Here is a 44,865-nt window from a genome sequence, read left to right on the forward strand (position 1 = left end):
TCTCCAATAGCGTTCTCCCCGATATTTTGATAGCTTTTCGCACTCGCTTCCCTTTAGTCAAACTTGTTTTACAAGAACGCACTGCTTACAGTTTAATTAAGGGACTAGAAACCCAACAAATTGATATTGGTTTGATGCACTGGTCAGCTTTGAATCGCCAAGACATAGGATTATGTGTTGAGCCAATTAAGGAAGAGTCTTTAGTTTTGGTTCTACCATCAAGCCATCCTCTGGCTGCTCAGACAGAAATTTCCTTACAATCTCTCGCCAATGAATCCTTTATCCTACCACCCTCCCATCTGTCTTATAGTTTGTACCAGCAAATTGTTAGTTTGTGTCAGCAAATCGGTTTCGTTCCCAAGGTGACACAAGAAGCTACTTTAATGCTGACAATCCTGAGATGGTATTGGTCGGTGGCAGTCGTGAAAACTTCTACGGATAAAGCAAGCTTTTAGCTTTTCCTTTCATTTCTTCAGGACATTCGTTAAACAAAGCCTCTTTTATATTGCTGCCCAAGTGTTCTGCCTTGAGCCATTCGCTCAGGCTATGTTTCCACATATTTTCATCATAGTAGTGCATTACGTTCCCATCTTCATACAAGGTGTAGTCATCGTCTTGTATGAACGTACCTAGACATACGCTACATATTTCTTTTGCTTGTATCATGTCCATTAATATGAAAATGTTGGTACAAAGTTAGCATTAGGTAAAAGTTTTACCCAGGTACCCCACACCCCCCATTTTCCGATTTAAACATACTAATGAGGCTCGAATATTCGCTCAAGCAATTCTTCGCAATATTGGGCTGTGTTAGCCTCTGATACATAGTATTCTAGTTAGACACTGATGTTAGTAACAGGGGATGAAGTATGGGAGAAGCTAAACGCAGAGTGCGATTCGTTGTTTAGTGAATCACGGTAATCAGTCCGTACACAACTAAGCCAGTCCGACAGCAGATTACTGTCATTAAAAGGCTGAACTCTCGGTCAGATGCAAGTGCAAGTCTTGCCATTCAGACTCAGAATTGACTCCTTATCTGCCCACACCGAACAAGCTCGGTTCTTGTAGAGTGAAGCTGGGAACAGGGCGCAATCAGACGACCGTTGCGGGTTGACACTGGCGCTAATAGGGAGTTCCCACGATGAAACCGAGCCTATAAAAGCGACTTATTCGGCAGGCAGGGCGCAACGTAAAATCCCTGACCTCACTGGAGTTCATTCCCGCCGAACATTCTGCGGGTAACGGCAAGAGTTTAGGGAATCCAGTAGTTGAATTGGCTACATCTAACGGAACAATCAATCTCTCCGAGGGAACGAATAAAAACTAATTGTGGGTCTTGAGACAGTCGAATCTCAGGTAAACCAGACGAGCGGATGAATCCCCACAGTTAGGGTAGGACAGTCCGTAATTGGACTGAGGTGTTCAGAAAATACAAACTCCAGAAGAGAAAACGATTAGACACAGTAGACATACTAGTGAATCTTGGAAAGCCCTACCGTGGAAGAAATTCCGCCGAAATCTTTTCCGCCTTCAAAAGCGCGTATTTAAAGCGGTTCAAGTTGGAGACAAGCGGAAAGCGCGGTCACTCCAAAAGCTTGTTCTAAAATCAACCTCGGCTCGATTTCTTGCAATTAGACTTGTATCTCAGCTAAATGCTGGTAAAAAGACGGCTGGTATTGATGGTAAGAAATCCCTCTCATTTGAAGAACGCTTCAACCTTGAAGAATCACTGAGAATGAATAGTGGAAATTGGAAGCATCAAGGACTACGGGAAATCCCCATTCCCAAGAAGGACGGGACTACCAGAATGCTTAAGATACCAACCATCGCGGATAGGTGTTGGCAATGCCTAGCAAAATACGCACTCGAACCAGCACACGAAGCCACCTTCCACGCCAGGAGTTACGGGTTCAGAACTGGGCGCTCTGCCCATGATGCACAAAAGTACATCTTCCTAAACCTCAGTTCCAAAGTCAACGGAATAAATAAGCGAGTAATTGAACTCGATATTGAGGTGCGACCTGAACTGGTCGGTTAGTAGAGCCTAGCCCCTGCTAGGAAAGGCTTAGAGCCGAATCCGACTCTACTTTGGTCTGAGGTCTTCCCTGGGGAAGAATCGCCGTAAGATGCGATTTCCGAGCCTCTAGGCGATTCACACCGCCTACCCTTACGTAAAAGACTGGAAACAGTCCCGTCAGAAAGAAGGAGAAATCCAACTGGAATATGCAGACGACGAATGTAGCCCTAACTACTAGCCTAAAGCGGGTAGGGAGCTAGAGGGATGCTTTCTATGGTGAAGTAAATTGAAGTGATGTCTAAACTGCGTTATCGAGTGACCACCCTAAAGGCTGACAGGGTGTAACGGGAAGTTTATACGGTTTCGATTCGTATATTCGTGTGAATTTGGTACCCGTCGCAGAATAATCACCACCTAAAGAGGGCGCTACAACCAACCGATACAACAGGATAACCCCTACAGAGTCTTGAGAATGTCGATATTCAAGTAACTAGAACAACTAATGTCCCGAAAGGGGTAGCAAAGGGAGAGATGGTCAAACCTCTGGAGGGAGTAGGAAGGAGTAAGAAGCGAATGCCTAACTGTAATAGTTAGGATAGGGACTAATAATTTGCCCTGAGCGAAAGCAATAGCAGATGTACTCTTGGTCTTATGCGAAAGAGATACCTAACAACAGAAACCTAATTGTTATTACAAGTTAGATATTATGCGACAACGCCTAATAAATGGAGATAGCAAGCGGCTAGAAAACTGGAGCCTGATTAACTGGCGTAAAGCAATCAAAGTTGTGAAGAATTTGCGTTACAGAATCTTTCGCGCCCGAAATCTTGGTAACTTTCGGAGGCTCCGCCGCCTTCAAAAGTTAATGTTACGAAGTCAGTCAAACCTACTACTTAGCATCAGACAAATTACGCAGGTTAACACCGGAAAGCGAACGGCTGGGATAGATAAGGAGGTAATAAACACTCCCCAGCAGCGTGTAAAACTCTTCCTAGAAATGGCAAACGGGACTCACAAGGTCAAACCAACCAAGCGAATCTACATACCCAAATCAAATGGAAAGAAACGTCCTCTCGGAATCCCCACCGTGAGAGATAGAGTCATGCAAACAGTAGTCAAAAACTTACTAGAACCAGAATGGGAGGCAGTCTTTGAAGAAAATTCCTACGGCTTCCGACCTGGAAGGAGTTGCGCCGATGCTATCGAACAAGCATTCACGAGAATTGCACCAACAGGCAAAAGCGAAAAGGGAGACTCATGGGTTCTAGACGCAGATATTTCAGGATTTTTTGACAACATTTCTCACAGCAACATTGAGAACTCTATAGGTAAAGTACCAGGACGAGAACTCATTAAAATGTGGCTAAAATGCGGTTTCATGGATAAAGGAACGTTTAACGAAACAATCCAAGGAACTCCCCAAGGTGGTGCAATTAGCCCCCTACTTGCCAATATCGGACTTCACGGTTTGGAAACAGTAGTTAAGGCAATACCATATCGGCACCCGCCTACCAAAAATCATCCATTAGGAGAAAAATCCCGAAGTGGAATGGGGATAATTCGCTATGCTGATGACTTTATCATTACGGCAAACTCTAAGGAATACATCTTAGAAGCGAAAAAGGTAATTGAGAAATGGTTATTAGACCGCAACCTGGAATTAAGCGAGGAGAAGACACGTATAGTTCACACAGAGGATGGATTTGACTTCCTCAGCTTCAAACTACGCACATTCAAGGGGAAGGCACTATTCATGCCTTCTAAATCAAAAGTTCTTAACTTCTGCCAGAAGATCGGCGAAATAGTCAAATCCCTAAACGGTGCAAAACAGGAAGCAGTCATATCCACACTCAATCCTATTCTCCGAGGCTTTGCTAACTACTACAGAGGTGGAGTCAGCAAAGAAACCTTTAGCTACATCGATTATCGTGTGTGGCAATATCTCTGGCGTTGGGCTAAACGACGACACCCATACAAAGCAAAAAACTGGATTAAAGCTAAGTACTTTCACCAAGTCGGGACACGAAGTTGGGTCTTTGCTGTTAACAGCAAAGACCGTCGAAACAATTCTAAACTCATGCAACTATTTAACGTTGCTTCAACCAAGATTGTACGTCACATCAAGGTGAAAGGGAAGCGCCTCTCCAGATAATCCTGAACTCCGAGAATACTGGGGAAAACCGTAACAAGAAGATGGGCAAAAACAAATGGGCAAAAGGAAGTAAATATTTCATAGTTGCCGAAAACCAGGAATGGAAATGCCCAAGCTGCGGTGAAACTTTACTCAACGGCGAGGAACTGGAAGTCCATCACATAGTTCCGGTGGAGGATGAGGGAACAGATGACACCTGGAACCTTATCCACTTGCATAAGCCATGCCACAAACTGGAACATTCAAAATCCAAGAAATCGGACTAGAAATAAGGCTTGAGCGTAGTGATGGGAAACTGTCACGCTACGTTCTTAGGGGGGTTTCGGAGGTGGTGACACCTCCTTCCTACCCGACAAGTGCTTCGACAGGATTAATCACTCGGCAATAATGGGCGAACTCATCGCCCCAAAAGGTTTAAAAATCGGTATCTTCCGATGCCTCAAGGCTGGAGTCAACCCAGAATTCCCCGAACAGGGAACACCTCAAGGGGGAGTGGTCAGCCCACTATTAGCAAACATCGCGCTCAACGGGATTGAGAGTATACACAGGTACCATGAGAATCAAGGACAGAGAATCACTGCTAAAACCTCAGCTAGTGATATCACCGAGCCATCAGTCCGATACGCGGATGACATGGTTATTATACTTCGACCCGAAGATGATGTAACAGAGATACTTGAAAGAATCAGCGAGTTTCTCCGCAAACGCGGAATGAATGTAAGCCAAAAGAAAACCAAAGTTACCGCCGCGACAGATGGGTTTGATTTCCTCGGCTGGCACTTTAAAATCCAGAAAAACGGTAAGTTCAGATGTAGTCCCTCTGTGGATAACTTCAAAGCATTCCGTAAGAAAGTAAAACACATCGTTAACAACTCGAATTATGGTGCTACCACAAAGGCTGAAAAACTAGCCCCGGTAGTTAGAGGGTGGAGAAATTACCATAAGTTCTGCAAGATGGACGGGTCTAGAAACTCGTTATACTACATCCAAAAAAGAGCTTACACGGTACTCAACAAGGAAACCAAGCAAAACCGCGATTCTAGCAAGGAATTACTAGACAAAGCATTTCCAACAGTTTCCTACTCCGAAAACAAACACATTTCTGTCAAGGGAACTAAATCACCCTATGACGGAGATACAGCCTACTGGAGCGAACGAAATAGTAAGCTCTACGACGGCGAAACCTCTAAAGCTCTTAAAAAGCAAAACCATAGATGTGCTTCCTGCGGTTTAAAATTCATCGATGAAGAACGGATTCATCTGCATCACATCGATGGAAATCACGCCAACTGGAAGAAAAACAATCTGGAAGCAATTCATGAGAGCTGCCACGATTATAAACACATGAGCAAAAGCACAAGTTAAGAACATCGGGAGCCGTGTACACGGAAACGGGTACGCACGGATCTAACTGAGAGGTGCGGGGAATAATATCCCCCATCGACTCAACCAAACAGCTTTTGGGCGATGTATACGGTTCACGAGTTAATTTAGAAAAATGCCCCATACCTTCAGAAATTAGTCTTGGATATGTGAGTGATGAAGCATTGGCAACCACAAAATGTCAACTGCATAGGATGCCTGAAGATTTTAAATCCACCTTTTTCATCGCCTTAACAAAAGCTCAAACTATAGTTGAGCCAGGAATTGTTTTCTCTGAAGCTCTAAAGTTTTCCGGTGGAGTTGGTGTCGAAGTTACATTCCGCTCCGACATTGAAACTTTTATCAAATCCCGTTGTAATACTCCAGTTCTGGGCTTACGCCTGATACAAAAGCTCAAAAATATAGACTACAATACTCATCGAGTAATAGCTATCCTTGCTGGCTCTGATACTCCCATGCTTCCGATTAATGTCTATTCTGTTCAGCAAATTGAAACTCTGCTTCAGTACTTCAATGAAGACAGATAAACACAACTGTAGTGGCAAGAAATAGAAAAACCGCCTTCTTCAGATGAAGAATCGTTGACAGATGCTCAAAAGACACAGGGGCGGCGCGAACAATATAATTTCTACCTCTGCCATGAGGTATTGGCTCTTGTAGAGCCAGTTTCAATTGTCTATTCCACGAATGACTAAATAGGTGTAATCTCCGTTAGCATCAATCAAAAATTAAGAAACGCTTGTGATCTCAAAACCATAGATGGCTGACCACAAGCGTTTTTGGTCTGATGTTGGACGGACTGGCAGGATTGACTACCGTACCAAATCAGAAATTAACGTTTAAAATATTACTATCACTCTGGGATACACTTACAAGTCCTGCCAAATTTCAATTGGGACTAAATAGAAATGAAGAAGCACCATAAAAAGCTGATTCAAAAGGGAATTGTAATCATAGGAGCGACTGTTGCATTTAGTGGACTATCCTCTACTGTCTATGCTCAGTCACCAACAATGCTTATGGCTCAAAATAGCGGTTCTGGCTTCTTAGACCAAGAAATAGACAAGGAAAGCGACTTGTTGTTCCAAGGAGCAGAGAAGTTTAACCAACATGACTACAGAGGGGCTATTGCAGATTTTAATGATGCCATTCGACTACAGCCGAGTAATGCCCAACCCTACTATAACCGTGGTCTTGCCCGCTCTAAGTTGGAAGATCATACTGGAGCAATTTCTGATTATAATCAAGCCCTGCGATTAAATCCCAAATTTACCGATGCATATACTGACCGAGGTTGGGAATATTACGAACTGGGCAATTACAAAAAAGCTATCTCTGACCACAACAAGGCTATTGAACTCCAGCCTAAGTATGGTCGTCCTTACTACAACCGGGGTATTGTTTACGCGGCACAAGGTAACTACAAGCAAAGTATTGCTGATTACGATAAGGCTATAGAACTACAAAGCTATCCCCTCAGTTGGCCATACTACACTCGTGGTCTTGCCCGCTATCAGTTAGGAGACTTGAAGGGAGCGATTGAAGATTACAACCAAGCTTTACGAGAAGACCCAAACTATGATCAAGCCTATCTTAGTCGAGGTCAGACTCTTGCACAGTTAGGAAAACTCCAGGCAGCGCTCATAGATTTTAACCAAGTAATTCGGCTTAAATCTAACTTACCCGAAGCCTACTATAGTCGTGGTCTGATTCGCGTTGTCTTAGAAGATAACAAAGAAGGAGCAATGGCAGATTTACAGCAAGCTGCTGACCTGTTTCTTATGCAAGGAAGGAAACAGAAGCATCAAATGGTAATAGACACAATCAGAAAGCTAAATAAATTCTTTCGCAGCAGCCATACACTTTAGGCTTTTTAAAGCATTTTTTCCTACTACTACCAAGCGGCGATCGCCCATGCAGTTGTGAAACTTAGGTGATGAAATATGCTGCTTTCTTTTTGAATTGGCGAAAATATGAATTGTCGCAAAAACGTATTGTTAAAAAGTTACATTATTGCCAATATAACTATTTACAGCAAGATACGAGGACTGTATTAACCAGTAGACCATCCTCAGAAAGCTAAACAACATGACGGTTAGGCGGAAAGTCAAACTGTCTTCTGTTCAGGTTTAGCTTGTCCAAGCTGACGGTTGCTACTGGGGAGATTTTAAATTTTTGAATTGGTGAAATGTTGTATTGTCGCCAAGTTAACATTCTAGAAATTAAGAAATACAAATTTTCGCCATTTTAAGAGTAAACTAGCAGCATTTACTGGAGTACATCTCGTGATAATCACCCTTGCTAGTTTCAAGGGGGGCGTAGCTAAGACGACTTGCGCCATCCATATTGCTTGCTTTCTATCTCAGCTAGGCAGCACCTTGTTGGTTGATGGCGACCCAAACCACAGTGCTACAGGATGGGCAAAGCGAGGAGCATTACCCTTTAAAGTTGTGGATTTACTACAAGCTCCTATGCACAGCCGTAATTTTGACCATGTAGTTATTGACACAGCCGCTAGACCAAGCCACGAAGATTTGGAAGCACTTGCTGATGGGTGTAATTTATTAATCTTGCCTACTACCCCTGATGCCTTAGCGATGGATGCACTGTTGCAGACTGTAGGCGCACTTAAATCATTGGGCAGCGATCGCTATCGTGTGTTGCTCACAATTATTCCTCCAGCCCCTCGCTTAACAGGACAGCAGGCACGAGAAGCATTGTCGGCAGAGGGAATACCACTATTTCAACATGGGATTAGACGATTTGCTGTTTATGAAAAAGCGGCACTGGAGGGGTTGCCAGTTTACCAAGTAAAAGACCGCAGCAGCAAAATAGCATGGCGGGAGTATCAAGAGGTGGGTAAGGAGATATTGTCATGAGCAACCCTAAACCTAGCCCTTTTAAAAAGTTATTTGAAACCAAAGAGGAAGCACAAATTGAGCCAGAACTTCCGACTGAGGCAACTATAGAGAGTAACGTGACACAGACTCCAACACCACAAAAGACAGCGCCAATTCAAGAAGAACCCCGTAAACGTGGCAGACCTGCAACAGGTAAGCGGTCTGATGATGCTTGGATTGGGCGCACCTACTATGTGAAACGCTCAACAGATTTAGATGTAGAGGAAGAATTACTCAAACTCAAAAGGCGTGGCGTAGAGATTGATAAAAGCGAATTGGTAGATTTTCTCATGTCCGTCTGGGTGAAATGGCAGCAAGGTGAAAATATAGATTTACTAATTGGTGAATTTACGCCAAGGCGAAATTCTAAACTAGACTGACCCCTGGCTGAATGCTTGGAACGTAGTGTAGCAGCAAGGTGAAAATATAGATTTACTAATTGGTGAATTTACGCCAAGGTGAAATTCTAAATTAAGCTGACTCCTGACTGAATGCCTGGAACGTAGTGTAGTAAAACTAAAAGAAACTATTGCGATAATGAAAAAGACTGATGCAGCTATGCCTGGATCTTCGCTCCAGTAGAGGACATACCTAATATGACTATCAAAGAACTGCTTCTCCAAGAAATTGAGTCCTCCCCAGATACCATTTTGGCTGAAACGCTAGACTTTTTACGCTTTCTGAAAACAAAGGAAACTCAAACACAGACCCCGCCAGAAGTAGCAGAATCCACTACTCACACTGAAGTTAATTCCACAGGTCGCTCACTCTTAGAACACTTGAAAACGATTGGTCAATGGTCAGGCGATGATTTACAAGAGTGTCTTGAGCTAGTTTATGCCACTCGTGGCAAAGCCAAATTTGATTACGAAAACCCCTTTGAATAATGTACTTGTTAGATACAAATCACTGTAGTCAAGCAATTCTTGGTAATACCAATGTGCTTCGTCGCCTTGAGTATATTGAAAATTCTGTAATTACAACCTGCGCCATCGTTCAAGGCGAACTGATAGACATGGCAGAACGTTCTCAACGCAAGGAAAGTAACTTAGTCCTCATTAACCGTTTTCTAATAGGTATATACATCCATAATGTTGATGGATTTACTGCTACTATCTACGGACAACTGAAAGCCGCTTTATTCAATGAATTTGCACCAAAAGAGAAAAGCAAGCGGAGAAAAACTAAAATCACTGATCTAGGTTTTGATGAAAATGATCTTTGGATTGCTGCTGTAGCTCTACAACACGGTCTTACCGTTGTGTCAGCCGACAGTGACTTTCAGAGAATTCAACAAGTGAGAACATTGACCATTGAATCTTGGCTGTAAACCCAGTTCTTACCCAAATTAGTATATTACAATTCCCAAGCTCCAAAATCGATTCTCGTAGCTATTGTTGACGTGGAGGCACAAATCTCCATTCACCTATGATGTCTTCAGACTCTTTATAAGTTTGGATCAACTCTTTTTCAGAAGATAGCCCTTCTAAAAAATTCATCAATCCAACGTTAAGATGTCTACTAGCACGGCGAAAATTATTTGCTTTTTCACCAAGATTAATCGAATTCACTACACCAAATGAAAGCGCACTGATAAAAGCAAATATACGTGTGTAAAAATCTCCTAAGTCACTTGTAAAGGTCGCAACAATAAGCGAGGAAGTAACTGCCAAAATTCCTAAGGATATATGAGCTAATTGCAAGCAATTAGCCCCAAGATTCCAAGTCCGTTGAAATCTTTGGATTCTCAAAACTAAATTGTTGTTATTATTCATAAATCCTTATTTATTCCGCATTTTACGCTATCACTCACAAGTATCTATCAAAGATGAAAAGGCTACGATTAGCAAGTACTTGTAAACAGAATTACAGCAATCCAGTAGAAGATGCCCGTACCACAAAATGGCACTTGCTGATTTTTCTCTGGTAAATCCCTTAGATAGTTTGTCAGTGTGGCTCTGCCGACAGCGCCGACAGCAATGCTATCAATTTTGATATCAAAGCAGGAAATTACAGACATACCATTACTAATTGACACCATTAAACTTCCGCAAGAAGTATTTTGCTCTCTACGCAATGTTTTGATTGATGCTGACCCTTACCCAGGTATGATAGACGTTATTGGAAAGGCGCATTATCAATAACGTAATAGTGAGCATTTATGCCTAACGAGGCGGGGCAGAGGGGCAGGGGAGCAGGGGAGCAGGGGGGAAAGAGATAGCAAATGGAAAAAAATGCAATTACAAATCATCGAGACTTGAAAGTCTATCAGATGGCTTTTGATGCAGCTATGAAGATATTTGAGGTATCTAAAAAGTTTCCAGTCGAGGAACGTTATTCACTCACAGACCAAATTCGTCGTTGCTCTCGTTCTGTATGTGCGAATTTAGCAGAAGCATGGAGGAAACGTAGATACGTAGCAGCATTTGTGGCTAAATTAAATGATTGTGTTCGCGGAGCGTGTCGTAGACAAGCGGAAGCTGCTGAAACCCAGACGTGGATTGAATTTGCCGTCAAGTGTAACTATTTGGATATTGATACAGGTAGAGAGATTTACGGTACTTATAATAAGGTTCTAGGTAGTTTAGTAAGCATGATTAATAATCCTACCCCTTGGCTGATAAAGAAAACAGTCGGACATCCGGGCAGAAAAACAGACTCTTAGTGTCTTTCATCTCCCCTGCCCCCCTGCTTATTCTTATTGAACGCGAGTCAGCACTTATGTCAAATCCAAATTCAGGAGAAATTGTCTTTGCTTCATTAGAGGCGTGTTTAGATGCCCCGATCGCCAGATATTTTGACGCACAACTTCAGGGCGACCCAGATGTGTTGGCGCAACTGTTGGCAGATAAGCGCAACCCCAATACTCGACGGGCTTATGAAAAGGATTTGAGGGATTTCTTTCTGAAGATGACGAGCTTACCGCCAAGTGGTGATAGTGTGCTGGAGTTTTTGCACTTGCAGCGAGAGCAAGCAGTGATGGTGGTGTTGAAGTACAAAGCGATGTTGATTAAATCTGGGTTGCGGGAGGCGACAATCAATCGGCGGCTGGCGGCGATTAAGTCGTTGGCGAAGATGGGGCGCAAGTTGGGAGTGTGCAACTATTCCCTGGAAGATGTGTCGGGGGAGAAGGTCAAGGCTTATCGAGATACGCGGGGTGTTGATAGCAAAGCGATCTCTGTTGTGATTCAGCAGTTTGATAGGGAGACTTTGATTGGTAAACGCAACTATGCGATTTTTTTGGTGCTGTGGGGTTTAGCTTTGCGTCGCCAAGAGATATGCCTTCTTTTTGTGGGTGACTTTGATTTTTATGGGCGCAAGTTGAGAGTTTTGGGGAAGGGTAAGGGAACGAATGAAGAATATTTGGATATGTCCAAGGATGTGGCGGCTGCTCTTGCTGATTGGTTGATAGCGCGGGGGGATTTGAATGGCAATTTACCGATATTTACAGCGTTAGATTTTCATAATTTGGGGCATAGATTGACTACGGATGCCATCTATAAAATAGTGGCTACTGCTTTTAAGAGGGCGGGAGTCAAGAAACCCATGTCACCGCACAGGGTCAGGCATTCGGCAATTACGGCGGCGCTCGATGCAACTGATGGGAATATTAGGAAGGTGCAGAAATTGAGCCGTCATGCAGACCCGCGAACGCTGATGATTTATGATGATAACCGGAATAAAGACCTGTGGGAAATGTCGGAATTGTTGACGGGAATGTTGAAGAAGGATGAATGATAAAAATTAATAACTTGACTCCAATTGATCAATCATTGCTATGAGTGAGTGATATCAGCAGCTAGTTACTGACATACAAGTGAATTGTGTAATTCTCTCATTTTTTCAATGTCAGCTTTCATACCAAGGCGATTGAAATAATCTAAAGCTTTTGTTGCCCATTCAAGTGCTTGCTCTAAATTACCACGTGATTTCTCTAATTTTGCCAAAGATTCGTAGTAGTGAGCAATACGCCGTTTTTCATTATTTCCTTCTGCTGTAATCAAACCTTTTTTCAAAAGGATTTCAGCTTCATCTAAGTCTCCTTGAACTATAGCAAGATTAGCAAGCCAGTTTTGAGCATAGTTATTAAACCGTTGCCAAGAAATTTTATTAGTATCTTCCAATATTTTTTTAAAAATTTTTTTTGCTTGCTCATAATCTCCATCAAAAAAATATAATTCACCTCGATAGAAAGCAAAAAAAATCAAATAGCGAATAAGTTGCTTCTCCACAATAACAGCTTGTTTTATAAGATTTTCTGCTAAATCAATTAATCTATGTGCTTCTTTATAATCTTTCTCTTTATGCGTGCGAAGCACAGCAATATTCAGGGCTAAACAAGCCTGAGTTTTTAAGTCAGAATAATCACGTAAATTCCAGGCCTGTTTAAGAATTAGGTCTACTGAGTCTAAATTCTGATGCCTACTTGTCATACTCAGTGTCCACCCTTTATCCGACATTGCTTCTATAAAAGTTTGCCAATCTTGACGATGCTCTGATTCTTGGATGAGCCATTCTAGCCAAAATATACGTTCTTCCCAATAACCATAGATATCAATATAATCCTTTAAATGTTGCCATAAATTTTTAACATCAAAATAACGTTCTTGACGTGCCAACCAGTGAAGTACCGCTATCAAATTTCCTCTTTCCGCGTCTAAATAGTCATATTTAATACGCCACTCTTCCCAATCTTCTCCTCCGTATTTATGAGCCAAATCCATATACCACTTGACCCACCGTTGTCTTGCATTTTTGTCGAACTCTGAGTGAGCGGCACTTTCTGCTAGGACATACTCACGGGTAAGAGACAACATACTATATCTGTATTCTTGCTTACGAACTAAAGACATCTGCTGAAGTTGAGCTAAACCTCTCTCAACAGTAATAGGGTCTGCTTTGAGTCCAGCTACCTCAGCTACAGCATCCCAAATCGGTGGATCGTGAAAAATTGCTAAAGCCATCAGTAACTTATGTATAGGTTTCCCTCTGAGTGGTTGTATCGAACCTTCAAAGCAAAAACGTGCTATATCTTCAGGCAATGGAGTAGATTCATCTAGTAATGTTTCTAGGGAATAGCTATTAGCAATTTGACCAATTACATAAATCAGAGCAATTGGAACTCCACCAAAACGCTTGTAAAGCCCTATAGACTGATCGTTGGTTAATCTCAGCCCTTTGTCTGTAGCCTGTTGCTGAATTAGCTCCAAAGTGTCTTCTTTTGGCAAGGAATCCAGACGTATAAAAGTGTAGATAACAACTTGTTCGCGGGTAGTAATCACTGCTTTAGTACTTGGGGGCAAATCAGATAGAAAAGCTAAAACCTCGTTTCTATCAGAAATTGTCTCCAAATTATCAACAATTAATAAGGTATTCTGTCTGCTAAGACTTTGATAGACACGGTTTAATTGTTCTTCCGATGCAACTTGGTGAATACTTGGCTCGTCTAGAGTAGATGCAATCACCGTCCAAATATCTGATAGAGTGCTTGTTCTTTGAAGCCGTGGCACAATGCCAACTGGCCATAGGTAGTTTTCCTTGGCTGAAGTGAAGATAATTGCATCAAATATTGGCGCATCTTTCCTAGCGCCATGCTTGGCTTCCCAACAACGGTAAGCGGCTTCCACTATCAATGCTGTTTTGCCTACGCCGCCAATGCCGTCCACAGTAATGAGCGGCGCACGGTAATTGAGAGAGATAAATTTTAGTAGTTCTTTAAGTTCAGTCTTCCGTCCAATAAATTCATGAGTCTGAATTGGCAAGTTGCAGTAGGGAAGTTGGCGTAAGCTATAACGTTCAGGTTTGACACTAGATGGGTAATTGGTAGAAATATAAGAGGTTATGATTCCCTTTTCCTGAAATTCTTCTTGGGCTAGTAAAATTTCAGTATTTTTTTCCTCAAACTGCTCCTGTAAAGGTGAGGCAGAGGAATGATTAGCACTTAAAACAGCAACCTCTTGCCATTCTAAATTCAATTGCCTACAAAGCTCCAAAAATGTTAAGCGGTTAATAGGCTTACCTTTGAAAAATTTGTAGACAGTATCTTTCCCAACTTTTAAATCTGTAGCCAAATCCTGCTGGGATGTATATTCACTCCGTCTATATGCAGTTTTCACTTGCTCAATACAATTCGGATGAACCCTAAGAGAGCGTTCCCACATATCTAATTAAACCTACGTATCACAAGATGTATTTACTTATATCTTGCACCTGAAAGTATAGATATTAAATCCGTAACCACCCGTAAGCGGAATCATCAGTTAAATATAAAGTAAAAAAATACTTTTTTATTGCATAAATTACTTATTTACCGAGAAATTAAGTATTTTTAGCCACTTTCATTTCAGTAGAGAGATTCTGACCCACTGTGTAATTGTTTATACCATTAATTTACATATCCTTAAGTAAAAAATATAAGCATCCTAATTCAGTAATAAGTCAGATAAAAGTCGTGAAATTCTCAGTATCTAGCCCTACGTGATATCGAAGTATCTCAGTAATCGCCTTGCTTAAATATATTCACGGGCAGAAAAAGGCATCACCGTGCCAACCTTTGCAAACGCCCTTTAAGGGCGAGATTATTATCATGTACACACAATTTGAATAAAAGGGGACTTTAAAGATGAAGAATAAACTTAAAACTTGCAGCAATCAAATAGCAGAAGTGAAAAAAGCCAAAATTCTGGTTGAAGCTTATTCTACTGTTCAACCCAAGTTTACAAAGGCGAATTGGAGTGGTGGAGAAGGTGATGATAACGCCTAACTTGATTGACAATTGATAAATCAATGTAAATTTCATTAATTTCTTTTGGTGTCTGTATGAAATCTAACAAGTCGAAACACAAGAAAATCGTAATTGAAGTTGCTTCTTATCCAGTTAATCGTCCAAAATTCACAAAGCAAACATGGGAAAGTGGTGAAAACGGAGGAGAGGGTGCAGAATCAGGCTAGTGCTTTTAGCATCTAGTAAATTCACTGATTGATTGATTCAGCCAAGTCAAGAGCCTATGCTGTTCGCTTAGGCTGAATTATATTATTGTTTTTGATTACTATAAATTTATTTTGAGATTCTTGCGTTGTGGAAAAGGTTATTTCAAAAATTCTAGCACCGATTACCCCAGAGGAGTTTAGAGATGTTTATTATACCAAACAGTCTCTTTTAATTAAGAATGAAGGAAAAAGATTTGACTGGCTATTCGGTTGGTCTTCCTTAAACCAAATACTAAATCAGTCTTTCTTTCCTCATCCTACAATGAAGGTTGTTTTAGAAGGCAAGCCAATTAATGATATATCAGAAAAGTCAAAGGTTATTGAATGGTGCCGAAAGGGAGCTACTGTTATCATCGACCAACTTCAGCACTACGACCCACAAGTAAGAAGATTCGTTGCTTCTTTATCTAGAGAAATTGGAGAACCTATCAATGCTAATCTTTATTTTTCTCAACCTGGTCGCCAAGCATTCAACATACACTATGATCACCATGATGTAATTATCCTCCAAATTCAAGGTCTTAAAAGATGGAAAGTATATGAAGATTCAGAAGATACTCAGTTTCCATTGTTTGTACAAAAAAACCATAGTTCTAACACACCTGACATTCCTATACTCGACTGTATTTTATCTCCAGGAGATGTTTTGTACATTCCAAGAGGACATTGGCACGCTGCAACTGCGAAAGATGAACAGTCACTTCACTTAACTATTGGAATTGATGCGAGAACGGGAGTTGATTTTGCAACATGGTTAGCCAATGAATTACGAGATAATATTTCTTTCCGAAAATGTTTCCCTCTAATATTTAATGACGAAATTAATGATAATAAAAACTATCATATTCTTCAGCTTCAGCATTTTGAAAATTTAAGAAATATATTAATACATAAACTTAAAAATGATAAATTATTTGATGATTATACAAGACATTGCTTGATCACATCTAAATCAATTGAGCCATTTTATTTCCCATGGTCTACTAACACAAGTGAACTAATTTTTTCTAAAGCATCTTTATTAAAACGAGATGGGAACCAACGTTTTCTATTGGAGTCAAATGAGGATAAAGATACAATAACTTTGACAATTCAGGAAAAATATCATCGCTTTATTTATGAAGCAGAACCTCTTCTTAAATTTATATTCAGCAAGACTGAATTTAGTTTTAAAGAAGCTCTAGAAGTGTCGGAGATTTCTGAAAGTGATGTTTCGGACATATTGGAACATTTGTTGAGTGAATCATTGATACAACTCGTTTAAATATAGCAAAATAAATTTTTAATAATAAGATAATTTCGTGTATTTAATAGCAGGTGAATATGACTGTATCAGACAAGTTTTTTTGCTCACATCAATCTTCGTTTTTAGGAGAGGAGCTTATTGGTACAGCAGTTTCAACAGAGGTATATATTCTTATCGAATATAGAAAGCCATGGGCGATGGAAGCATTTGAATCAAAAGACATTCCCCAAAGATTACGTTTAATTGTTGATAATTCTCGTAAATCTGTTCATTTTCTTCTTATCTCAAATAAAAATACTAAGTACAGTGAATATATTAAAGTTATATTTTATATCCGCTCAAAAGAGGATAATTTATGTAATGGATTTATTGAATACACAGCAGATTGTTCAGATTATGAGCATGTATGTGAGATTATCGACAATTATTTAACTAGTCAGCAACTTCCATCACAAAGTAATTTTCAAAAAAATCGTAATATACTAATTTGTACTCACGGGCTATTTGACCAATGCTGTGGTAAATATGGTCAGCCATTTTATATAAAATCTAATGAAATATTAGATCAACTTAGTTCTTATGAGAACATTACAATATGGGAATCTAGCCACTTTAAAGGGCATCGTTTCGCACCAACGATGATTGATTTTCCTGATGGGAGATATTACGGAAGATTAAGTGAGGAAGTTTTCATTGCAATCATGAACCGAACTGGGGACTTAAAGAAAGTTGCTTCATCTTATAGAGGATGGGCAATACTGCCTAAAGTAGCACAAATAGTAGAGAAACAATTATTCCTAGATATTGGCTGGCAGTGGTTTAACGCCTCTATTCTAAGCCACGTTGATTCTTTAGAAAAGAATGCACTATACAATGTGAAAATAAAGTATTTCTTAGGAAATGATGAAAAAACTTGTTTTGCTCAAGTATCTAAAAACATTTCTCAATCTCTGAGTCTGAAAATTCGCTGTCAAAACCAAGTAGAGACCGTACTACCTAAATTTTATATTCATAGTTTTAAATACTTGTAGAAACAAGTAAGTAGGTGTAGCGAACTGCAAACATAAATCGTTAAAACTGCAAACAAGCCATTTTTGAAACCACATTATGGGTCTTGTCCACTTTTGGTGATCGTGTTTGGGGATACTCTCAATTGAGCGATGGCAAAAGATGAATTTTTTTTAGTCAATAGCGATAGAACGAACGTCTCAGTAGTTGAGAATGGTGTCAACAAATCAATAAAAGCTAGAATGGAGATGAAAAGTCTAAACTTCTTGTGTACTCTAGCTTTTAGGTAATAAAACGAAAAATAGTTGAGAATCACACACTCAGAGTCGAATATGGGTCAAAAGGCTATAGAAGTACTCTGTCACCTATTACCCGATACAAAAAATCTTCAACTTAAGAATTGGCTGATTAACGAAGCACAAGCTACCATTACGTTAATTATCGCTTCAGTACAAGCTGTTACTCAGTGCCCAATCTGCACTTCCCAAACTCACCGAATTCATAGTCGCTATGAACGGACGTTGGCTGATTTATCATGGGCTGATTACAAAATCACTTTACAGATGCGTGTGCGGAAGTTTTTTTGTCTCAATGCTAATTGTAAACGGCGCATTTTTACTGAAAGATTGACTAACGTGACTGTTCCTTGGGCGCGTCGGACTCTGCGGTTGGCTCAACAATTTACCACAATTGGTTTAGCGTTAGGCGGTGCAGCTGGGGTGAGACTATCGCGGCGCGATGGTTTCACTGTGAGTCGCAATACACTGTTGCGACTGGTGCGTAAAATGCCTCTACCATTAATTGATTTCCTAGAAACTCTTGGGGTAGACGATTTCGCTTTTCGCAAGTGCCAAACTTATGGGACGATACTCATTGATTTAGAGCAAAGCCAACCATTGGCTTTACTAAAAGATCGTTCTGCGGAAACTTTAGCCCAATGGTTAAAAGCACATCCAGGTATTAAAGTTGTCTCACGAGACCGAGCCAAAGCTTATGCTAGTGGCATTAGCCAGGGAGCGCCCGAAGCTATCCAGGTTGCAGATCGTTTTCATCTACTACAGAATCTAGGAGAAACACTGGAACGAGTGTTTCATGGGCATAGTAAAGACTTGAAAGAAGTTGATGAAGCTTACAGTCAAATCGAAGTCATCCAAACAGATGGCACAGTAGTTGCACCAGTACCGCCACCCCCCAACACCGACTAAACAGGAGCATCTTGCAGAACAACGTCGTACACGAAGACTGGCAATTTATGAACAAGTTTGGGAATTACATCGCCAGGGTTGGTCGGGACAAGCTATTGCCCGCAGACTTGGTATTGGTCATGGAACCGTGTTTCGTTACCTGAGTAGCCCCACATTTGTTGAACGTCAGGGACGCAGCGACCGTGGTCGAAGCTTGCTGAACCCTTACAAAAATTATCTTCTCAAACGCTGGAACGAGGGTTATATCGATACTAAAGGGCTGTTTGGGGAAATTCAACGGCGTGGTTACTCTGGTAGCTATGATACTGTGGCCCGCTACACCCGTCGATTGCGCTCCTCTCAAGGTTTGAAACTAAGGCAACGCCTTATAAATAAACCTCTGCCGATAGTTGCCGAACCGCAGAAGAAATCTCTTACTCCTAGTCGGGCAACTTGGCTTGTGCTGCGACGACGGGAATTGTGCAAGCGAGGCGATGAACAACTGATTGCACTGCTAGCGGCACAACACCCCGAATTAGCTGAGGCAATTGAATTAGGTCAAGGTTTTGCTCAATTGGTGCGTACTCGACAACCCGAACAACTTGATCTTTGGCTTACACAGGCGGAGAATAGCATTCTTTCTCCCTTTCGCAATTTTGCTAAAAGTTTGCGTGAAGACTACGATGCTGTCAAGGCTGGTGTAACGCTTTCAGTGAGTAATGGCCCTGTTGAAGGTCACATCAACCGATTAAAGATGTTGAAACGACAAATGTACGGTCGCGCCGGGATAGATTTACTTGAGCGACGGTTCTTGCTGGCTATATAAGGCGTGGGCAGGGGAGCGTGAATAATAAACTGTATTTTTGCGTTAGCGCAGCTTACCGTAGGTATCGCATGAAGGCGGGCACTTCGTGTCCTCGCTCAGTCTCAGTAATAGTTATTATTTCATCTTTTGTTGTTGCGATCACCTCCGGTGGGCGGGTACGCCATCGCTCAATTGAGAGTATCCCCAAACACGATCACCAAAAGTGGACAAGACCCATAATGTGGTTTTGAGACCCCCCTTATTTGCAGTTAATGTGGTTTCAAAATCGCCTTGTTTGCGGTTTGAAGCGTTTATGTTTGCAGTTCGCTACACCTATCTACCTATCCACGCAAGAAAAAGGAGTATCACACAAGGTTTTGTTATTTCCAACAATCCCTCAGCTCACCGCCCTCGTTTTGCTTTTTTGATTCGCAAGCTAGAGCCTTTGAATTTCTAGCTGCATCATCAAACGAGCGATCCGGTGGCGTTTGAGCCAAATAATCCGAAATAATAATACTAAAAACGAAAAATACAGATGGAACCAACACGAAAACGAACAGAAGACCCTGGACAATCATTTGTTTTTCGGAAAGCTTGTCTTGTTTTGAAGGCTGTTCTGATTCGCTCACGACTAATACACCACTTTTGACACTATCCTTAGCAATCCCAAAACAAACCCTCAGCTACCAACCTGATAAAATTTTCTCTGCTCAGATCGCCGTCATCCTCCTCACTTCCCCGCAAGAGGGGTTAACTCTTTTCAAATACGATCGCTATTGAGATTTAGCCTTGCGGTAGCCTTCACCACTAAGCAACTCTTCATTTGAAGCCAACAGAATTTTATCTGTGTCCTTTCCTTTATTGGCATAGCTAGCATAGACAATAAAAAGCCCTCTAAAAATTGATTCTAGAGGGCAGTGGGAAAAATTATTTGGTGTGAAGAGCTAGATGTACTAGGTTCTGTTGCTAGATGCGATCAGAGTTGTCCCCAATCGGATCTTCAGTAACTACAGGTTGAAATTCATCAAATCCGGTTATTGCTAGGGGAAATGTTGTCGAGATGTTCCATTCCACTGCGGATAATTTAGGAAATTTCGGGGCATCGAAATTTGGAGCAGTTGCAGAGATACTTGGAAGTGAGCGATGAGAAAGTGTTGCGAGGGGCGGCAAGTTTGGCTATCCTCTCACTTGTCGCTAGGATCTCAATTCTTGGCATGACAACGGCGCGATCGCATAACCGCCCGTCAAGAGCGATCGCACCTACTACCGCCGCCACAATCGCCTATAGTCCCTTTAATCTCCTAACTTGGCTATTTGCCCATTCACCACATTTACGCGGCTTATTTCTCATCTTGGGAGGAAGTTAAAAGCGATCGCTATTCATCCCTCTGCCCTCTGCCTTCTGCCTTTTTCAAAAATTCTCGCGTGACCCCTAGTTGTACTCTCCAGGTAGATCAGTTTTTCTAACAGTAATGCTGCCAACTTTCTTACCTGACATTCTCAATAATTCATCACCTGAAAATTCAAAACCAAGCTTTAGTGCTATTCGCGCAACATCATCTGCGGTTGGTGCTGCAAGCACCTCGTTTTTAAGTTCAGGTTCAGACTGCATTTTCTTTAAAAATGCTTCGATTTGCTCAAAAGCCATATTTAAAATTTGATCCTCGCTAGCTACTCATAATATAAAGAAAAACAGCAGTATATTTTTTAAGACTAGCAGCACAAGGGTATCAAGATTCGGGGGAAAGATAATTATAGCGACGCGCTGCTCTCATTTATCAGAATCTTGCTTATAAGAAATCATCTTTTCATGAGTAGGATTCTCATAAGTAAACTGGGAAGATTGGACGGTTACAACGGGCTGGGATTAAAAAATAGGTTATGGAAACTGTATTTTACCAAACCTATTTCTTCTCAAGGCGCTCGCCCTCAAAGCGTTCTCAACCTTCCCGGCTCCCTAAGTTGGTTATGCCTTTTAATTTATTACTGGCATAACTCCAATGAGCGCGTTTTCAATAGACCTCTTGCAAAAAAGTTTTGTGGTATGATTGAGGGCTGACTAAATCCAAGAGAAATTTAGGCTTCTTTTTGAACTTCATAATTATAAATCCCAGCAATTAAATGACAGCGCAATCCAAAACGTTTCCTACGATTGCGGTAGCGCTGACTTAAAATCCGAAAAACTTTTAAACGCCGATTAACATGTTCAATCACTACTCGGCGACTCGCTAAAGCGCGGTTGGATTGCTTTTGTTCCTTGGTTAACTTACCTCCTTTAGGTTTCTTCTGAGGTAAGTGACTATTAGTGTGTAATTTAGAAATTCCTTGGTAGCCACTGTCTTCTAAGCTTTCGGTTTCGGAGTGAAAACGAACCTTACTCTCTACAAATAGTTTGTAGTCATGTTTGCGGCCAGAACCGTTTACAATACAACGAATTTCTTGGGTTGTTAGGTCAATTATCAATTGAGATTTGAGAGTATGCCGTTTTTGTTTACCACTATAAAAGCGTTTTTGCCCGTGTTTCGGACGTTCAATTTGACTCTCTGTTACATCCATCACAGCTGTTTTCGGTTTCTGTGATGAGATCAACAAGGACTTTTTTCCTCCTAAACGGAATTTTCCAGAACTGATTAATGTGCTTTCAACCCAATGTACTATCCGGCAAACCGTTGATTCTGATACTTGCCAGTCACTAGCAATGTGGAAGTAAGTCCATTGGTGTCAAGTTAAGGCAGAAGCCCAAATGTCAAGCGACCTGGCGGCGTTGCGTCGGTGTCGCTGACGAACAGCTTTCACAAGACCCATAGAACGTTGATGCTCAACTAGCCAAGGAATCAGTTGTAGTTGTGAATTGTGCGATCGTGCGCGATGGAAAAAATATAAACTGCGAAACACCATTTCCACGGAAATACGTTCTAACGGCTGCTGTAAAGCGATCGCTACATCAGCACACAAGTCATTCAGAACAGCGTAGAAAATCCAAGTAGCGTATATTTGCATTTGTACACCGTTAGTACCACCAACCCACAGATAGGACAAGCCCAACAATCGCTTAGTCAATAAAAATGCGTCCTCAATCCGCCAACGTCGTCGGTATAAATCACAAACTTCTTGTGCCGAAAGCTGTTGTGGGTCAAGAACATTAGTTAAATAATGATACCAAGTCTTACCCCACAATACTGATACTAGGCGCATGGGATGGTGGCAAGGGTGAGTGTGATTCAATCCCATGTGAATAATTTCATCTTTGTAGTGAGAGCCTTGAGAAAGTACACGTGTTACTCGATATGTCACCAAATTCTTCTGGCGTGTGAGTACATACTTGCCAGCTGCGGTAAGAGAATCAAACCACTCGAAGCCATAAAATCCCATGTCTACTATCAGTAAGCCACCATCAGGTAAACGTTCTAACAGTGCTTGCCACCAACGAGTCTCATTCATTTTGGCATCAGCATCATACCAAATTGCTACTGGAGTGTGAGTGAAAGCTTCTACAACCATCAGTATTTTTCCTGCCAACACCGTACCTGTTTTTTCTTGCAGTTGTCCGAAGTGTTTTTTCATCGCTTCGAGTGTTGAGGCATCTCCAATCCAGATAGCGGTAAATCTTTGTGCTACTGATGACCAAGCTGGGGCTAATTCTCTTACGCTCCTTTTCACTGCCAGACGCTCTATCACTTGCTCGAATAATTTCGCAAATAGTGTAGCCGGCAAACTATTGAGTCTTTGTGACAACGCTTGCTTACTCACTTTTGTTGCTTTCACCCACATTAATCCCTCTATTTCTAGCGATCGCAATACATCTGTGAGATGCTGTATTTGTCGATACACTATACTCAATACTATTGCTGCCATTACTGGCAAGGTCAGTACTCGTGAACGCAAGCTCCGTTCTTTGTCTTTTACCTCTTTGAGGTTAGCAAATGTACCTGGGCTGACTAGTTCAAACAGGCGTGATTCTATCTCTTGGCTGGCTGGGGCAGGTACGCTGACTCGATGGCGAAAATCTGGATTCCCTTGCTTTTTCCGTGGTTTACTCATGGCTTTTCAACACCCCTGTGTTAATTGACTTTTACCATTGATTTGCCCACTCTTGACAGCCATCTATTTTTCTTAACTTGACACCAATGAAGTAAGTCCGATATTCTCTCCAATACTGTAGGCAAACTAAAGCTTGGTCTTCCAAGCCTAGCTTGTTCGGATAACCTCGTGTTTGCTTAAAACTGGTTGTATGTTCTAATACCTTAACCATCTCATCGAAAGTACGTCGTTGTACCCCGACCAAACGTTTGAACTGCCGATTCGATAACTTTTTTGTTTGCTCGTATCGCATAAGTAGTATTGATTCAAGCGACAAAACTTTACATCATACCATAAAATATTTTTGCAAGAGGTCTAATCTCTTCCAAAGCTTTATCAACCGCGTCTAACCGCTTGCGATTTTCCCACTCTCGATAAGCTTCCGTGACCTCTGGATCGGTTCCTAGCCCTGTGCTACTGCCTACCCTGCCTATGTGTTGGTGGCAGGTAAACTCTGGGTTCTTACCGCGCTTCACAATCCCTTTTAGCCTAGCTTTTGGGTTCCTCTTGAAAATTGGCTCGTTGGCTTGCCACTTTGCGTATACATACCAATAAATTTCGCCACCTTTTTTATACTGCTTACGCACCTCATACTGATGAATCCAGACCCCAGGTTCAGACATTGGTTCATTGACTAGCTGCTGTCTGATTTCCTTTAGTTGGTGAAGCTTCTCTATGATTTGGTCGATGCGATCGCTGTAGGGAAATTGGGTTATTGGTAGGTTCTTAATTTTCTACGCATTTACAATATCTAATATTGGATATAGAATATTTAAAGTAACAAGCACTAATTCAGCATGGATACTAAATTTAACGATTTATCTCAAGCAGAGATATTGATTTTAAAATCATTACAGTCAGGACAAAAGCTTTATGGTTTAGAAATTCGCAAGGCAATTGAGGAAACTTTTGGTCGTGCATTTAATTTTTCAACCTTGTATCCAAAGCTAGAGCTTCTCCAGGCTAAAGGTTTTATTGCAGGTGAAGAAAGTAACGACACACTTCAGAAAGGAACGAATGCTCGGCGCAAGTATTTTAAAATTACTGGTGCAGGTTCTCAAGTTCTTAGTGATTGGGAATTTGCGTATGCAGCAGTTGGTAATTATGGATTACAGGGGGCTTAATAAATGTCTGACATGAATGATAATTTAGATGATTCTATACCATTTCTAAATGTTGAATATCTTAACGTAGATTCTTGGGAAAATTTGGTGCAGAAAGCTATTTCAATAAGAGAAACGAAGGAAAAAGGATGTGAAGCTGTAGGTTATTTACATAAAACTGATTATGATGTTTTATATACTCAAGATGATAAAACAGTTTATATAAGTGTGAAGGATTGGACTCTAGACAAACAATTAGAATCATCCGAATTAACTTTTGGCTCAAATTTCTCGGATTTGTTGTTCAGTAAACTTGCAAATTTTATAGAAATTACTACACCCAAGACTTGGAATAATATTTCTTTTTATTTTCATGACATTGTAGAAGACCATCGTGAAAATTTAATTCCAGATTGTCGTCGTAAATATGGGATTGAATGGTTTGCTAATTGTATTACAATATGGCGATTACTGCTTTTCTTTGGATATTTTGTTTCTAGGCTAGTAAAACAAATAATCACTTTTCGCTTTTCATCACTTTGAAATTCCTTAAAATTTAAAAGTGATGATACTTCAAAATTAAAGCTTTTTAAATAGATATTTATAATTTCTTGTTTCCACAGGAAATTATTTTTTAATACAAAGGCGATCGCTATTCAATACTGGATCGCTTACTTTTTGCTGCAATACCAGTACCGCTTTGCGAAGCCAGTGGCTTTAACCCTGACAAAAGTTGTGTAGGAACTCTATTTATGAGCAGATTTGATGCTTTCACCCAAAACTCCACAAATTTTACTGTGAGTGGAAATAGCAAACTCCACAAAGTTGACTAACTAAGTTTGTACACCGGGTGACACTATCAGCAATAAAAGGAGGTTGCTGAATTTGCTGAAATCACAAATGCCTACCATATGCCCATTACCAACAGATATGACAGTTAAAGCTAGTCTGGCGGCCTCAGAAACTACCAGACCAGCATCAAGTACATTTTATTTATGGAGTTTCAATGGTTAAAACTAACCTTACACAGTCTAATAATAAGCCAAACTATACGTTCAATCCTCCCCCGGCCCGCCTACTAGGTGTGATTTTTTGGGTAGGAGTAGCATTGAGTTCTGGTTTAGGGTACGGTTTCCGTCAACTTGCTGATTCTAAGCAGCATGAACAATCACCTCAAACTGAACTCTATCGCTTTAGTCGTGTAGAGTACGAACAGTTAAAAACAGGGATGTCCTTAACAGAGGTGCGATCAATCTTGTATCGAGGTGTAGAGGTTAGCCGCTCTGCAACAGTAGCAACATTTGTCTGGGAAAATCCTGATGGTTCTAAAATCACTGTCATTTTTGAGCATAACAAGCTTAAAAGTAAAGCACAGTCAGGATTAAAGTAAGAAATGTGAGGTAGGCGGTCTAGTTTTAACGTGATCGTCTTTTCCTCTGTGAAACAATTTTCCTTGAGTGTTAAATAGTGTCCTAATAGGAATTTTGGTTAATTCCAATCAAAGAAGCCAATTGGCTTCATTCTTGAAGTTTCAATCGTTAAATTGGCTAGTCTTACTAAATTAATATCACCTTTCATCCCAGGTGCTAGCGCGAGTAGTTCAGTAATTATTCTATGAAAATAAATCGGCACGGACGCGCTAAGGTTCTTACCCAGTCAGAGATACAGCTAATCTTCAGTCATGGCTTAGACAATGACCGAGATAAGACCTTGTTCGGTGTCTGCCTGTTTAGTGCTTGCCGTATCCGTGAATGCTGTACCTTGTTCACCCAAGACATTTATACACCCAAGGGCAACGTTAGACCCCGGCTGGTTATTAGAAAGTCAAACACCAAAGGTAAACTTGCAACCCGGTCAATCCCAGTGATTGAAGACTTGCGGCGGTTACTGGTTGAATACTACCCATTGGCCGGAGATGATTACCTGTTTCCCGGTCGCAGTGATTGACACATCAGCGAAGATTCAGCCGCTAGGATTTTGAGAGAAGCTTGCCAGCAAGTAGATATTTTTGGAGTGAGTAGCCATAGCTTCAGGCGTACCGCGCTCACCCAGATGAGTAACGCTGGCATACCATTGCGGGTAATTCAGGAGATATCAGGACATCGTAATTTGGAGCAGTTGCAGCGTTACTTGGAAGTGTCAGACGAACAAGTGTTAGGGGCGGCAGCAAGTTTGGCTATGTTATCGCCTGTGGCTAATGGTGTAGAGCTAAAACTTGATAAGAAGCTAGAAATTGATACACATTATCCCCGTTAGTGGAAGTGATTAATTGCAATTCTAGTTTCCCCTTGTAGAATTACCCCTTTACATTCAGCACACTTATATGTTTGTCTATTACTATATAAAGTATAGGCTAGTGAAAAAGGAAGTTATGAGCAACGTTCGGGATGAAACAGAGGGAATTAGACTTTCCGCTTTAGAGGAAGATATCTTAACTCTCATGGGTACTCAAAAAATGTATGGACTTGAAATCTTAGATGGGTTAAATGGAGGTAGACCAATATCCATTGGATTTGGTAGTTTGTATCCCACCTTGAATAGGCTTGAAAAAAAAGGGCTAGTTTCGTGGAAATGGGGAAGCGATCAGGATGAAACAGGGGGTGCGCGTCGTAAGTACTACATAGTAACAGGTTCAGGACAGGTGGTACTTAGAGAAGTACAAGACTATCGTGACCAATTAAAAATGCGTTCAATGACAAGTCAACCTGGTTTGGCAGGAGCTTGAGTTAATGCATTATCTAAGTAGTTTTTGGACGAAGGTAGTCAAAAAAATACTCTATCTAAATCGATCGTTGAAGATGCTGAAGCAACTGGAGCGGTTCGATCTGGGGTGGCTGGGGCGGCTGGAGATGCTGAAGATGCTGAAGAAACTGGAGCAGATCAAGCAGGAGCGGCTGGAGATGCTGAAGCAACTGGAGCAGATCAATCAGGGGCAAATGGAGACGCAGAAGCAGATAGAGATGGAGCAGATGGAGCAGCAGAGGCGGCAGGAGATGCTGAAGCAATTGAAGCAATCGCTGGATCTATTGCTGTTCGATATGGAGCGGCTGAAGCAACAGGGAGGGCTGGAGAAGGAGCGGCTGGAGTTGCATCGGCTGGACATGGAGCAGATGAAGCAACTGGAACGGCTGGAGCAACTGAAGCTGGTAGAGCAGGGGTGGCAGGAGCAGATTGCTTTGCTGAAGCAGGGGCGGTCGGAGCGGCTCCGATACTTGAAATGGGTGCAGGAGCAGATGGAGTTGGCAGAGCCAGGTAGATTGCCTAACCTAAAAACACCAAAGCCATCAGTAGAAATTAGACAAAAAAGCCATATAAAAGGTTGGCTATCTAATATTCTTTCAGAAGAATGGCGTGCAGAACTAGAAGCCTTGCGCTATAGATGGTTTACAGAAGAGAAACCTGAGCTTTGGATCAAAATTATGACCGGGTTTCACTTGTTAGATATGCTCAAAGGCTACTTTCAAATCAAGTTAGAAAATAGATGGCTTTTTAAAAGAAAGCAAACTTAAACAGATCAATAACCTTTACTTGAGTACCAGTCAAGCAAAGGTTATTAAAAAGTCATTAACCTACTTTTGGTTGAGTACCAGTCAACCAAAAATTACTAACAGAATTCAACCGTAGGAGATTGAATCATGCTTTTTTCCATTTTAACCAAATTAGTTTATAGTTCAACCGAGCCAGAAAATCCTGATGAAGACCTTGACAAGCAAAAGACTCCTTGGGATTGGCGAAAATTGATTGAAGTTACCAAGGATGTAGGTTCTGTTGTGTCTATTGTTATCTCGCTGATAAAAATTCTTCAAGATTTAGGGGTACTCTAACTAATACTAACCGCGACCCTGCTCATGCTAAAGGTGCGCGGATATAATGTCGGGAAATACACCTTAAACGACATTTATACAAACCTTCCTCAACCTCTTGCCACAGGTAGTTTCTGAGGCTTTGGAGGGTTTGCAAAACCTTCACCAAAATAAACAAACCTCCCTCAACCTTTTGCCAGTTATGGCTTCTAGGGCAATGGAACGGGTTTGTCAAACCTCATGATTATTCCCGAAATGAGAATAATGTTTGTTGCTAAGTGACATACAGTTATTTGATGTTGCACTGCTGCAACCGGATTGGCAGTTCTCGAATCCACCAACCGCCGAAAGCATTGTTGATCCCCGTCTTACCTGCGGGGCGAAAGGGAAAATAACCAACTGGGACAGTGCTAGGATCGTCGATAAGTGTTGATTGAGTAGAGTTCCAACCCACATTCCGCTCAAATCGTAACGAATCCTCGTAACTGACTCCCTTGAGGTTTCGCCAAATGGTTGCTTGAGTGCTAAATCCAAATCGCCCATTGCTACTACTTTTCCAGAGGCGATCAACAATTTGTAAATCTGAACAGGCTACATTTCGAGTGTCTGTTGCTCTCAAATAACCCTGTTGCTCTTGATGGGCAGCCTTGAGAACCAGAACCGAAGTCAACTGATTGGCTTCTTGCCATTTTCCAGTCTGTAGTAACTGTTGAAGCGGAGCGTAGTCAATTCCTTGCTGAGATCGCAAGGTATTTGGGATAGATGATAGCTGCTTTGACAGTTGCGGCAAAGTTGTGGGAATGGATGAGGCAAGCAGACGCGGAGTGAGTAAGCTGCTCAAACCTATAATACTGAGTCCAGCAGTCATCAAGTTTTGGCTAAAAGTTCTGTGTTTTAACATTGTGTTCACTAAAGCGATAGATAGAGCCTCTGATGAACACTACAGTTTGAATCTTAGGATTTTCGAGGAAGAACAAACTGAATTTCTTTAAAAGAATGAACTCCCTGAAGGAGAACTGCATCGCTGCTTGAAAAAAGATTATCATTTGGCTTTAGTCCCTGTCTTAAAGCCTTCACCACTTAAAAATTCTTCATTTATCAGCAACAGAATTTTATCTGTGTCCTTGCCCTTGTTGGCATAGCTGGCTGGATTACTGGGGTCTTTCTTGTTTTCCATACCGAACTTAGCATTATGGCTAATCACCTCATCCTTGTGCTGTTCAATCCAATCTCTGATCAGCAAACCGTTACAGCCTGATAAATCCCTGAGTGCTTGGTTAGTCACAGCCAAGCGATCTGAGTCAAGAGTTGCCACGGTATTGTTGTACAGACATATAGCCTGATAAGACCGACGGATTTTCTCTATACCTGCCCCCGGTGCTTTGCTCCCCCAGACCTCAGCATCAGTCTTGGCTTGCCAGTCAATCTCTTCTTTGATGGGTGTTACCTTGGCAACTGTGGCAGTAGTAGCAGGTGCTATAGCCACATTTTGAGTTAACTTGTTCACCACCTCAACAATTTTCTGTTCTAGCCAAGAATCTAACTCGGTGACATTTAGAGTAACTGTCTGGGGTTGCTGTGCTGTGGTTTCCATTGCTGCTTTCTCCTTTGTCAATTGTTTGTTAGTTATATCCAGTTGGTTATTGATGTCTTCTAACTGGTTATTACTTTGGCGTAACTCTTTAATCTCTGTTTCTAATTGGGCAACTCTCTGCTGTGCTGACTGTAATTGCTTTGCAGTGTCCAATCGATTGTTAAATGACTCAAGCAAGTAGGTAATAGCTGATTGCTGATTGGGTAAATTTAATTCCTCTTGCAGGTGACGAATAGCTTCTAAATCTCTTGAACTAACCCGAACATTTGAAAGTTTTTCTTTTGACGGAGCATCCGGGAAACCTACAGGCTTTGTAAGGTAATAGTCGGCATACCCCAAAGTGGTTACAAGATTTTGTAAGTCTCGGTCAGTGGGAGCGTCCTTAACAAAGTGGCCAGCTAGCCTAGCGGCGTGTAGCATCTTAGAACCCATCGCCCCAGTACAATCGCGCTCGGTAGCCAGTGCTAAATATGCGGCCCGGAGTGCTTTGCAGTTGTCTTGTTCTTCTCCGTGTCGAAAATTCAGAATTGGGGTTTTATCTCCCTTGTCCCCAAAATAACCACGAACTACTCGATTAAGTGAACCGTTGCGGCGACTATCAATAGCACGGTTTTGGGCTGAAAGGTCTGTAGGATTCTCGTTAGCCACCTCTGCCAAGAGTGCTTTAGTTGTTGGCTCCTTTCTTAACCAGTTCAATCGCTCAATGACGTAACTAGCAGGGTAGAGGGTAGCGATGGGGAATACTGGCTTATCTCCCCGTTTTTTACCTTGACCAGTGAACATTACCTGATAGCTTTGACCCTCAACAGCCGCAAACTTAGCACGGGCTAAAACTTCATGGGGGCGGCGGCCAGTGGCAGCAATTAAGCCCACTGCTACTTCATGCAAATCTTGGGATTCTAGCAGCTTACCTGTTACCTCTAGATATTCATCTGGGCTGATTTCCTGACCATTTTCGAGGCGATCGCTTACCCGTGTAGACTTGTTTCTTTCTTCCCAATGGCTTTTGTCTAGACCACACAGCAATAAAACATAGTGCTTTAACTCATAACCTGTTACGTTGCCTTGGGCATCATGCTTGGGAACAGAATCAGCGTTTTTCCCTTGCTCTAATGGCAGTGACTTGAATTTTTTATAGAAGCCAGACCGACTCAGCACAGTGCCTAAGCTTTTAATGCTGTAGTTAGTGTTGGTATTTATCCACTCGTTGAACTTCTCACAGTGTGGCTTGATCTCTTCAAGGCTTTGCAAATCTTTGACCGCAACAAAGAGTTGATCTACTTGTTCCTGAACTGCTTTAGACATCTGACTGACTCCCCTTTATTTCTAAGCTGTTATTAATTTAACTAACAAGTTAGCCGATGTCAATAACCTGTGAGATATTCTTAACAGGTTATTGACATTATATAACAGGTTAAGCTACGCTAATAACAGGTTGAAAAAACCACAGAAAAAGCGGGCTGATAACCCGCGCTTAAAAAATAAAAGGTATTCTCATGTTACTCACAATTTCTAAACCTCAACAATTCCAAGCTACTAGCGACTACTACGATGGTGAATTCGACGCGGCGATCTCACTTCCACCTAAAACAACTGAGGGCGATTACTGGCGCGGATATCTCGCCAAAGTAAACCAGACGGGTAACACACCGTTCTAAGAACCAAAGGGAGGCTAACAACCTCCCTTAATTTTTTGATTGATTACTTATGAGAATCATATAAAGAACATTCTCATAAGTAATCTCTGTCTACCCTTAAATTTTGCTTACTTAGCTAATTGTTTTTGCGGCTGCATTGGTGACTGACTTGTTAATCTTCCCGCTACGGTTCCCACTCCCACAAGCCCGATCATGCTGAAAATGATTAGCTTAATTGGCAAGTCGCTAATGCTAAAGACGTGTAGTGATCGCTTCTCAAATTCCCAGTTAACCATCAGAAATTGCACTGGATTAAAATCAAACCACTCTTGACTTTTGATTAACTCAACATTGCATTGGCTAAATTGTTGATGTAATTCACCCTCTACATCTGCCATATCCTCTACATAAATAGTCTTGAGGATTTTCACGTTACAAGGTGGTTGATTCCTATGAAAGCTATCAAGTCGAGCTTCGGGATTACGAGATAACCCAATTTTGCAACGACGGAGGTAACAACCAGGAATTAGCCCGTGATAGCCCTCTGCTTCCATTAAATAGATAAATCCCGGCTCATGGTCATTTTTAGGCTGATAGATAAGTGTCGTAATATCATCCAAGTCCATATATTTATTTGCAAACTATTTTGTTAGAAACTGTTATTTTTTTGCAGTTCAAACAGTAATATCTTTTATCCTTTCTCACGGTTAGATTTGCGTGACCACAGTGGGGACAATAAGGCTTTGTGTCACTTTGGCGGCTACCCCCTATAGTCGGAAATGACGCGACTGACATCACCGTGTCAGTGCTTACTGTGCTTGGCTTTAAAGTATCCCTTGTCAATCTCGTGTCATTCGTGTCAGGGGACTTGGCAACCCTTGCCAGTCGCTTTGTATCCTCTATTTCTTGATAGTTAAAACTGACTTTATCTAAATTAGGTAAAAAATAAAGTTTGGGTGAGCGAGAATCGACTACTAAGGCTACTCTTAATAATCTCGCATCATCGGTAACTAACTCATTTTTATGGTTGATGTATTCTTCAATTGCGTCTAAGTTCCGAATCAACTTAGCCAAGTTAGACTCGCTGTTTTTCCCCTTGCCGTAGGTATTCAGGTAATGTCTGATTTTGGGAATGCCAATGATTATTTCGGTAAAGAGTGACCGATCATCATTAGTAAAACCTGGGATTTGTTTGGTCATCACTGATTGACCAGACACAATCCAGCCGATGTTATTATGACCAAACTGTTTCAGAATCTTCTTGAGGTTTTCCCCTGCCTTGTATGGCTCACTGCAAGAATTTAGGGTGTTATCTAATTCATCCCATGCCCAAATTTGAAAGAAGTTAGCAGCGAATGTGGGGTTTTGAACTCGAAAATTTCCGTCGTCTAGGCAATCATCAAAGGATTTAATCGCGGCTGTGGTATCGCCATATTTAAGGAAATGCTCTAAAGGATAGTTGCTATCTTTGAGTGAAGCAACAGCACCAGGATAAGACACCGTAACCAGAGTGTGAGGTACTTTCTCACCCTTGCCAGTATTGCCGCGAGTGCATCCAGCTTTGAGGATTTCGCTAATCATTACCGCAGTGGTTGGGGTTTTACCAACGCCCGGATCTGCAATCAGCCGATAGCGGATTGGGTGACTGACTACATAGTTGATAAATTCGTCAGGAGTCCCAACCATCAACTTAATTTCATCTGCTTTGATGGCTGGCCCCATACGGTAGCTGACCACAATACAATCGGTTATTTCCAGCTTGCGAACGCTTGTTATTTTGAATAGTCCCAGCTTTTTAGCCAGCGTGTCAGAATGCTTGCTGATTGCTTCTGCAATGGCTAAGGTATGCACAGACCGGGAATAGCCATAACCAATGTCTACAACGCCGTCAGGCTTCACCTGAAAGCCTTTAACGCTCAAAGCCAACCTGATATCAGTAAACAAAGTACGCGCTATTTCGTTGGCGATTTTCCCGTTGATATCAAAGCCAAAGTCACCATACACGGGTTCTATTAAATCACCTGCCAATTGTTGCTGTAGCTGACCTACGCGCTCGTTTAGTAGCTCGATTTGCTCTATATAGTTTTGGCGCTCATTGGCGATCGCTTCCCCAACCTCATCTAAATTTTCGTTGTAGCTACTTGCCAAACTTTTGATAATCTCGGCTTTACTTTGATGACCATGCGCTACCTTCTCACCCCAGTTTTGCAACCTTCTGAATAGCTGCATAGCTTCAGAGGTAATAGAATCGTGTTCATGATAAATCTTTTCTAATTCCTGTGACTTGGCAAGTTGAAAGCGTTTGTTAGCCTCCGCTTCTACTTGAGTTTTAAAGTTCAATTCCCATTGCTCAGTCTCACTTTCCAGATATTCAATACGCTGGGTATCTTTTTGAGTCTGTGTAGATAATTGATTTAACTTGGCTTGCAGTTGAGCTATTATTGCTGTGCTTTCTAGTTTGTTATGACCTAACGAGTTGATGGTATTTCTCGCTTCTTTGAGTTCATCTTTCAAAGATTCTAGCTGGCTACTAACAGTGGCTAACCTTGACTTGCTCCTTTCAAATTCCCTGATAACTTTATGCAGTGTTTCACCTGCTTTTTTATTCTTACTTTCGGCATCATTTAGCAATCTCTGTGATTTAGTATCAGCGATAAAGTAAGTAATAAAACTTGCTGGCAATGCTCCCACACCAAGCATAGAGATTACTTTGGCTATATCGTTGGTGAACCCTCCAGAAGCTACTGCTAACCCAGCGCACAAGCTAAAAGCACTTAGCCCTAAACTGTGGGATAATCTCATGATTTCACCTCCAGATAATCACCCAACTGTGCTTTAAAGCTTGCTAGGTTCCCTTGTGACTCAATAGTTTTTAGTCTTAATTCCTCAGCTTTTATTTGAGCTTGTAACAGTTTTTGGTTTAACTCATCTTTGCTATAAACCGAGATATTCGTATCAGCGCTTGTCTTAACTTGGCTGACATCTAAAGAAATTGATTTTTGGGTAGTTACTTCTTTTTGATTAAGGTAATCTAAATAATTACCCTTAACTTTCTCAATTTCGGTAGCTGCTTGAATACCAGCACCAAAAGCCTTTGAGTGCTTACCAATAACAGTAAATTTCTCGCGTGTCAGGTCGAGCGCTGCCCCCGTAAGTTTCAATGCTCGTGTAGAACCTTCATAGATTTTCATACCTTTATCTAGCTGGCTTTGAGTTGCCTGTGGGAGCGTTTCAGGAGGATTAAGCGGATCTGAAATATGATACTGATTCGGCTGGAATGGTGGCATCATTCCCGGTATTAAATCCGGCGTGACGCTCAACAATCCAGGGATACGGCTATCTCTGGGGACAGTAGCAGGTGTGGAATCATTGGTGCTAGATGTGGAGTTTTGTTTGCGTCCTGCTAGCTTTTCTGCTACAGCTTGGGCTGCTGCTTTTGTAGCATCAATTTTTGCCATTGTTGAAAAATTTCCTCGTGTTAATTAGCGATTGATATTTAATTTCTAGTTGCCTAAATGCTTTGTCTATTTCGCTAAATTCAAGCGCTAATTCCTCATCCAAATCGTATTTTTTCAGGACAAGATTTAGCTCTGTTTCATCCGTCTTTGCATCCTGAATTTGGCTGTTTAAGTCATCTTGCATGGTAGTATTGACGGGTATCTGATGCTTAAAAGCTCTCAAAGCTATTGAGAGCATTAATTCTGGCTTTATCTGCTACCGACTGTGTTCTGTGGAGTTGGCAGCAACAATTATTCTGTAAAACCTTCAAACTTAGCTACCTCTGAGTCACTAGCAACAGCCCATTCGAGGTAGTTGAAATACTGCTTAACGTCACCAATAGCTACATCACAATCGAAGCGTAAGCCTTTAAACTGTGGATGTTGGCGGATTTGACCAAGTAATTCTTGGGCAAGAGAAACTAATTCTGGTAAGGAATTAGCGCTTATGCTTGCCTCTGGTTCAGTGCCGGAAATTGTAAAAGTCATGGCGTTAGTACTCTTTCTAATAACCAGTTAACAAAGTCGAGGGGAGATAACAGGATGTTGATCGCTCTCACACGATTAGCTTTTTTCCCAGTTCGGTGATGATTCCTTCAATTTCTTGGGTCAGGTCAGTTTCATCTGGGGTAACTTCTGGCTTTTGCTGTGCAAGTCCAGCCAAATCTCTAATCGCTCCCAAATATCCTTGCTTTTGGTGTTGCCAGTGCTGATTGATACTCTCTGTTAGTTCCGTATCCCGCACAGCCAAGTTATTTAGAATCAGTTGGTTCTTAACTTGGGCTATAGCGTCTACTGCTGCAATTTCTTCTGATGCCTGCCTAGTTAGCTGTTCAATCAGCGTCATTTGGGCGTTAGGGCTTGAGCCGGGGGTAGGGGCTGTTAGATGTTGCTGTTGCCCTTGTCGGTATAGGGCATTTTGTGGCTGTTCTGCGGCTGGCTCAGATGCTTGCTGTGTTAAATTTTGTGAACTTTCAGGTAACTCTGAGGTGCTAGCCATAACTGGCAATTCTGGCTGAAAGTATGAGGCAATCGCTTCTAAATCTGCTTCTGAAACTGCCTTTACAGTGTCAAAATCATCGGGGCGAACATGGCTTAAAGCCAGTCTCAAGCTTTGTTCCGTGGTCATGTACTTTCTTGCAGCATCATGAATGCTTACTGTGTCTGCTGTTGGTGCTGTGGTTCTCTTCCGTGTTGCCATGATTTACGCTCCCTTTTGGATTTTTTGGATTTGCTGGAATGCTTGCTGATAGCGGTATCTAGAAAAATCATTTGGGTTTTTGGCGATATAGCCTTTGACTCGTTCAGACCGTCGTAGCTGTGCCATTAATCGCCCTACTCTGCCCAAAACCCATGCTTGATATGGCGACAAGGGCGACTCCCGATCGTGAGTGTTGTCGGCTTTTTTCGGGTAAGCATCTCTGAAACTGGGGATTCTCCAGAAGGCTAAATTCTCCCAAGTGACCAAAGTCGAGCGGCTAACACCCAAGACCTCAGCTAAATATGTCTTGGTAGATGGGAAATCAAGGAATGAGTCTATGTCTGTAGAATGTTTGCTCCGTCTAGGTTTCATGGGTTTACTACAGTAATCAATGTGAATCAGATAGTAACTAGCTAGCAATCAGAATAAGTACACATCACAATGTCGCTCCTAATCGCTAAACCCCTTACTGTGTAAGTCACTGGGGTACTCGTAGGACGCTAATTAGTGGCTTGTTGTTGATCGATTGCCTTAGATGCTATTATAACCCTAACCACGTTAATAACACAATACACCCATTTGCCCTAATGACTTGATTTATCCTTAAGGGGATAATCAAAGGTATGTAAATGTGGTAAATCTGTTGTGACTGAAGAAAAACAAGTAACTTACAAAATGTTTCTACCTGAATCTATGAGGGCTAGATTCAAGTCAATCTGCGCTCTCAAAGGTGTAAGCATGAATGAGGTTTTGCTTGAGTTAGTAGAAACTTGGGTAACAGAAAACGAAGCCCACTCATCTAAAACTGATAGAGGCAAAGGAGCGGCATGAATGTAAAAACCATCAACCCTTTTGAATTACCATCACTGCCATTAGACAATTATTTACAATTGCCCAGCTATCAAGCTATTTACTTTGTCTTTAGTGAAGATGAGATTGCTTATATTGGCAAGACTAAGAACCTTACTCAAAGGTTGAAAGCGCACAATAGACGCAAACAGTTCACCAAAATGGGAGATAAAACCCGTATTGCATGGCTTGAGTGTAGCGATACGCAACTATTAGGACAGATAGAAACAGCTTTAATTAACTATTTCAAACCAAAGCTCAACGGAACAAATAATCCCGATGCCAGCGATAGATTGACTGTTTATTTCTCAGACGACACCACTCTTAAAAAAATTGAAGAATGGGCAAAAGAAGAAAATAGAAGTGCTAGCAATCTTGCAGCTACTCTACTCGCTAAAGCAGTACAGGATAAAGATAAACAAGAGAAATCAGCATGACCCACGCACAGCCAGAGGACACAAGACAGCTGATTGAGAATCTAGCCAGACAGCAAGCTAATACTCAGCAACAACTAGACTCATTTATCGAAACTGCCACCAGTGTTTTAGCTCGTAGTGCTGTGCTGGACGGTGTGGTTTTGGAATTACGGGAAAGTACAGAAAATTTACAACACAATTTTGAACAGCATCAACGTAATTTTGAACAGCACCAACGTAACTTTGAGGAGCATCAACGGACTACAAATGCTGCATTGGCAAGCTTAGAAGCAATCTTAGTTCAGTTGGTTGGGCGTTTACCTTAAGATGCGATGCCTACGGCGAGCTATTTGGTTTCGCCAAAAGATAAAACGGGAGAATTGACAATGATCAGCAGTCTTAAAGAACTAATTGATGAGCCAGAATTGGGTCATACCTCAGACCCAGAGGAAAGGTTTATCAGCAGTGGCGTAAGTTGGGAGAGCTATGAAGCGCTACTAGTCAAACTAGAAAACAACTCTCATTACCGTGTTACTTATTTAGATGGAATATTAGAGATAGTGTCGCCATCAATCAGGCATGAAAAAATCAAAACGAATTTAGGAATGCTGTTAGAGCGTTTCTTTTACAGCAAACGTATTCGTTTTGTACCTATGGGAAGTTCTACTTTTAGAAACAAAGCAAGAAAAGCAGGTGCCGAACCAGACGAATGTTACTGCATAGGTGAAGAGAAAAGTGTACCGGACTTAGCCATAGAAGTAGTTCTCACCAGTGGCAACATAAGTAAATTGGAAATCTACCGAAGATTAGGAGTTGCAGAAGTTTGGTTCTGGGAGAGAAACCAGTTTAAGCTATACCACCTACGGGACAATTCCCAGACTGAGCTTGCCACCATTTACCCTGATACTTATGGCTATGAGCTTAGGGCAGCAAGCGAAATACTGCCAGGATTAGACATTTCCTTGCTAGAGCAATGCATTACAATTTCAGATTCAATTCAGGCTGTTGATGAATTTGAACAGGGACTAAAAGCGGACAATGAGTGAAACAGATAGTGCCGCGATCGCTCTAATCTATCGTAGAGTTGAGCGATTTGAGGCGACCACAAATAGAACCTTGTCCAGTCAGACAGTACTTTTAGAAGAAGTTTTACGGATACTCCGCGATGCAAAAGGCGGCAAGCTACGCAATGGCGGTACTGGTATATGAAGAGATTTCCAAAGTATGCGATCCCCTTACCAATAGTTTGTATTTTTGAGGACTACACAAAAGATATAAAATCTTAGCTTAATTCATCTAGAGTTCACAAAATAACTAGCAAAAAAAATGCTAGCTACACAGCCCTCAGCTTTTTGAGTGCGATCGCAGGGATTAGATTAATCCACCACGGTAAGCAAAAGCAGCGCACAAAGAAACGTTTAGTAGACGTTTCAGCCCCCAGACTCTGCAACCAGCAAGTCTAATTAAATTTATAACTATTTCAAGCTTACCGACTAATCCCTACAATCTGCAAATTTAAAAGTTAAGGGGCTGTCCAAACCAACAAAGGACAACCCAATGAATAAACCCCTCACTTCTGACAGACAGGGGTTTGCGAATGAAAAGCCTAGTATTCTAACGCAAACTTTCCCCAACAATCAAGAATCTCGAATTTCGGAATTATCAAACCATATAAGCGATCGCCGAACTAGCACCAAATATTTAAAAGCGGGTTGCTGTGACGTTGCTCTAAGACCATGCCCCAACCCGGATGAGTTACTGCGATCGCCTAACCTCAACTTAGAGGAGTCCTTTTACTTACAGCGATTAGTCAAGCAAGGCATGTTTAGTGGTCAGGTGGCCGCCGTACTTCTCCAAATTGAAGCCAAGGTTGGAGGGGTGGCAGTATGAATCACAAAGGATTCGGCAAGATAGCCTCACCCCAAAAATCACTAAATCAAGAACTAAGGCAGGTTTTTAGAAAATTCAACAAGCGAGGTAAGCTCAGAAGTACCCCTTGGGCTTTGCATGAAGTCTCAAGACTTGAGTCCAGAGATGGAAAAGTCCATCAAGTTGTTGTAGCCGACAACCAAAATGACATGGCGCAAGGCGATGCCTGCTCTGGGCGTAGCCATCACCATGATAGCGAAATTCAAGCACTGGGTAATCATCAAGAAATTGAAGAGCCATCCACACCTTATACTTTGCCAGCCAGAGAAGATTTTGAAGCAAGCCACTGGCAAGAGTGGGGTGAGAGTGGGATTGACAGTGAGATAGCGGCACTTAACTTCAAATCGCTGTCAGGGAATGCCGCTTTTGATTACTTGCTCTACTCCGATAAAATCAGCCGCCGCAACGATGGGCGGCTACGCGATGGGGATATGCGGCGATATGCTCACCTCTCTAATGGTGGTTGGTGGTGTAGCGGAATAAATATTATCACTGGTGAAGATTCCGATTGGGGATGCTTCAAGCCCAACACGCCAAGAATAGATGAGGGTAACAGCAAGGCAATTAAGTATGAGCATCCCCCCAAAGTTGACACAGAAATTTTTGCCTTACGGATTCCCGCCCGGATCTGGGAATTAATTAGCCGCCGCTACGATGTGGCACTACCAGAAAATTACCAAAGTTTACCTTTTGGTGATTTTTGGCGATGGGTGAGAGAGAATACCCAAATTCCCGTTATCATCTGCGAGGGTGCTAAAAAAGCAGCTGCAATCTTATCTTGTGGTTATGTCGCCATTGGTATACCCGGAGTATGGGGAGGCCGTCGCCAACCAAAGGATGAATATGGCGAAAATAACGGCGCACCGTACCTAATCCCACAGTTAGCCGCTTATGCTCAATCAGGCAGGCGAATTTATTTCTGTTTCGATGCTGATGTGAAGCGCACCACGGTTAGAAGCGTGAATGGTGCGATCGCTAAAACTGCCAAGCTTTTATCTTTGCGTGGCTGTGAAGTCCGAGTAATGGGGTGGCATTTGGCATTAGGCAAAGGGATTGATGATGTACTAGCTGCTTACGGCCGCGACCAATTTGATACTATTTACTGCGATGCTCTGAAATTAGATGAGTGGAACACCAAGCAACTAAGGCGGCTCACATACACCCCAGATTTGAACTTAAATCAGCGTTACTTGGGTGAGTTGGCTATTCCTTTGGGTAAGCAGCTAATAGGCTTGAAATCGCCAAAGAACACAGGTAAAACTCACTTACTCCAGTGGCTAACTGACCCGATAATTCGCGCTGGTGAGAGGAGAGTGTTAGTAATTACCCATCGGGTGCAACTGGCAACCCAGCTTGTAAAAAAACTGGGATTACCTTTCATTACCGAAGTGAAGCAGACTGAGCAAGGCTCACATTTCGGAATGGGGTTAGTAATTGATAGCTTACATCCAAAAAGCCAAGCCAAATTTAACCCTGATGAGTGGAAAGGGTGCTGGTTGATTTTGGATGAAATCATGCAGCTAATCTGGCATTTGTTGAGCAGTTCGACTTGTCAGACAGATCGCGTAGCCATCATCAAAAATTTCAAACGCCTGCTAATGAATGTTGTTAATTATGGTGGGAAAATCTTCATTGCTGATGCTGACTTAAACGATATTGGCATTGACTTTATCAAAGGACTAATTGGGCAAGAGATTGACACTTTTATCGTGGAAAATACATTTCAGTTTGTAGAGCCTTGGCAGGTAAATTTAGTACAGGGTAATAATCCAGCACAATTAGTAAAAATCCTTACCCAAAAACTAGAGAATGGGGATAAGTGTTTTGTTGCTTTGTCTGGACAACGGGCTAGTTCTAAATGGGGTTCTCGCAATTTGGAGGCGTACTATAAAAAACTGCTGCCACACCTGAGAATTTTACGAATTGATTCTAAAAGTACAACTACTCTTGGTCATCCGGCTTTTGGCTGTACAGATGATTTAAATGAAGTAATTAAAAACTATGACCTCGTTCTAACTACCTCGACCATTGAGACTGGGGTATCAATTGAAGAAAAGCATTTTGATTATGTTTTTGGGATTTTTCAAGGCGTACAAACTACCGATGGTGTCAGACAGCATTTATCACGTTACCGCCCTCCAGTCCCTCGTTACATCTGGCTTAATCCAGTAGGCATCAATAGGGTAGGCAATGGCTCCAATAGTGTCAAGGCATTACTAGCAGGTGAGTACATCAAGAATAAAGCCAATATTAAAAAGCTCGTTGATTTGGGATTTGAGGAATCGATAGAAGGCAATTTTGAAAGCATTTGCATTAATACCTGGGCGAAGTTAGGGGCAATCATCAATGATGGGATGAATAGCTATGAATTGCAAATTATTAGTGATTTGAAATCTGAGGGACATATCATCTGTGAAGTGGGCGCAGATGAGTTACCTGAACCCGCAGAAGTAGAGACTACTAAGCAAGAAATTTACAACAACTGCAAATCAGAATATGCGGGACACTGTGAAAATGTCACAGCGTCTGAAAGTATTACAGATGAACAGTTTTTGAAACTAGATAAACAGAATTGCAAAACTGAGTCCGAACAGTTAAAACACAGAAAAGGTGAGATTGAAAGGCGTTATAACGTGACTGTTACTCCCGAATTAGTAGAGAAAGATGATCAAAACTGGTATTCAATAATTCGATTAGATTACTACCTTGGCGTGGGTAGGGAGTTTCTACCGGATAGGGAAATAAACGTCATGTCTACCGCTTTAAAAAATGGTGGTGGAGATTATTTCATTCCCGATACTAATAAAAGCTTTATTGGGAAAAAAATTGATGCTTTAGACTGGATTGGGTACAAAGAGCTTCGAGAAACGGACGGATTGAGCAACAATCACCCATTAGCACAAGCAGTATTTGAGAAAGCAAAAACTCATCAATCCGATTTGAGTTTAATTCTTGGCGCTAAGAGTAATATGTTTGCAAAGCTAAATACTCCCATGCAAGTCTGTCAAAAACTAGCATCTCTTACTGGGTATAAATTCCCTCGATTGCGGCGAGAGGGAACACGAGGCAACCAAGTCTGGATTTACGGTGTCCCCGCGCCAGACTTCCAAAAAGATGATGAGGGGAATCTGGTTTTGGTCGATGGTCGCGCTGTTCCCGTTAGCGATCGCCGAGAAGAAGTTTTCACGGCATGGGTAGAGCGCGATATCCTAGCCAGAGAAAAAGCCGCCAAAGCAAAACTAGAGGCACAAGTACAAGCAACAATTCCCAATTGCCAATTGTCAGCACTTGCAGAAACCGAAATTAATACGCTGACTACATTACAAGAACATTACGCAGAGCAAAAAACACAGACCCTAACAGAAGAAGTTGAGTCAATAGTCATCACTCATGACTCAGAAAGTCAGGTAATCATAGCTGAGTTACCAGTTGAAAATCAGCAACCAAGAGAAGCGGTAATTGAAAAACTACTAAAAATTTCTAACTGGGGAGAAGTTGCGGTGAGCCAAGCCGAGATTAATGAAGTTTGGCCCCTACTCTCAGAAAACCAGCGTTCGCATCTGTGGGAACTTCATCAAAAATATCAGCAGCAATTGTCTTTAGAGGAATTGGCACAGCAGGCCATCGCTACACAAGCTGAAATTAAGGAAACGGGTTTTGGTTCCCACTTCCGAAGCTATGTTTTGAAAGCTGTCTTCAGGGGAATAGCGATCGCTCGGAAATGCTGGGGCGACAAGCAAGAATGCTCAATTCCTTTAAATCAACTATTGCTAGCCACTGGTTAGAGTTTGTGTACCTAGTCAATTTTCAGAACACCAAACAATCATGACAAAAACAAAAATATCATATTTAGCAACCCCTGAAGAGGTAGCGGATTATTGGCAAGTCCTTTTGCAGACTTTCTGATGGATTAGACCAGATAAAAAACAGTTGAAATCCCCAACAGAATGGATGGTAGAAGATAAAGACCCCGAATTTGGAGGCTCACGCCCCAAAATTAACATTCATTGATGATGTCCTCACTAGCACCCTATTGGCGTAATACACTCAAAGTAAGAAGTCGGGTAGTTGACCGTGGAATTATCAACACTACAAGGACAACCAGCAAGTATTCTCGGTTTGGCAGGGCAATCGATAGATGCTGCAACTGTTTTGTTGGCATTTGAAGCGGGAATTAATTACTTTTTCTTTTACAATCTGGAATCTGAAAACTTTTTGGGTGGCTTAAAATCTCTGTTGCTAACAAACCGTGAGCAGGTCTTAGTCGCAACGGGGAGTGAAGACCGAGATATAAGCTCTTTACGCCTTTACCTCGACTCTGTGCGCCATTGTTTAAATGTCGATCGGGTGGATATATTTTTTATTGAATATGTTTCGCCTGCTGACGACATGACCCAGGTTCAGGTGTTGCTTGATGAACTTCGTTTGTGGAAGGACTCTGGAGTTGTGCGCTACGTGGGAGTTACCACACACAATCGAGCCATAGCTTTAGAAATGATAGAACGTCATCAGTGTGATGTGTTGATGCACCGCTACAATATGGCACATCGTCAGGCTGAACAAAACGTTTTACCTGCTGCTCAAAAAGCTAGTATTCCCGTGGTGGCATTCACTTGCACGCGCTGGGGAACGTTACTCAAAGGGCATCACAACTGGCACGGAAAGTTACCTACGGCAGCAGACTGTTATCGCTATACACTAAATCATCCAGGGGTGCGTCTGGCGCTCACCGCCCCCAAAACTAGGCAGCAATTAGAAGAAAATCTCGCTGTTCTGCAAGCGCCCCAAATTGAAGCCGAAGAAGTAGCTAAATGGCACTCATACGGGAACTTGATTTATGGTAATGGGCAAGACGCATTTGATACTCAATGGGTTTGAGAGGAGCGATCGCATAACACGAAACCATATTGGGATTTGACTGGGATGCAGACCTTTTTCTTAGAGGAAATTTGGCTCAGTAGCTGTTGCTCAGGCATACCTCGCAGCGTCGCACTTTGACATGATCCATCTGTAAGATAGCCATGTAATAGATGCTTGAATATAGAAGTCAAACAAAAAACCAATTATACCC

General features: G+C 41.8%; 50 protein-coding genes and 5 pseudogenes (1 of these 55 only partly in view). 36 read left to right on the top strand and 19 right to left on the bottom strand.

Annotated features, from left to right (window positions below):
* On the top strand, positions 1–455 hold the 3' portion of the coding sequence (locus tag FD724_RS38485) for a LysR family transcriptional regulator (RefSeq protein WP_179076826.1). It extends 334 nt beyond the left edge of the window; the window shows 455 of its 789 coding nt (coding positions 335–789); its start codon lies beyond the left edge, outside the window; it ends in the stop codon at positions 453–455.
* Here the strand turns inward: FD724_RS38485 and FD724_RS38490 are convergent.
* On the bottom strand, positions 433–672 hold the full coding sequence (locus tag FD724_RS38490; RefSeq protein ID WP_218651562.1) for a hypothetical protein: 240 nt from the start codon (positions 670–672) through the stop codon (positions 433–435). The genes FD724_RS38485 and FD724_RS38490 overlap by 23 nt on opposite strands.
* 781 nt (positions 673–1,453) lie before the next feature.
* On the opposite strand from FD724_RS38490, the pseudogene FD724_RS38495 reads away from it, so the two are divergent.
* The 11 genes and pseudogenes from FD724_RS38495 to FD724_RS38540 all read left to right on the top strand — a co-directional run.
* Positions 1,454–2,014, top strand: a pseudogene (locus FD724_RS38495) (reverse transcriptase N-terminal domain-containing protein); the annotation flags it as partial.
* Positions 2,015–2,723: 709 nt separating this feature from the next.
* A complete protein-coding gene (gene ltrA, locus FD724_RS38500) occupies positions 2,724–4,169 on the top strand; it encodes a group II intron reverse transcriptase/maturase (RefSeq protein ID WP_306297126.1) in 1,446 nt (481 codons plus the stop codon).
* Between the two features lie 41 nt (positions 4,170–4,210).
* The gene (locus FD724_RS41805) at positions 4,211–4,435 is read left to right on the top strand and encodes an HNH endonuclease (RefSeq protein WP_306297127.1); all 225 of its coding nucleotides are present in this window, start codon (positions 4,211–4,213) and stop codon (positions 4,433–4,435) included.
* A complete protein-coding gene (locus tag FD724_RS38505; RefSeq protein WP_179076742.1) occupies positions 4,393–4,557 on the top strand; it encodes a hypothetical protein in 165 nt (54 codons plus the stop codon). Before FD724_RS41805 ends, FD724_RS38505 begins: the two co-directional genes overlap by 43 nt.
* Positions 4,521–5,534, top strand: a pseudogene (locus FD724_RS38510) (group II intron reverse transcriptase); the annotation flags it as partial. The gene FD724_RS38505 and the pseudogene FD724_RS38510, both read left to right, overlap by 37 nt.
* A gap of 53 nt (positions 5,535–5,587) precedes the next feature.
* Positions 5,588–6,079 carry a hypothetical protein gene (locus FD724_RS38515; RefSeq protein ID WP_218651563.1) on the top strand — a complete coding sequence of 164 codons (492 nt, stop codon included), beginning with the start codon at positions 5,588–5,590 and terminating at the stop codon, positions 6,077–6,079.
* Between the two features lie 381 nt (positions 6,080–6,460).
* A complete protein-coding gene (locus FD724_RS38520; protein ID WP_179076829.1) occupies positions 6,461–7,420 on the top strand; it encodes a tetratricopeptide repeat protein in 960 nt (319 codons plus the stop codon).
* 417 nt (positions 7,421–7,837) lie between these two features.
* Positions 7,838–8,431 carry a ParA family protein gene (locus FD724_RS38525; RefSeq protein ID WP_179076830.1) on the top strand — a complete coding sequence of 198 codons (594 nt, stop codon included), beginning with the start codon at positions 7,838–7,840 and terminating at the stop codon, positions 8,429–8,431.
* Positions 8,428–8,832: a hypothetical protein gene (locus FD724_RS38530; RefSeq protein WP_179076831.1), complete on the top strand. Its 405-nt coding sequence runs from the start codon at positions 8,428–8,430 to the stop codon at positions 8,830–8,832. Before FD724_RS38525 ends, FD724_RS38530 begins: the two co-directional genes overlap by 4 nt.
* Positions 8,833–9,048: 216 nt before the next feature.
* Positions 9,049–9,339, top strand: a complete 291-nt coding sequence (locus FD724_RS38535) for a DUF2281 domain-containing protein (RefSeq protein ID WP_179076832.1) — start codon at positions 9,049–9,051, stop codon at positions 9,337–9,339.
* Entirely contained in the window at positions 9,339–9,782 is a 444-nt protein-coding gene (locus FD724_RS38540; protein ID WP_179076833.1) for a type II toxin-antitoxin system VapC family toxin, read from the top strand. Before FD724_RS38535 ends, FD724_RS38540 begins: the two co-directional genes overlap by 1 nt.
* 61 nt (positions 9,783–9,843) lie before the next feature.
* On the opposite strand, the gene FD724_RS38545 is transcribed toward FD724_RS38540, so the two are convergent.
* Together FD724_RS38545 and FD724_RS38550 are read right to left on the bottom strand one after the other, a co-directional pair.
* A complete protein-coding gene (locus FD724_RS38545; RefSeq protein WP_179076834.1) occupies positions 9,844–10,227 on the bottom strand; it encodes a hypothetical protein in 384 nt (127 codons plus the stop codon).
* A gap of 68 nt (positions 10,228–10,295) precedes the next feature.
* Positions 10,296–10,493 carry a hypothetical protein gene (locus tag FD724_RS38550; protein ID WP_179076835.1) on the bottom strand — a complete coding sequence of 66 codons (198 nt, stop codon included), beginning with the start codon at positions 10,491–10,493 and terminating at the stop codon, positions 10,296–10,298.
* A gap of 183 nt (positions 10,494–10,676) precedes the next feature.
* On the opposite strand from FD724_RS38550, the gene FD724_RS38555 reads away from it, so the two are divergent.
* Both FD724_RS38555 and FD724_RS38560 read left to right on the top strand, forming a co-directional pair.
* Entirely contained in the window at positions 10,677–11,117 is a 441-nt protein-coding gene (locus FD724_RS38555) for a four helix bundle protein (RefSeq protein ID WP_179076836.1), read from the top strand.
* Positions 11,118–11,173: 56 nt separating this feature from the next.
* On the top strand, positions 11,174–12,190 hold the full coding sequence (locus FD724_RS38560) for a tyrosine-type recombinase/integrase (protein WP_179076837.1): 1,017 nt from the start codon (positions 11,174–11,176) through the stop codon (positions 12,188–12,190).
* A gap of 65 nt (positions 12,191–12,255) precedes the next feature.
* Here the strand turns inward: FD724_RS38560 and FD724_RS38565 are convergent, their stop codons facing one another.
* Positions 12,256–14,613 (bottom strand): tetratricopeptide repeat protein, encoded by a 2,358-nt coding sequence (locus FD724_RS38565; protein WP_179076838.1) that lies wholly within the window; start codon positions 14,611–14,613, stop codon positions 12,256–12,258.
* Positions 14,614–15,074: 461 nt separating this feature from the next.
* On the opposite strand from FD724_RS38565, the gene FD724_RS38570 reads away from it, so the two are divergent.
* The 4 genes and pseudogenes from FD724_RS38570 to FD724_RS42300 all read left to right on the top strand — a co-directional run bounded on the left by FD724_RS38570 (position 15,075) and on the right by FD724_RS42300 (position 19,706).
* On the top strand, positions 15,075–15,215 hold the full coding sequence (locus FD724_RS38570) for a hypothetical protein (protein WP_179076839.1): 141 nt from the start codon (positions 15,075–15,077) through the stop codon (positions 15,213–15,215).
* 315 nt (positions 15,216–15,530) lie between these two features.
* The gene (locus tag FD724_RS38575; RefSeq protein WP_179076840.1) at positions 15,531–16,706 is read left to right on the top strand and encodes a cupin domain-containing protein; all 1,176 of its coding nucleotides are present in this window, start codon (positions 15,531–15,533) and stop codon (positions 16,704–16,706) included.
* Between the two features lie 59 nt (positions 16,707–16,765).
* Positions 16,766–17,719 (top strand): sucrase ferredoxin, encoded by a 954-nt coding sequence (locus FD724_RS38580; protein WP_179076841.1) that lies wholly within the window; start codon positions 16,766–16,768, stop codon positions 17,717–17,719.
* 324 nt (positions 17,720–18,043) lie between these two features.
* Positions 18,044–19,706 (top strand): annotated as a pseudogene (locus FD724_RS42300) (ISL3 family transposase).
* 359 nt (positions 19,707–20,065) lie between these two features.
* Here the strand turns inward: FD724_RS42300 and FD724_RS38590 are convergent.
* The gene (locus FD724_RS38590) at positions 20,066–20,314 is read right to left on the bottom strand and encodes a hypothetical protein (protein ID WP_179076842.1); all 249 of its coding nucleotides are present in this window, start codon (positions 20,312–20,314) and stop codon (positions 20,066–20,068) included.
* A gap of 507 nt (positions 20,315–20,821) precedes the next feature.
* Here FD724_RS38590 and FD724_RS42305 point away from each other — a divergent pair.
* Entirely contained in the window at positions 20,822–21,052 is a 231-nt protein-coding gene (locus tag FD724_RS42305) for a hypothetical protein (protein WP_193947051.1), read from the top strand.
* 65 nt (positions 21,053–21,117) lie between these two features.
* Here FD724_RS42305 and FD724_RS38600 read toward each other — a convergent pair whose 3' ends face one another.
* The 5 genes and pseudogenes from FD724_RS38600 to FD724_RS38620 form a co-directional block, all read right to left on the bottom strand.
* Positions 21,118–21,333 carry a Nif11-like leader peptide family natural product precursor gene (locus FD724_RS38600; protein ID WP_069068113.1) on the bottom strand — a complete coding sequence of 72 codons (216 nt, stop codon included), beginning with the start codon at positions 21,331–21,333 and terminating at the stop codon, positions 21,118–21,120.
* Positions 21,334–21,761: 428 nt separating this feature from the next.
* A pseudogene (locus tag FD724_RS38605) lies at positions 21,762–22,397 on the bottom strand (IS5 family transposase); the annotation flags it as partial.
* 9 nt (positions 22,398–22,406) lie between these two features.
* Positions 22,407–23,726 carry an IS4 family transposase gene (locus FD724_RS38610; RefSeq protein ID WP_179076843.1) on the bottom strand — a complete coding sequence of 440 codons (1,320 nt, stop codon included), beginning with the start codon at positions 23,724–23,726 and terminating at the stop codon, positions 22,407–22,409.
* Positions 23,727–23,757: 31 nt separating this feature from the next.
* Complete coding sequence (locus FD724_RS38615) at positions 23,758–24,018, bottom strand: transposase family protein (RefSeq protein ID WP_179076844.1); 261 nt, start codon at positions 24,016–24,018, stop codon at positions 23,758–23,760.
* 28 nt (positions 24,019–24,046) lie between these two features.
* On the bottom strand, positions 24,047–24,388 hold the full coding sequence (locus FD724_RS38620) for a hypothetical protein (protein ID WP_256874779.1): 342 nt from the start codon (positions 24,386–24,388) through the stop codon (positions 24,047–24,049).
* A gap of 174 nt (positions 24,389–24,562) precedes the next feature.
* Between FD724_RS38620 and FD724_RS38625 the strand changes: the two genes are divergently transcribed.
* The 8 genes and pseudogenes from FD724_RS38625 (at position 24,563) to FD724_RS38660 (ending at position 28,692) form a co-directional block, all read left to right on the top strand.
* Positions 24,563–24,889, top strand: coding sequence for a PadR family transcriptional regulator (locus tag FD724_RS38625; RefSeq protein ID WP_179076845.1), 327 nt, complete (start codon positions 24,563–24,565; stop codon positions 24,887–24,889).
* A gap of 3 nt (positions 24,890–24,892) precedes the next feature.
* Entirely contained in the window at positions 24,893–25,411 is a 519-nt protein-coding gene (locus tag FD724_RS38630) for a hypothetical protein (RefSeq protein ID WP_179076846.1), read from the top strand.
* Positions 25,412–25,874: 463 nt separating this feature from the next.
* On the top strand, positions 25,875–26,258 hold the full coding sequence (locus FD724_RS38635; RefSeq protein WP_256874780.1) for a hypothetical protein: 384 nt from the start codon (positions 25,875–25,877) through the stop codon (positions 26,256–26,258).
* A gap of 224 nt (positions 26,259–26,482) precedes the next feature.
* Positions 26,483–27,124, top strand: a pseudogene (locus FD724_RS38640) (tyrosine-type recombinase/integrase).
* A gap of 115 nt (positions 27,125–27,239) precedes the next feature.
* Entirely contained in the window at positions 27,240–27,593 is a 354-nt protein-coding gene (locus FD724_RS38645) for a PadR family transcriptional regulator (RefSeq protein ID WP_179076847.1), read from the top strand.
* Positions 27,594–27,617: 24 nt separating this feature from the next.
* A complete protein-coding gene (locus FD724_RS38650; protein ID WP_179076848.1) occupies positions 27,618–28,124 on the top strand; it encodes a hypothetical protein in 507 nt (168 codons plus the stop codon).
* A complete protein-coding gene (locus FD724_RS38655; protein ID WP_218651564.1) occupies positions 28,102–28,377 on the top strand; it encodes a hypothetical protein in 276 nt (91 codons plus the stop codon). The genes FD724_RS38650 and FD724_RS38655 overlap by 23 nt, the downstream gene beginning before the upstream one ends.
* Positions 28,378–28,503: 126 nt before the next feature.
* Positions 28,504–28,692, top strand: coding sequence for a hypothetical protein (locus FD724_RS38660; RefSeq protein WP_179076850.1), 189 nt, complete (start codon positions 28,504–28,506; stop codon positions 28,690–28,692).
* A gap of 268 nt (positions 28,693–28,960) precedes the next feature.
* Here the strand turns inward: FD724_RS38660 and FD724_RS38665 are convergent, their stop codons facing one another.
* A complete protein-coding gene (locus tag FD724_RS38665) occupies positions 28,961–29,572 on the bottom strand; it encodes a GUN4 domain-containing protein (RefSeq protein WP_179076851.1) in 612 nt (203 codons plus the stop codon).
* A 141-nt stretch (positions 29,573–29,713) separates the two neighbouring features.
* Positions 29,714–31,570 carry a protelomerase family protein gene (locus tag FD724_RS38670; protein WP_179076852.1) on the bottom strand — a complete coding sequence of 619 codons (1,857 nt, stop codon included), beginning with the start codon at positions 31,568–31,570 and terminating at the stop codon, positions 29,714–29,716.
* 191 nt (positions 31,571–31,761) lie between these two features.
* Here FD724_RS38670 and FD724_RS38675 point away from each other — a divergent pair, with 191 nt between their 5' ends.
* Positions 31,762–31,923, top strand: a complete 162-nt coding sequence (locus FD724_RS38675; RefSeq protein WP_179076853.1) for a hypothetical protein — start codon at positions 31,762–31,764, stop codon at positions 31,921–31,923.
* A gap of 107 nt (positions 31,924–32,030) precedes the next feature.
* On the opposite strand, the gene FD724_RS38680 is transcribed toward FD724_RS38675, so the two are convergent.
* From FD724_RS38680 to FD724_RS38710, 7 genes are all read right to left on the bottom strand, one after another.
* A complete protein-coding gene (locus tag FD724_RS38680; protein ID WP_228038513.1) occupies positions 32,031–32,528 on the bottom strand; it encodes a GIY-YIG nuclease family protein in 498 nt (165 codons plus the stop codon).
* A 4-nt stretch (positions 32,529–32,532) separates the two neighbouring features.
* Positions 32,533–34,704 carry a hypothetical protein gene (locus tag FD724_RS38685; RefSeq protein ID WP_179076854.1) on the bottom strand — a complete coding sequence of 724 codons (2,172 nt, stop codon included), beginning with the start codon at positions 34,702–34,704 and terminating at the stop codon, positions 32,533–32,535.
* Positions 34,701–35,360 (bottom strand): hypothetical protein, encoded by a 660-nt coding sequence (locus tag FD724_RS38690; RefSeq protein ID WP_114084152.1) that lies wholly within the window; start codon positions 35,358–35,360, stop codon positions 34,701–34,703. Before FD724_RS38690 ends, FD724_RS38685 begins: the two co-directional genes overlap by 4 nt.
* A complete protein-coding gene (locus FD724_RS38695; protein WP_179076855.1) occupies positions 35,347–35,544 on the bottom strand; it encodes a hypothetical protein in 198 nt (65 codons plus the stop codon). The genes FD724_RS38690 and FD724_RS38695 overlap by 14 nt, the downstream gene beginning before the upstream one ends.
* 107 nt (positions 35,545–35,651) lie before the next feature.
* Positions 35,652–35,888: a hypothetical protein gene (locus FD724_RS38700; RefSeq protein WP_256874781.1), complete on the bottom strand. Its 237-nt coding sequence runs from the start codon at positions 35,886–35,888 to the stop codon at positions 35,652–35,654.
* A 67-nt stretch (positions 35,889–35,955) separates the two neighbouring features.
* Positions 35,956–36,600: a hypothetical protein gene (locus FD724_RS38705; RefSeq protein ID WP_179076856.1), complete on the bottom strand. Its 645-nt coding sequence runs from the start codon at positions 36,598–36,600 to the stop codon at positions 35,956–35,958.
* 3 nt (positions 36,601–36,603) lie between these two features.
* Complete coding sequence (locus FD724_RS38710; protein WP_179076857.1) at positions 36,604–36,972, bottom strand: hypothetical protein; 369 nt, start codon at positions 36,970–36,972, stop codon at positions 36,604–36,606.
* A gap of 273 nt (positions 36,973–37,245) precedes the next feature.
* Here FD724_RS38710 and FD724_RS38715 point away from each other — a divergent pair, with 273 nt between their 5' ends.
* From FD724_RS38715 to FD724_RS38750, 8 genes are all read left to right on the top strand, one after another.
* Complete coding sequence (locus FD724_RS38715; RefSeq protein ID WP_256874782.1) at positions 37,246–37,431, top strand: plasmid partition protein ParG; 186 nt, start codon at positions 37,246–37,248, stop codon at positions 37,429–37,431.
* Positions 37,428–37,886, top strand: a complete 459-nt coding sequence (locus FD724_RS41550) for a GIY-YIG nuclease family protein (RefSeq protein ID WP_256874783.1) — start codon at positions 37,428–37,430, stop codon at positions 37,884–37,886. Before FD724_RS38715 ends, FD724_RS41550 begins: the two co-directional genes overlap by 4 nt.
* Positions 37,883–38,191: a hypothetical protein gene (locus FD724_RS38725; protein WP_179070995.1), complete on the top strand. Its 309-nt coding sequence runs from the start codon at positions 37,883–37,885 to the stop codon at positions 38,189–38,191. The genes FD724_RS41550 and FD724_RS38725 overlap by 4 nt, the downstream gene beginning before the upstream one ends.
* 60 nt (positions 38,192–38,251) lie before the next feature.
* On the top strand, positions 38,252–38,911 hold the full coding sequence (locus tag FD724_RS38730) for a Uma2 family endonuclease (protein ID WP_179076858.1): 660 nt from the start codon (positions 38,252–38,254) through the stop codon (positions 38,909–38,911).
* Positions 38,904–39,074 carry a hypothetical protein gene (locus tag FD724_RS38735; protein ID WP_179076859.1) on the top strand — a complete coding sequence of 57 codons (171 nt, stop codon included), beginning with the start codon at positions 38,904–38,906 and terminating at the stop codon, positions 39,072–39,074. The genes FD724_RS38730 and FD724_RS38735 overlap by 8 nt, the downstream gene beginning before the upstream one ends.
* A 348-nt stretch (positions 39,075–39,422) precedes the next feature.
* Positions 39,423–39,755 carry a hypothetical protein gene (locus FD724_RS38740; protein WP_179076860.1) on the top strand — a complete coding sequence of 111 codons (333 nt, stop codon included), beginning with the start codon at positions 39,423–39,425 and terminating at the stop codon, positions 39,753–39,755.
* On the top strand, positions 39,752–43,579 hold the full coding sequence (locus tag FD724_RS38745; RefSeq protein ID WP_179076861.1) for a plasmid replication protein, CyRepA1 family: 3,828 nt from the start codon (positions 39,752–39,754) through the stop codon (positions 43,577–43,579). Before FD724_RS38740 ends, FD724_RS38745 begins: the two co-directional genes overlap by 4 nt.
* A 289-nt stretch (positions 43,580–43,868) precedes the next feature.
* Complete coding sequence (locus FD724_RS38750; protein ID WP_179076862.1) at positions 43,869–44,672, top strand: aldo/keto reductase; 804 nt, start codon at positions 43,869–43,871, stop codon at positions 44,670–44,672.
* Positions 44,673–44,865 lie beyond the last annotated feature (193 nt).

Source organism: Nostoc sp. C057, from assembly GCF_013393925.1.
In the GTDB taxonomy this organism is placed as follows: domain Bacteria; phylum Cyanobacteriota; class Cyanobacteriia; order Cyanobacteriales; family Nostocaceae; genus Nostoc; species Nostoc muscorum_A.

What these genes read in the sequence shown, in the direction of transcription:
- FD724_RS38740 (WP_179076860.1), top strand. Translation starts at nt 39,423, where the DNA reads ATGAATAAACCCCTCACTTCTGACAGACAGGGGTTTGCGAATGAAAAG.
- FD724_RS38660 (WP_179076850.1), top strand. Translation starts at nt 28,504, where the DNA reads ATGCTTTTTTCCATTTTAACCAAATTAGTTTATAGTTCAACCGAGCCA.
- FD724_RS38580 (WP_179076841.1), top strand. Translation starts at nt 16,766, where the DNA reads ATGACTGTATCAGACAAGTTTTTTTGCTCACATCAATCTTCGTTTTTA.
- FD724_RS38570 (WP_179076839.1), top strand. Translation starts at nt 15,075, where the DNA reads ATGAAGAATAAACTTAAAACTTGCAGCAATCAAATAGCAGAAGTGAAA.
- FD724_RS38520 (WP_179076829.1), top strand. Translation starts at nt 6,461, where the DNA reads ATGAAGAAGCACCATAAAAAGCTGATTCAAAAGGGAATTGTAATCATA.
- FD724_RS41550 (WP_256874783.1), top strand. Translation starts at nt 37,428, where the DNA reads ATGAATGTAAAAACCATCAACCCTTTTGAATTACCATCACTGCCATTA.
- FD724_RS38710 (WP_179076857.1), bottom strand. Translation starts at nt 36,972, where the DNA reads ATGAAACCTAGACGGAGCAAACATTCTACAGACATAGACTCATTCCTT.
- FD724_RS38655 (WP_218651564.1), top strand. Translation starts at nt 28,102, where the DNA reads ATGGAGTTGGCAGAGCCAGGTAGATTGCCTAACCTAAAAACACCAAAG.
- FD724_RS38745 (WP_179076861.1), top strand. Translation starts at nt 39,752, where the DNA reads ATGAATCACAAAGGATTCGGCAAGATAGCCTCACCCCAAAAATCACTA.
- FD724_RS38625 (WP_179076845.1), top strand. Translation starts at nt 24,563, where the DNA reads ATGGATACTAAATTTAACGATTTATCTCAAGCAGAGATATTGATTTTA.
- FD724_RS38610 (WP_179076843.1), bottom strand. Translation starts at nt 23,726, where the DNA reads ATGAGTAAACCACGGAAAAAGCAAGGGAATCCAGATTTTCGCCATCGA.
- FD724_RS38685 (WP_179076854.1), bottom strand. Translation starts at nt 34,704, where the DNA reads ATGAGATTATCCCACAGTTTAGGGCTAAGTGCTTTTAGCTTGTGCGCT.
- FD724_RS38630 (WP_179076846.1), top strand. Translation starts at nt 24,893, where the DNA reads ATGTCTGACATGAATGATAATTTAGATGATTCTATACCATTTCTAAAT.
- FD724_RS38540 (WP_179076833.1), top strand. Translation starts at nt 9,339, where the DNA reads ATGTACTTGTTAGATACAAATCACTGTAGTCAAGCAATTCTTGGTAAT.
- FD724_RS38550 (WP_179076835.1), bottom strand. Translation starts at nt 10,493, where the DNA reads ATGGTGTCAATTAGTAATGGTATGTCTGTAATTTCCTGCTTTGATATC.
- FD724_RS41805 (WP_306297127.1), top strand. Translation starts at nt 4,211, where the DNA reads ATGGGCAAAAACAAATGGGCAAAAGGAAGTAAATATTTCATAGTTGCC.
- FD724_RS38690 (WP_114084152.1), bottom strand. Translation starts at nt 35,360, where the DNA reads ATGGCAAAAATTGATGCTACAAAAGCAGCAGCCCAAGCTGTAGCAGAA.
- FD724_RS38635 (WP_256874780.1), top strand. Translation starts at nt 25,875, where the DNA reads ATGGTTAAAACTAACCTTACACAGTCTAATAATAAGCCAAACTATACG.
- FD724_RS38680 (WP_228038513.1), bottom strand. Translation starts at nt 32,528, where the DNA reads ATGGACTTGGATGATATTACGACACTTATCTATCAGCCTAAAAATGAC.
- FD724_RS38665 (WP_179076851.1), bottom strand. Translation starts at nt 29,572, where the DNA reads ATGTTAAAACACAGAACTTTTAGCCAAAACTTGATGACTGCTGGACTC.
- FD724_RS38505 (WP_179076742.1), top strand. Translation starts at nt 4,393, where the DNA reads ATGCCACAAACTGGAACATTCAAAATCCAAGAAATCGGACTAGAAATA.
- FD724_RS38730 (WP_179076858.1), top strand. Translation starts at nt 38,252, where the DNA reads ATGATCAGCAGTCTTAAAGAACTAATTGATGAGCCAGAATTGGGTCAT.
- FD724_RS38565 (WP_179076838.1), bottom strand. Translation starts at nt 14,613, where the DNA reads ATGTGGGAACGCTCTCTTAGGGTTCATCCGAATTGTATTGAGCAAGTG.
- FD724_RS38600 (WP_069068113.1), bottom strand. Translation starts at nt 21,333, where the DNA reads ATGGCTTTTGAGCAAATCGAAGCATTTTTAAAGAAAATGCAGTCTGAA.
- FD724_RS38490 (WP_218651562.1), bottom strand. Translation starts at nt 672, where the DNA reads ATGGACATGATACAAGCAAAAGAAATATGTAGCGTATGTCTAGGTACG.
- FD724_RS38560 (WP_179076837.1), top strand. Translation starts at nt 11,174, where the DNA reads ATGTCAAATCCAAATTCAGGAGAAATTGTCTTTGCTTCATTAGAGGCG.
- FD724_RS38620 (WP_256874779.1), bottom strand. Translation starts at nt 24,388, where the DNA reads ATGTCTGAACCTGGGGTCTGGATTCATCAGTATGAGGTGCGTAAGCAG.
- FD724_RS38705 (WP_179076856.1), bottom strand. Translation starts at nt 36,600, where the DNA reads ATGGCAACACGGAAGAGAACCACAGCACCAACAGCAGACACAGTAAGC.
- FD724_RS38675 (WP_179076853.1), top strand. Translation starts at nt 31,762, where the DNA reads ATGTTACTCACAATTTCTAAACCTCAACAATTCCAAGCTACTAGCGAC.
- FD724_RS38615 (WP_179076844.1), bottom strand. Translation starts at nt 24,018, where the DNA reads ATGCGATACGAGCAAACAAAAAAGTTATCGAATCGGCAGTTCAAACGT.
- FD724_RS38735 (WP_179076859.1), top strand. Translation starts at nt 38,904, where the DNA reads ATGAGTGAAACAGATAGTGCCGCGATCGCTCTAATCTATCGTAGAGTT.
- FD724_RS38670 (WP_179076852.1), bottom strand. Translation starts at nt 31,570, where the DNA reads ATGTCTAAAGCAGTTCAGGAACAAGTAGATCAACTCTTTGTTGCGGTC.
- FD724_RS38695 (WP_179076855.1), bottom strand. Translation starts at nt 35,544, where the DNA reads ATGCAAGATGACTTAAACAGCCAAATTCAGGATGCAAAGACGGATGAA.
- FD724_RS38535 (WP_179076832.1), top strand. Translation starts at nt 9,049, where the DNA reads ATGACTATCAAAGAACTGCTTCTCCAAGAAATTGAGTCCTCCCCAGAT.
- FD724_RS38725 (WP_179070995.1), top strand. Translation starts at nt 37,883, where the DNA reads ATGACCCACGCACAGCCAGAGGACACAAGACAGCTGATTGAGAATCTA.
- FD724_RS38645 (WP_179076847.1), top strand. Translation starts at nt 27,240, where the DNA reads ATGAGCAACGTTCGGGATGAAACAGAGGGAATTAGACTTTCCGCTTTA.
- FD724_RS38545 (WP_179076834.1), bottom strand. Translation starts at nt 10,227, where the DNA reads ATGAATAATAACAACAATTTAGTTTTGAGAATCCAAAGATTTCAACGG.
- FD724_RS38700 (WP_256874781.1), bottom strand. Translation starts at nt 35,888, where the DNA reads ATGACTTTTACAATTTCCGGCACTGAACCAGAGGCAAGCATAAGCGCT.
- FD724_RS38530 (WP_179076831.1), top strand. Translation starts at nt 8,428, where the DNA reads ATGAGCAACCCTAAACCTAGCCCTTTTAAAAAGTTATTTGAAACCAAA.
- FD724_RS38555 (WP_179076836.1), top strand. Translation starts at nt 10,677, where the DNA reads ATGGAAAAAAATGCAATTACAAATCATCGAGACTTGAAAGTCTATCAG.
- ltrA (WP_306297126.1), top strand. Translation starts at nt 2,724, where the DNA reads ATGCGACAACGCCTAATAAATGGAGATAGCAAGCGGCTAGAAAACTGG.